This window comes from Streptomyces botrytidirepellens (assembly GCF_003721215.1).
Lineage (GTDB): Bacteria > Actinomycetota > Actinomycetes > Streptomycetales > Streptomycetaceae > Streptomyces > Streptomyces himastatinicus.
The window spans coordinates 1-43,997 of record NZ_RIBZ01000320.1 but is presented as its reverse complement, the minus strand read 5'-3'; the positions used below and the strand labels follow the sequence as shown (position 1 = coordinate 43,997).

At 72.1% G+C, this 43,997-nt stretch carries 49 protein-coding genes, 1 tRNA gene and 1 pseudogene; 31 read left to right on the top strand and 20 right to left on the bottom strand.

The annotated features are described in order from the left end of the window. The coding region (locus tag EEJ42_RS28175) for an AraC family ligand binding domain-containing protein (protein ID WP_246097439.1) at positions 1 to 533 on the bottom strand (533 nt) is incomplete at its 3' end. 67 nt (positions 534 to 600) lie between these two features. Between EEJ42_RS28175 and EEJ42_RS28170 the strand changes: the two genes are divergently transcribed. From EEJ42_RS28170 to EEJ42_RS28155, 4 genes are all read left to right on the top strand, one after another. Next, entirely contained in the window at positions 601 to 1,011 is a 411-nt protein-coding gene (locus EEJ42_RS28170; protein WP_123104238.1) for a DUF2000 domain-containing protein, read from the top strand. 352 nt (positions 1,012 to 1,363) lie between these two features. Beyond that, complete coding sequence (gene uppS, locus EEJ42_RS28165) at positions 1,364 to 2,077, top strand: polyprenyl diphosphate synthase (protein WP_281291521.1); 714 nt, start codon at positions 1,364 to 1,366, stop codon at positions 2,075 to 2,077. A 98-nt stretch (positions 2,078 to 2,175) separates the two neighbouring features. Beyond that, the gene (locus EEJ42_RS28160; protein WP_246097440.1) at positions 2,176 to 3,585 is read left to right on the top strand and encodes an oxygenase MpaB family protein; all 1,410 of its coding nucleotides are present in this window, start codon (positions 2,176 to 2,178) and stop codon (positions 3,583 to 3,585) included. A gap of 49 nt (positions 3,586 to 3,634) precedes the next feature. Next, positions 3,635 to 3,961, top strand: a complete 327-nt coding sequence (locus tag EEJ42_RS28155) for an antibiotic biosynthesis monooxygenase family protein (protein ID WP_123104232.1) — start codon at positions 3,635 to 3,637, stop codon at positions 3,959 to 3,961. Positions 3,962 to 3,993: 32 nt separating this feature from the next. Here EEJ42_RS28155 and EEJ42_RS28150 read toward each other — a convergent pair whose 3' ends face one another. Next, a complete protein-coding gene (locus EEJ42_RS28150; RefSeq protein WP_123104230.1) occupies positions 3,994 to 4,890 on the bottom strand; it encodes an arginase family protein in 897 nt (298 codons plus the stop codon). A gap of 121 nt (positions 4,891 to 5,011) precedes the next feature. Here EEJ42_RS28150 and EEJ42_RS28145 point away from each other — a divergent pair, with 121 nt between their 5' ends. From EEJ42_RS28145 to EEJ42_RS28120, 6 genes are all read left to right on the top strand, one after another. Continuing rightward, complete coding sequence (locus tag EEJ42_RS28145; RefSeq protein ID WP_123104228.1) at positions 5,012 to 5,434, top strand: hypothetical protein; 423 nt, start codon at positions 5,012 to 5,014, stop codon at positions 5,432 to 5,434. A gap of 74 nt (positions 5,435 to 5,508) precedes the next feature. Then, a complete protein-coding gene (locus EEJ42_RS28140; protein WP_123104226.1) occupies positions 5,509 to 6,246 on the top strand; it encodes a response regulator transcription factor in 738 nt (245 codons plus the stop codon). Beyond that, positions 6,243 to 6,956, top strand: coding sequence for a sensor histidine kinase (locus tag EEJ42_RS28135; RefSeq protein WP_123104224.1), 714 nt, complete (start codon positions 6,243 to 6,245; stop codon positions 6,954 to 6,956). The genes EEJ42_RS28140 and EEJ42_RS28135 overlap by 4 nt, the downstream gene beginning before the upstream one ends. A 100-nt stretch (positions 6,957 to 7,056) precedes the next feature. Continuing rightward, positions 7,057 to 8,301, top strand: coding sequence for a cytochrome P450 (locus EEJ42_RS28130; protein ID WP_123104222.1), 1,245 nt, complete (start codon positions 7,057 to 7,059; stop codon positions 8,299 to 8,301). 23 nt (positions 8,302 to 8,324) lie between these two features. Next, positions 8,325 to 8,525 carry a ferredoxin gene (locus EEJ42_RS28125; protein WP_123104220.1) on the top strand — a complete coding sequence of 67 codons (201 nt, stop codon included), beginning with the start codon at positions 8,325 to 8,327 and terminating at the stop codon, positions 8,523 to 8,525. Beyond that, positions 8,522 to 9,712 carry an NAD(P)/FAD-dependent oxidoreductase gene (locus tag EEJ42_RS28120; RefSeq protein WP_123104218.1) on the top strand — a complete coding sequence of 397 codons (1,191 nt, stop codon included), beginning with the start codon at positions 8,522 to 8,524 and terminating at the stop codon, positions 9,710 to 9,712. Before EEJ42_RS28125 ends, EEJ42_RS28120 begins: the two co-directional genes overlap by 4 nt. Before the next feature lie 24 nt (positions 9,713 to 9,736). Here the strand turns inward: EEJ42_RS28120 and EEJ42_RS28115 are convergent, their stop codons facing one another. The 3 genes from EEJ42_RS28115 to EEJ42_RS28105 form a co-directional block, all read right to left on the bottom strand. Continuing rightward, positions 9,737 to 10,075 carry a P-II family nitrogen regulator gene (locus EEJ42_RS28115; protein ID WP_009718330.1) on the bottom strand — a complete coding sequence of 113 codons (339 nt, stop codon included), beginning with the start codon at positions 10,073 to 10,075 and terminating at the stop codon, positions 9,737 to 9,739. Beyond that, entirely contained in the window at positions 10,072 to 11,379 is a 1,308-nt protein-coding gene (locus EEJ42_RS28110) for an ammonium transporter (protein ID WP_123104216.1), read from the bottom strand. Before EEJ42_RS28110 ends, EEJ42_RS28115 begins: the two co-directional genes overlap by 4 nt. 179 nt (positions 11,380 to 11,558) lie before the next feature. Next, positions 11,559 to 12,995, bottom strand: a complete 1,437-nt coding sequence (locus EEJ42_RS28105) for a PepSY-associated TM helix domain-containing protein (protein WP_123104214.1) — start codon at positions 12,993 to 12,995, stop codon at positions 11,559 to 11,561. A gap of 186 nt (positions 12,996 to 13,181) precedes the next feature. On the opposite strand from EEJ42_RS28105, the gene EEJ42_RS28100 reads away from it, so the two are divergent. The 3 genes from EEJ42_RS28100 to EEJ42_RS28090 all read left to right on the top strand — a co-directional run bounded on the left by EEJ42_RS28100 (position 13,182) and on the right by EEJ42_RS28090 (position 15,295). After that, positions 13,182 to 13,844: a hypothetical protein gene (locus tag EEJ42_RS28100; RefSeq protein WP_123104252.1), complete on the top strand. Its 663-nt coding sequence runs from the start codon at positions 13,182 to 13,184 to the stop codon at positions 13,842 to 13,844. A gap of 59 nt (positions 13,845 to 13,903) precedes the next feature. Then, on the top strand, positions 13,904 to 14,494 hold the full coding sequence (locus EEJ42_RS28095; protein ID WP_123104212.1) for a sigma-70 family RNA polymerase sigma factor: 591 nt from the start codon (positions 13,904 to 13,906) through the stop codon (positions 14,492 to 14,494). 69 nt (positions 14,495 to 14,563) lie between these two features. Further along, positions 14,564 to 15,295, top strand: coding sequence for a DUF1775 domain-containing protein (locus EEJ42_RS28090; RefSeq protein ID WP_123104210.1), 732 nt, complete (start codon positions 14,564 to 14,566; stop codon positions 15,293 to 15,295). Positions 15,296 to 15,299: 4 nt separating this feature from the next. Here the strand turns inward: EEJ42_RS28090 and EEJ42_RS28085 are convergent, their stop codons facing one another. From EEJ42_RS28085 to EEJ42_RS28075, 3 genes are all read right to left on the bottom strand, one after another. Beyond that, complete coding sequence (locus EEJ42_RS28085) at positions 15,300 to 15,839, bottom strand: GNAT family N-acetyltransferase (RefSeq protein WP_123104208.1); 540 nt, start codon at positions 15,837 to 15,839, stop codon at positions 15,300 to 15,302. A gap of 156 nt (positions 15,840 to 15,995) precedes the next feature. Then, complete coding sequence (locus EEJ42_RS28080) at positions 15,996 to 16,481, bottom strand: hypothetical protein (RefSeq protein ID WP_246097438.1); 486 nt, start codon at positions 16,479 to 16,481, stop codon at positions 15,996 to 15,998. After that, positions 16,478 to 17,119, bottom strand: a complete 642-nt coding sequence (locus tag EEJ42_RS28075) for a hypothetical protein (protein ID WP_123104204.1) — start codon at positions 17,117 to 17,119, stop codon at positions 16,478 to 16,480. The genes EEJ42_RS28080 and EEJ42_RS28075 overlap by 4 nt, the downstream gene beginning before the upstream one ends. A gap of 123 nt (positions 17,120 to 17,242) precedes the next feature. Between EEJ42_RS28075 and EEJ42_RS28070 the strand changes: the two are divergent. Beyond that, a pseudogene (locus EEJ42_RS28070) lies at positions 17,243 to 17,798 on the top strand (GNAT family N-acetyltransferase). A gap of 56 nt (positions 17,799 to 17,854) precedes the next feature. On the opposite strand, the gene EEJ42_RS28065 reads toward EEJ42_RS28070, so the two are convergent. Beyond that, a complete protein-coding gene (locus EEJ42_RS28065) occupies positions 17,855 to 19,906 on the bottom strand; it encodes an MDR family MFS transporter (RefSeq protein ID WP_184503309.1) in 2,052 nt (683 codons plus the stop codon). Positions 19,907 to 20,093: 187 nt separating this feature from the next. Here EEJ42_RS28065 and EEJ42_RS28060 point away from each other — a divergent pair, with 187 nt between their 5' ends. Next, positions 20,094 to 21,407 (top strand): peptidoglycan-binding domain-containing protein, encoded by a 1,314-nt coding sequence (locus tag EEJ42_RS28060; RefSeq protein ID WP_123104202.1) that lies wholly within the window; start codon positions 20,094 to 20,096, stop codon positions 21,405 to 21,407. 176 nt (positions 21,408 to 21,583) lie between these two features. After that, positions 21,584 to 22,237, top strand: a complete 654-nt coding sequence (locus EEJ42_RS28055; protein WP_123104200.1) for an HAD-IA family hydrolase — start codon at positions 21,584 to 21,586, stop codon at positions 22,235 to 22,237. A 45-nt stretch (positions 22,238 to 22,282) separates the two neighbouring features. Here the strand turns inward: EEJ42_RS28055 and EEJ42_RS28050 are convergent, their stop codons facing one another. After that, positions 22,283 to 22,864 (bottom strand): TMEM165/GDT1 family protein, encoded by a 582-nt coding sequence (locus EEJ42_RS28050; RefSeq protein ID WP_123104198.1) that lies wholly within the window; start codon positions 22,862 to 22,864, stop codon positions 22,283 to 22,285. Between the two features lie 483 nt (positions 22,865 to 23,347). Between EEJ42_RS28050 and EEJ42_RS28045 the strand changes: the two genes are divergently transcribed. Then, positions 23,348 to 24,007, top strand: a complete 660-nt coding sequence (locus EEJ42_RS28045) for an HNH endonuclease family protein (protein WP_123104196.1) — start codon at positions 23,348 to 23,350, stop codon at positions 24,005 to 24,007. A gap of 95 nt (positions 24,008 to 24,102) precedes the next feature. Then, on the top strand, positions 24,103 to 25,776 hold the full coding sequence (locus EEJ42_RS28040; RefSeq protein ID WP_123104194.1) for an alkaline phosphatase D family protein: 1,674 nt from the start codon (positions 24,103 to 24,105) through the stop codon (positions 25,774 to 25,776). Here the strand turns inward: EEJ42_RS28040 and EEJ42_RS28035 are convergent. After that, a complete protein-coding gene (locus tag EEJ42_RS28035; protein WP_123104192.1) occupies positions 25,773 to 26,231 on the bottom strand; it encodes a septal ring lytic transglycosylase RlpA family protein in 459 nt (152 codons plus the stop codon). The two genes, EEJ42_RS28040 and EEJ42_RS28035, sit on opposite strands and share 4 nt — an antisense overlap. A 165-nt stretch (positions 26,232 to 26,396) precedes the next feature. Between EEJ42_RS28035 and EEJ42_RS28030 the strand changes: the two genes are divergently transcribed. From EEJ42_RS28030 to EEJ42_RS28015, 4 genes are all read left to right on the top strand, one after another. After that, entirely contained in the window at positions 26,397 to 28,370 is a 1,974-nt protein-coding gene (locus EEJ42_RS28030) for an FAD/NAD(P)-binding protein (protein ID WP_123104190.1), read from the top strand. Positions 28,371 to 28,511: 141 nt separating this feature from the next. Next, entirely contained in the window at positions 28,512 to 28,991 is a 480-nt protein-coding gene (locus tag EEJ42_RS28025) for a DoxX family protein (RefSeq protein ID WP_123104188.1), read from the top strand. Positions 28,992 to 29,259: 268 nt separating this feature from the next. Beyond that, positions 29,260 to 29,925, top strand: coding sequence for a DedA family protein (locus EEJ42_RS28020; RefSeq protein WP_123104186.1), 666 nt, complete (start codon positions 29,260 to 29,262; stop codon positions 29,923 to 29,925). A 110-nt stretch (positions 29,926 to 30,035) separates the two neighbouring features. Next, positions 30,036 to 30,707, top strand: coding sequence for a lytic transglycosylase domain-containing protein (locus tag EEJ42_RS28015; RefSeq protein WP_123104184.1), 672 nt, complete (start codon positions 30,036 to 30,038; stop codon positions 30,705 to 30,707). On the opposite strand, the gene EEJ42_RS28010 is transcribed toward EEJ42_RS28015, so the two are convergent. After that, complete coding sequence (locus tag EEJ42_RS28010) at positions 30,688 to 31,470, bottom strand: alpha/beta fold hydrolase (protein ID WP_123104182.1); 783 nt, start codon at positions 31,468 to 31,470, stop codon at positions 30,688 to 30,690. The two genes, EEJ42_RS28015 and EEJ42_RS28010, sit on opposite strands and share 20 nt — an antisense overlap. A 356-nt stretch (positions 31,471 to 31,826) precedes the next feature. On the opposite strand from EEJ42_RS28010, the gene EEJ42_RS28005 reads away from it, so the two are divergent. Together EEJ42_RS28005 and EEJ42_RS28000 are read left to right on the top strand one after the other, a co-directional pair. Continuing rightward, positions 31,827 to 32,741: an MASE1 domain-containing protein gene (locus tag EEJ42_RS28005; protein WP_123104248.1), complete on the top strand. Its 915-nt coding sequence runs from the start codon at positions 31,827 to 31,829 to the stop codon at positions 32,739 to 32,741. Positions 32,742 to 32,791: 50 nt separating this feature from the next. Next, positions 32,792 to 33,379 (top strand): histidine phosphatase family protein, encoded by a 588-nt coding sequence (locus EEJ42_RS28000; RefSeq protein ID WP_123104180.1) that lies wholly within the window; start codon positions 32,792 to 32,794, stop codon positions 33,377 to 33,379. Here the strand turns inward: EEJ42_RS28000 and EEJ42_RS27995 are convergent. The 4 genes from EEJ42_RS27995 to EEJ42_RS27980 all read right to left on the bottom strand — a co-directional run bounded on the left by EEJ42_RS27995 (position 33,346) and on the right by EEJ42_RS27980 (position 35,599). Further along, a complete protein-coding gene (locus EEJ42_RS27995; RefSeq protein WP_221179436.1) occupies positions 33,346 to 33,684 on the bottom strand; it encodes a hypothetical protein in 339 nt (112 codons plus the stop codon). The genes EEJ42_RS28000 and EEJ42_RS27995 overlap by 34 nt on opposite strands. Before the next feature lie 38 nt (positions 33,685 to 33,722). Further along, on the bottom strand, positions 33,723 to 34,235 hold the full coding sequence (locus tag EEJ42_RS27990; RefSeq protein WP_123104178.1) for a DinB family protein: 513 nt from the start codon (positions 34,233 to 34,235) through the stop codon (positions 33,723 to 33,725). A gap of 210 nt (positions 34,236 to 34,445) precedes the next feature. Then, positions 34,446 to 34,745 carry a hypothetical protein gene (locus tag EEJ42_RS27985; protein ID WP_123104176.1) on the bottom strand — a complete coding sequence of 100 codons (300 nt, stop codon included), beginning with the start codon at positions 34,743 to 34,745 and terminating at the stop codon, positions 34,446 to 34,448. A 23-nt stretch (positions 34,746 to 34,768) separates the two neighbouring features. Continuing rightward, complete coding sequence (locus EEJ42_RS27980) at positions 34,769 to 35,599, bottom strand: phosphotransferase (protein WP_123104244.1); 831 nt, start codon at positions 35,597 to 35,599, stop codon at positions 34,769 to 34,771. On the opposite strand from EEJ42_RS27980, the gene EEJ42_RS27975 reads away from it, so the two are divergent. The 3 genes from EEJ42_RS27975 (at position 35,589) to EEJ42_RS27965 (ending at position 37,654) form a co-directional block, all read left to right on the top strand. Beyond that, positions 35,589 to 36,200 carry a restriction endonuclease gene (locus EEJ42_RS27975; protein WP_123104242.1) on the top strand — a complete coding sequence of 204 codons (612 nt, stop codon included), beginning with the start codon at positions 35,589 to 35,591 and terminating at the stop codon, positions 36,198 to 36,200. The two genes, EEJ42_RS27980 and EEJ42_RS27975, sit on opposite strands and share 11 nt — an antisense overlap. A gap of 61 nt (positions 36,201 to 36,261) precedes the next feature. Beyond that, positions 36,262 to 37,095: a hypothetical protein gene (locus EEJ42_RS27970; protein WP_123104174.1), complete on the top strand. Its 834-nt coding sequence runs from the start codon at positions 36,262 to 36,264 to the stop codon at positions 37,093 to 37,095. An 85-nt stretch (positions 37,096 to 37,180) separates the two neighbouring features. Then, complete coding sequence (locus EEJ42_RS27965) at positions 37,181 to 37,654, top strand: nitroreductase/quinone reductase family protein (protein ID WP_246097437.1); 474 nt, start codon at positions 37,181 to 37,183, stop codon at positions 37,652 to 37,654. Between the two features lie 18 nt (positions 37,655 to 37,672). Here the strand turns inward: EEJ42_RS27965 and EEJ42_RS27960 are convergent, their stop codons facing one another. The 3 genes from EEJ42_RS27960 to EEJ42_RS27950 all read right to left on the bottom strand — a co-directional run bounded on the left by EEJ42_RS27960 (position 37,673) and on the right by EEJ42_RS27950 (position 40,400). Next, complete coding sequence (locus EEJ42_RS27960) at positions 37,673 to 38,038, bottom strand: MmcQ/YjbR family DNA-binding protein (RefSeq protein ID WP_123104170.1); 366 nt, start codon at positions 38,036 to 38,038, stop codon at positions 37,673 to 37,675. A 139-nt stretch (positions 38,039 to 38,177) separates the two neighbouring features. Next, the gene (locus tag EEJ42_RS27955; protein WP_246097436.1) at positions 38,178 to 38,864 is read right to left on the bottom strand and encodes an NUDIX hydrolase; all 687 of its coding nucleotides are present in this window, start codon (positions 38,862 to 38,864) and stop codon (positions 38,178 to 38,180) included. A gap of 6 nt (positions 38,865 to 38,870) precedes the next feature. Continuing rightward, positions 38,871 to 40,400 carry a hypothetical protein gene (locus EEJ42_RS27950; RefSeq protein WP_123104168.1) on the bottom strand — a complete coding sequence of 510 codons (1,530 nt, stop codon included), beginning with the start codon at positions 40,398 to 40,400 and terminating at the stop codon, positions 38,871 to 38,873. A gap of 216 nt (positions 40,401 to 40,616) precedes the next feature. On the opposite strand from EEJ42_RS27950, the gene EEJ42_RS27945 reads away from it, so the two are divergent. After that, on the top strand, positions 40,617 to 41,288 hold the full coding sequence (locus EEJ42_RS27945; RefSeq protein WP_123104166.1) for an MBL fold metallo-hydrolase: 672 nt from the start codon (positions 40,617 to 40,619) through the stop codon (positions 41,286 to 41,288). 52 nt (positions 41,289 to 41,340) lie between these two features. Here EEJ42_RS27945 and EEJ42_RS27940 read toward each other — a convergent pair. Next, positions 41,341 to 41,415, bottom strand: a tRNA-Val gene (locus tag EEJ42_RS27940). Between the two features lie 156 nt (positions 41,416 to 41,571). Here EEJ42_RS27940 and EEJ42_RS27935 point away from each other — a divergent pair. The 3 genes from EEJ42_RS27935 to EEJ42_RS53190 form a co-directional block, all read left to right on the top strand. After that, on the top strand, positions 41,572 to 42,834 hold the full coding sequence (locus EEJ42_RS27935) for a hypothetical protein (RefSeq protein WP_123104164.1): 1,263 nt from the start codon (positions 41,572 to 41,574) through the stop codon (positions 42,832 to 42,834). 63 nt (positions 42,835 to 42,897) lie between these two features. Further along, complete coding sequence (locus EEJ42_RS27930) at positions 42,898 to 43,119, top strand: FmdB family zinc ribbon protein (protein WP_123104162.1); 222 nt, start codon at positions 42,898 to 42,900, stop codon at positions 43,117 to 43,119. An 89-nt stretch (positions 43,120 to 43,208) separates the two neighbouring features. Beyond that, the coding region (locus EEJ42_RS53190; protein ID WP_246097435.1) for a DUF4383 domain-containing protein at positions 43,209 to 43,997 on the top strand (789 nt) is incomplete at its 3' end.

The following is a 43,997-nucleotide window of genomic DNA, read 5'->3' as shown; positions in this document are numbered from 1 at the left end:
AGCGCCCTGGCCCGCACCGGGCGGGTCGCGCTGCGCCGCACCATCGCGCCGACGGCCGCGGTCAGCCGCTCGTCGCGGACCAGCGGACCGGCGCCGTCGACCAGGGCGGTGTGCAGCCGCAACAGGGCGCGCCCCAGGACCGGGTCGTCCAGCACGGGCTGGTCGAACAGCGGCAGCGGCACCGGCCCGTCCCCGCCGCCTCCCGCGTCGGCGAGGACGCCCCGCATCACATCCGGGCCGATGTGCATGATGCGGTACTTGTAGCCGAGTTCGGCGGCCGCCTCCCCGTCATGCGGATCGTCCGGGTTGAACACCATCACCATGCCTGCCCCGCTGGTGCGCAGCGCGCCCCGGCAGCGGAAGCGCTGCGCGCCGATCTCGGTGACGGCGAAGGAGTAGGTGTCGTGGCTGTGCGGATGGAAACGATGACTGAAGAAGTGCGCGTGCATGGCCTCGACGGACCGCTCCGGGTCACGCCAGTACCGCGCCCAGTCCCCCGAACCCCCGCCGCCCGCCGCACCGCCTCCGCCCATCACCCCATTCTGCCGTCTCGCACCAGCGTTCAATACGGGGCCTCGGGGGCCGGGCGAAGGTGACGGCATGCGATTCGACACCAAGATCGCCGTCATCGTCCGGGACGACCTCGCCGACTGGCAGAAGCTGAACGTGACGGCCTTCCTCTCCAGCGGGCTCTCCCACGCCACCGACGAGATCGTCGGCAAGCCGTACGAGGACGCCTCGGGCAACACGTACCTCCCGATGTTCCGCGAACCGGTCCTCGTCTACGCCGCCGACGCCCCCGGCCTCTTCCGCGCCCACAGCCGCGCCCTCACCCGCGCCCTCCCGACGGCCCTCTACACGGAGGAGCTGTTCGGCACCGACAACGAGGACGACAACCGCGCCACGGTCCGCACCGTCGAGGCCCCCGACCTCAACCTGGTCGGCCTCGCCCTCTACGGCCCGCGCAGCCAAGTGGACAAGGTGACGCGGGGCCTGCGGCTGCACCGCTGAACGGCGCCTGCCCCGACCGGCGCGGACCACCTCCGCCCCGAGTCGGGGCGGGGGCGCGCCGTTTCACCGGGACATCGCCGTTGTGCACGACCTCGTCGCAGCACCGCTGGGCGCTCGCAGCCCGTGGGGCGGTCACCGAACGACGCCGATGGGTTCGGGCAACAGTTCCAAGGGTGAATGCGTGGTTCTGGCGCGGCATTCGGGCTCGGGGGCTGGCACTCTGCTTCGGGTGCGATCGCCGTGTTGGGTCGGAAGCCGGGGGGCTGGCGTGGTAGTTGGGCACACCGCGGGCGATGCGTTCGCCGATCCCACCCCCGCGTCGCGGTTCGCTGACGGTGACCGGTCGCTCAGGGTGCCACGTCACGTGGCATGTGTGATGGACGGCAACGGTCGGTGGGCGGCCCAGCGGTCGCTGCCGCGTACGTCAGGTCATCGGGCGGCGGAGACGACCGTGATCGACGTCATCGAGGCGGCCCGGACCGCGGGCGTGGAGTGGCTGAGCCTGTACGCCTTCTCCACCGAGAACTGGAGCCGTCCGAGTTCCGAGGTCGACTATTTGATGCGGTTGGTGCGCGGGGTGGTGCGCAAGCACGCGCCGCTGCTGCATGCGCGGGGGATCCGCTGCCGTTTCCTCGGGGTGAGCGACCCGAGGATCCCTCGGGCGCTGGCACGCGACTTCGCCGACGTGATGACACTGACCGGCGACAATCGAGGTATGACCTTGACCGTCGCGTTCGATCACGGCGGGCGCGGGGACATCGTCGCGGCCGCGCGGTCACTGATCCGCGCGGGTGTGGCGGCCGAGGCGGTGAACGAGCGGAGTTTCGCCGCCCATCTGCCCTTCCCTGACACACCCGATGTGGACCTGGTCATCCGAACCTCGGGGGAACAGCGCATCTCCAACTTCATGCTCTGGCAGGTCGCCTACGCGGAATGGGTCTTCCCGACAGTGCTGTGGCCTGACTTCCGCGCGCCGCACTTCCTCCAATGCCTGCACACCTACCGGGAACGCGATCGCCGCTTCGGTGGCGTGCCGCCCGAGCGGAACGGAGACTCCCGATCGTGACCATCGCAGACGGCGGACACCCCGACAGCGCCCAGGACGGTGCGACCGAGTTCGACGGCGGTACGTCACGGCCGAGCGCGGCGAACGGACAGGAGCCGTTGTTCGGTGCGGGCTCGCAGTTCCAGGAATTCGTGGGCGATCCGCGCTGGGCGCTGGCCATGGTCCGGGCGACCGTGCTGGAGGCCGCGCATCCGCAGATCGGCGCCGCGCTGATCGACAACTCCACCTTCGTCGCCCACCCGTGGCGACGGCTGCGCAACACCCTCCGCAGCTTGCAGCGCATGTTCGGTGACGACGAACAGGTACGGCTCCGGGAGGCGGCACGACTGAACCGCCTCCACGCACGGCTCAACGGAACCGACCCGCGGGACCGGCCCTACAGCGCGATGGACCCCGCTGTACGGGCCTGGGTGGTGGCGACCATGTTCGAGAGCACCGTGACCATGTGCCGACTGAGCGGACAGCCTCTTGAGCAGCACGCCATGGAGAGGCTGTACGCCGAGTTCCAGGCGTACCTGGCCGCCATGGGGGACGAGTCCGGTCACCTGCCGCCCACCCTCTCCGAGTTCTGGCCCTACTACGACCACGTGGTGGCCCAGGAGCTGGAGAACACCGAGGCGATGCGGATCATCCTCTACAAGCTGTTCGACCATCTGCCCGCTCCGGCCCTGCTGGGCGGGCTGCCCACACTGTGGGCCACCGGCCGGGCCGTCGTCGGCCCGCTCATCGGGACGATCACCGTTGCCTCGCTCCCGGAACCCTTCCGCCGGCGTGCCGGGCTGCCCGAGATGCCCGGTGCCCAGACCCTGATGCAGGGGGCCTACCTGGTCGTCGGTCTGACCCGGTTCCTGCCGGACGGCTGGATGCGGGCTGACGCCATCGCCGACCTGCTGGCTCTCTCGCCCGGCAGTGACGACCCGCGGGCTCGGGCGGTCACCGCCCTGCACGACAAGATGAGGCGGGCCGGTGCCCTGATCCGGCTCATCACGCCTCTCCCTGCGCAACCGGAACCCGTCTCCCGTACCGGCACCGAACGCAGTGCGGAGGAGTTCTTCCGCGAGGTACTCGACCAGACCGGCGACGGGTACCTGGACTGGCCGGACCTCGCCGCCATGGCCCGCGAACTGTCCACCCGCCTCGATCTGGACGAGCCCGAGGAAACAAGGCTCTACAACGCCTACGCCGACTGGTGGCGTGAACTCCAGACGGCACTGGACACCGACGGTGACGGCCGCGTCAGCGCCCGCGAGTACGCCACCGCCGTTCCCTCCCTGGCCGGACCCGCACTGATCAAGGTCGCCGAGGTCCTCTTCGACGCCACGGACAAGGACGGCGACCAGCACATCGACGCAGATGAATACCGGACGCTGTTCCGGACCGCGTTCCACCGCGACACCGTCGGCACCGACCGTACCTACACGCGCGGCGCCTTCATCGGGGACTTCCTGTCCTTCATGTCCGGCCGCCGACGATCGACGGCCTACGACCCTCTGCTCGCCCAGCCGTGAGCCGCTCAGGAGACACCGCCCTCGGTCGGGGATGAGGCAGGATGGGCCCATGAGCATCGTCAAGATCAATGTGCTGACCGTTCCCGAGGAGCAGCGCGAGGTGCTGGAGAAGCGCTTCGCCTCCCGCGCCGGGACCGTGGAGAACTCCGACGGCTTCGAGTGGTTCGAACTGCTGCGCCCGGTCGAGGGCACCGACCAGTACCTCGTCTACACGCGCTGGCGCAGCGAGGAGGACTTCCAGGCGTGGATGGAGGGCCCGATGAAGGCGGCCCACCAGCGCGGCGGCGAGGACGCCCCGCAGCAGAAGCCCGCCGCGTCCGGCTCCACCCTGTGGTCCTTCGAGGTCGTCCAGCAGGCCTCCCCGAAGCAGGGCTGAGGCGGCCTCCGCGCCCACGGCTGATCGCGCGGTCAGCCGTGGGTGAAGGCCGTCTGGAGCAGATCGGCGAGGAGGGCCGCGCAGGAGCCGTCGGGGTCGAGGTCGGGGTCGTAGATGGTGAGGTTGAGGCCCACGCAGTGCTCCGACCGCACCAGGACCCGCAGCAGCGGGCCGAGCTCCTCGGGCAGCAGGCCACCGGGGTCGGGGCTGTCGACGGCGGGCATCACGGCCGGGTCCAGCACGTCCGCGTCCAGGTGCACCCAGAAGCCCTCGGTCGCGGGCGCTTCGAGGCTCCGCAGGACCGTGTCCGCCGCTTCCTCGGCGCCCCGCTTCCGTATCTCCTCGACCGTCATGTTCGCGATCTTCAACGCGGTCAGCTCGGCCCGCTCCGTGTCGTACTCCCGGATCCCCAGGAGCTGGACGTCCTCGTCCTTCAGGTACGGGCGGAGCCCCTCGATGTCCGTCAGGTCCGCCTGGCCCCGGCCGGTCGCGAGGGCCAGCTCTTCGCCGCCCGCCGCGCCGATCCGGTCGGAGTTCCCGGGATGCCGGAAGTCCGAGGAGCCGTCGATGACGGCGAGTCCGTACCGCCCGATGCGGCGGAGCGCCACCGAGGCGCCGAGCTGGATGGAACAGTCCCCGCCCAGCACGACCGGGAAGTCCCCCGCCCGGACGTGGCGTTCGATCCGGTCGGCGAGCTTGCGGGTGTACGCCGCGATGGCCCCGGCGTTGAACACGCCGTCGCCCTCGCGCCAGTCACCGCGGTCATAGCGGGGCGGCACGACGACGCCACCTTCGACCGCCCCGAGCCGCTCCACCACCCGCTGCTCCCGCAGGGCACCCGCCAGCTTGTAACACCCGGGCACGGTCCCGTCGCCCGGCGGCCGGAGGCCGAGGTTGGAGGGGGCGTCGATGACGACAATGCGGCGCATCCCGCCATCCTGGCCGCTCGGGACGGCACGGTCCACCGCATCAGGGAGAAGGAACCTCGTCCCGCCACGGACGAACACGATACGTTTGCCCACCACCAGTTCGCGGGATGAGGGGATTCCGGTGGGCGCCGAGCACCAGCACACCGCCGTCCGGCTCCCCGAGGGGCCCTGGTGGGACTGGGAGGTCATTGCCTGGGACACCCACCAGTTCCGGTTGGCTGCCGGGCACGACCTCACCTACCACCACGGCCTGGAACTCGTCTTCGGCGAGCCGGCCTTCGTCAGCTGCCCGACGATGTTTCACGACCCGGTCTTCCGCGCGCCAACGCCCAGTGAGCTGGAGACGATCACACGACGGCTAGGTGAACCGCCGGGCGCCCTGTTGGCCTTCGAAGCGGACGCGCATGGCGAGGAGCCTGCCACCGGTCTCGTCGCCGCGGAGCGGCTGGAGATCGTCCACGAAACCGTTCTGCGGTACTGGCGGCCGGACTCTGCCCCGGGGCAGCGTTTCGCCCCGTGGGTGCGTCCACCGGACGGTGGGTGAACCCTGTCCTGAAGTCATCGGTGGGGGTCAGGGCACCGGTGCCGTGAAGTGGGAGGTTCAACTAGGGTCTTCTCGTGTACGGGAGTGTCAGCGAGAAGCCGGTGCCCGCCCGCGGGGACGGGCAGCGCATTCTGGTCGTGGACGACGAGTCCAGGATCGCCGAACTGCTCTCGACCACCCTGGAGCTGGCTGGGTATCAGGTCGGCACCGCGGCCACCGGGGGCGAGGCGCTGGACCGGGTGGGGCGGGAGCGGCCGGATCTGGTGATCCTGGATGTGATGCTGCCCGATCTGGACGGGTTCACCGTGTGCCGGCGGCTGGTGGCGGCCGACGAGGACCATCCGCCGGTTCTCTTCCTCACCGCACGCGACTCGCTGGATTCGCTGGTCACGGGGCTGGGCATCGGCGCGAACGACTACGTGACCAAGCCGTTCCGGATCGCCGAGGTGCTGGCCCGGGTGCAGGTGCTGCTGCGCGGGCGGCGGCGCGGGGTGCGGGAGGAGGAGCCGCCGCGGTACGCGGATCTGGTGCTGGACGACACGACCCGGCAGGCCCGGCGGGGCCGCCGCGCGCTGGACCTCACCCCGGCCGAGTACCGGCTGTTGCGCTATCTGCTGGTCAACGCCGGGCGGGTGGTGTCCAAGGAGCAGATCGGCGAGCACCTGTGGTTCAAGGACCACCGGAGCTACGGGGACAACGCCATCGAGAAGCTGATCTCCCGGCTGCGGCACAAGGTCGACGAGGCGGAACCGGCGCTGATCCACACCCGCCGTGGCTTCGGCTACTGGCTCGGCCGACTCACCGCCGTATGAACGACAATCTGCGTGGGGACGAGCGGCAGCAGCGGGTGGAGGTGCTGCTGCACGAACTGCGCACCTCCCTGACGACCATCCGCGGCTGGGCCGAACTCCCGCTCCAGGGGCTCAGCGACGACCCCGAGCTGATGGTGCGCGCCCTGCGGCGGATCCAGGACGAGGCCGACCACATGTACGAGGGGATCCAGCGGGTGTTCCCCCATGCGCACGCCACCTGGGAACGGCCGCCGCACCTGGAGCCGGTGGATCTGCGGGACGTGGCCGACGAGGCGGTCGCGGACCTGGGGCTGCTCGATCCCGAACGTCCCATCGCCCGGGAGGACTCCGGCCCGGCGACGCTCGTCGCCGATGCCCGGCTGCTGCGGCACGCCGTCCGCAATCTGCTGGGCAACGCGCTCCAGCACACCCCCGCCGGTTCCCCGGTGACGGTGGCCGTGCGCGGCCCGGCGAGCGGGCCCGGCGGGGAGCCGCGGGTCGAACTGTCGGTCGGCGACCGGGGCCCTGGCATGGGCCCGCGGGCGATCGCCCGGCTGACCACGCCGTACCAGGAGGACGACCACAGCGAACCGGGTGGCGGCCTCGGGCTGACCATCGTGCGGCGGGTGGTCGACCTGCACGGCGGTGAGGTGGCCGTGAGCAGCGCGCCCGACCGCGGTACGACGGTCACTGTGGCCTTGCCCACAGTCAGCGTTTCGTCAGGCAACTGACCGGGCGGCGTCAGGTCGGCGGGGTTCGCTGGTCATCACGTCCCCGGTGCACACAGGTTCACGCTCCGCTCCTGTCGGAATCCCCCACCCGAGGAGAGACATGACCGAGACGCTGGCAGAGACCACGCCCCACTCCGACGAGCCGATTCCCGCGTACCCGATGCCGCGGGCGTCCGGATGCCCCTTCGACCCGCCCCCGGCCGCGCAGGCGCTGCACGCCGAACGGCCGGTCGCGAAGGTGCGGATGTGGGACGGCAGCACCCCGTGGCTGGTGACCCGGTACGCCGACGGGCGCGCCCTGCTCGCCGATCCGCGCGTCAGCTCCCAGTCCACGCTGCCCGGCTTTCCGCACCCGAACGCGGGCTTCCGCGAGAACGCCCGGCGGCGCCGTTCCTTCATCGCCATGGACGACCCCGAGCACGCGCGGATCCGCCGCATGGTCACCGCGCCGTTCGCCATCAAGCGGGTCGAGGCGCTGCGGCCGTCCATCCAGAGGATCACCGATGAGCTGATCGACACGATGCTGGCCGGGCCCGCCCCGGCCGATCTGGTGAGCGCGTTCGCCCTGCCGCTGCCGTCCCTGGTGATCTGCACGCTCCTCGGGGTGCCGTACGAGGACCACGAGTTCTTCCAGGAGAAGAGCTCGCTCATGATCAACCGATACTCGTCGGCCGAGGACATGATCGGCGCCAGCGACGCGCTGACGGACTATCTGGACGAGCTTCTCGGGGTCAAACTCGCCGAGCCCGCCGACGACATGCTCTCCGAGCTGGCCACCCGGGTCAGGAGCGGTGAGCTGACCCGGCGCGAGGCCGCCAGCATGGGCGTCCTGCTGCTGATCGCCGGTCATGAGACCACCGCCAACATGATCGCCCTCGGCACGGTCGCCCTGCTGGAGAACCCCGACCAGCTCGCCGTCCTGCGGGAGACCGACGACCCGAAGGTGGTCGCCAAGGCCGTGGAGGAGCTGCTGCGTTACCTGACCATCGTGCACAACGGGCGGGGCCGGGTCGCGCTGGAAGATATCGAGGTCGGCGACGCAACCATCCGCGCCGGGGACGGCATCATCATCTACACCGGCACCGGCAATCGGGACCCGGAGCTGTTCCCCGAGCCCGACCGGCTGGACATCGGCCGCGACGCCCGCCGCCACATGGCGTTCGGCTTCGGCGTCCACCAGTGCCTGGGCCAGCCGCTCGCCCGGGTGGAGCTCCAGGTCGTCTACGGCACGCTCTACCGCCGCATCCCCACCCTGCGGCTGGCCACCGGCGCCGACCAACTGCCGTACAAGCACGACGGCCTGGTGTACGGCGTCTACGAGCTGCCCGTCACCTGGGACGCGTGAGCGAAGGAGTCAAGGGAGTCACCATGCGAGTGGAAGTCGATGTTCCCAAGTGTGTCGCGTCCGGACAGTGCGTGATGATCGCACCCGATGTGTTCGACCAGCGGGACGAGGACGGGATGGTCGTGCTGCTGGACGAGAGGCCCGGCGCCGAACTCCACGACGACGTACGGGAGTCCGCGCTGATCTGCCCGGCGGCGGCGATCCGGGTGGTGGAGGAGGCGTGAGACGCGTCGTCGTGGTCGGCGCCTCCGCCGCCGGGCTCGCGGCGGTGGAGACGCTGCGCCGGGCGGGGTACGACGGCACCGTCACCCTCGTCGGCGACGAACCGCACCCCCCGTACGACCGGCCGCCGCTGTCCAAGCAGATCCTCGACGGGCGGTGGGATCCCGGACGGCTGCCGCTGCGCGGCCGGGACCAGCTGGACGCGCTCGGGCTCGACCTGCGGCTCGGCGTCGCCGCGACCGGGCTCGACCCGGCCGGGCGTACGGTCGCGCTCGCCGACGGGGCCGAGGTGCCGTACGACGGGCTGGTCGTCGCCACCGGCGTACGGCCGCGGCGGCTGCCCGGCGATCAGCGGGGCTGCCATGTGCTGCGCACCCTGGACGACGCGCTGGCGCTGCGGGACCGGCTGACGGCGGGGACGCGGCTGGTGGTGGTCGGCGCCGGGTTCCTCGGCGCCGAGGCCGCCGCCGTGGCGCGCGGGCTGGGCGCGGAGGTCACCCTGCTGGAACCGGCGCCGGTGCCGCTGGCGCCCGCGGTCGGCGAGGACGTCGGCCGGGTGCTGTCGCGGGCGCACCTCGACCACGGCGTGGACCTGCGCACCGGGGTCACGGTGGCCGAGGTGACCGGCGGCGGGGTGCGGCTGGCGGACGGCGGCCTGGTCGCGGCGGACGAGGTGCTGGTCGCGGTCGGTTCGGTGCCCAACACCGAGTGGCTGGAGGGCAGCGGCCTCGCGCTGGGCAACGGGCTGGAGTGCGACGAGTTCAGCGCCGCCGCGCCCGGTGTCTACGGCGCGGGGGACGTCGCGTGCTGGCACAACCCGCTGTTCGGCACGGCGATGCGGATCGAGCACCGTACGAACGCCACCGAGCAGGGCATGGCGGCGGCCCGCAATCTGCTCGCCCCGGCCCCGGAGGCGCGGCGGCCGTTCGCGCCGGTGCCGTACTTCTGGTCGGACCAGTACGGGCTGCGGATCCAGGCGTACGGCCATCTGCGCGGCCACGAGGAGGTGGCCGTGGTCGAAGGCTCCCTGGACGAGGGGGCGTTCCTGGCCGCGTACCGCCGCGGGGACCGGCTGACCGGGGTGCTGGCCGTGGGCGTGTCGCCCAAGGTGCTGCGCGGCTGGCGGCAGTCGATCGCCGCCGGAGCGCGGTGGGCGGACACGGTGTCCCGGGCCACGACGGCGGTGTGACGCCTCGCGGGGGCGGGACGCGGGTCAGACCGCGTCCGGTCCCCGCTCCCCCGTGCGGACGCGCACGAAGTCGTCGACGGGGACGGCCCACACCTTGCCGTCGCCGATCCGCCCGGTGCGGGCGGCGTTCACGATGGCGTCCATGACGGCGTCGGCCTCGGCGTCCTCCACGACCACCTCGATGCGCGCCTTGGGCACGAAGTCGATGCGGTACTCGGCGCCGCGGTAGACCTCGGTGTGGCCGCGCTGCCGACCGAAGCCGCTGGCCTCGGTGACGGTGAGGCCCTGCACACCGATCTCCAGCAGCGCCGTCTTCACATCGTCCAGCTTGAACGGCTTGACGATCGCCGTGATCAGCTTCATGGGGTGGGGGTCCTGTCCGGGTGGTGCGGCGGGCGGTGGACGGCGTTCTGCGGCACGCCGTGGCCCAGAACCCCGTGATCATAGGCGCTCTCGGCGTGGACGGCGAGGTCGAGTCCGGACCGTTCGTCCTCCTCCGACGCCCGGAAGCCCATGGTCCGGTCGATGAGCTTCCCGATGCCGTACGTCATGACGAACGCGTACGCGCCCACCGCCAGCACCGCCACGATCTGCTTGCCCAGCTGTCCCACGCCGCCGCCGGACAGCAGTCCGGTGGGGCCGTCGGTCATCGCGGAGGTGGCGAACACGCCGATCAGCACGGTGCCGACGATCCCGGCCACCAGGTGAACGCCGACGACGTCGAGCGAATCGTCGTAGCCGAAGCGGAACTTCCAGCCCACCGCGTACGAGCAGAGCACCCCGGCCGCGAGCCCGATCAGCAGCGCCCCGGCGACGCCCACGGAGCCGCACGACGGGGTGATCGCGACCAGCCCGGCCACCGCGCCGGACGCGGCGCCGAGGGTGGTGGCGTGGCCGTCGCGGACCTTCTCGACCACGAGCCAGCCCAGCAGCCCGGTGCAGCCCGCCGCCTGGGTGTTGACGAACGCGGCGGCCGCCAGGCCGTTCGCCCCCATCGCCGACCCGGCGTTGAACCCGAACCAACCGAACCACAGCAGCCCGGCGCCGAGCAGCACCAGCGGCAGGTTGTGCGGCCGCATGGCCTCCTTCTTGAAGCCGATCCGCGGCCCGAGCAGCAGCGCCAGCGCCAGCCCGGAGGCCCCGCAGTTGACCTCCACGACGGTGCCGCCCGCGAAGTCCAGCGCCTGGAGCTTCTCCAGGATCCAGCCGCCCGGCCCGAACACCCAGTGCGCCACCGGAACGTATACGAGCAGCGTCCACACGGCGACGAACGCCACCCACGCCCCGAACCGGGCCCGGTCCGCGATCGCCCCGCTGATCAGTGCGGCCGTGATGATGGCGAAGGTGAGCTGGAAGGCGGCGTGGAGCAACGTCGGCACCGACCCGGTCAGGTCCGTCGGGCCGATCCCGCGCATCCCCGCGAACTCGAGGCCGCCGAGCAGCCCGGCGCCGCCGAGGTCCTTGCCGAACGCGAGGCTGTAGCCGACGAGCAGCCAGATCACGGTGACGACGGCGATGGAGACGAAGCTCATCATCAGCATGTTCAGCGCGCTCTTGGCCCGCACCATGCCGCCGTAGAACAGGGCGAGCCCTGGCGTCATGAGCAGCACGAGCGCGGTGCTGGCCAGCAGCCAGGCGGTGTCGCCGGCGTCGAATCCGGTCGGCATGTCGATATGTCACCTTCCCAGTCGGCATGGCGCGCATCGAAGGGTGCTCGATGGCCATCAGGGAAGGTTCACGTCCGGTCGTTTCCACTTGCGCACGGACGTGTTTCCTCGATGTTTCGTGTTGCGTCGGCGTTTCCCTTCGCTCACCGCGGTCCGCATAGCGAACAGGGAGCAGGGGACTAAGCCCGCTGAGCAGCTCGCCAGGCCGCGATCCGGCCCGCCGCGATGTCCACGGCCAGGAACGCGGCCAGCGGGATGCCCAGCAGCGGCAGGTAGTAGCCCACCACGGCGGCCCCGACGGCCAGCGGGGCCAGGACGTACCCCGGCACCTGCCGCCAGGCGCCGCGCGGGAGGGGGCGGCCGAAGGCGCCGGTGCGGCCGCGCTGCCACCACATGCGGTAGCCCCACACGATGAGCAGGATCAGGGAGAGGGCGAGGGCCGCGAGGGCGAGTTGGTTGACGATGCCGAAGAGGATTCCGGTGTGCAGGTCGATGCCCCACCGGCTGAGCTTGGCCAGCAGCGGATAGTCGGCGAACCGCACGGTGTCGGTGACCTCGCCGGTGGCGGGGGCGACGGCGACCGCGTCCTGCTTCTCCGGCCAGCTGCGCTGGATCTGGCTGACCGTGTACGCGGCGCTCGGGCCGGACGGCGGCACGATCTCCACCGGGTCGCCCAGGCCCTTCGCCCGGGCGGCCTTCAGCACGGTGTCGTAGCCGACGTCGGTGGTCCGGTGCCCGCCGTCCGAACCGCCCATGTCCATCCCCGGCATGGTGCCGTGACCGGCGTGTTCACCGGTGAGGCCGGAAGCCACGGCCGGGGTGGACTGGTTGACCGCGGCGCGGAGGTCGGTGACGTTCGCCCCGGCGTACGTGGACCAGGTGAGCCCGGTGGCGGACAGGAAGAACAGCCCCGCGGCCACCCAGACGCCGAGGCCGCCGTGCAGGGCCAGGGTGCGGCGGCGGCCGGTGGCGGGAGCGGTGTCGGGGGTGCGCTTGTTACGGCGGCGGCGGGCGAACCAGAGCAGCAGCCCGCCACCGGTGATCACCCACAGCCAGCTGGCGGCGAGTTCGCTGTAGAGGCGGCCGCTCTGCCCGAGGTGCAGATCGCGGTGGAACTCGTCGATCCAGGTGCGCAGCGGCAGCGCGCCGGTGCTGCCGTACTGCTCCAGCGCGCCGCGCACCTTGGCGGTGTACGGGTCGACGAAGACGGCGCGGGTGTGGCCCTCGGCGACCCCCTTCACGCCGGAGAGCATGACCCGGGTGGTGGCGGTGTCGTCCGGCGAGGGGCGCACCGCGCTGATCGTGCCCTCCGGATGGGCCTTGCGGGCCGCGTCGATCTGCCGGGAGAGGGGCAGCTTGATGTCACCGGCCGGGACGCGCAGCTCATGGCCGTACACGAGCTTCTCGGCCTGGTAGGAGCCCGCGTACAGCAGTCCCGTGGTGGCCGCGATGAGCAGGAACGGGGCGACGAGGACACCGGCGTAGAAGTGCAGCCGCAGCACCAGGGGGCGCAGGACGGACCAGGCCGAGCGGGCGGGGGCGTCCCGGTCGGCCACGTCGTCGACGGCGGCGCCGGCGGCGTCGTCGGCCGGGGCGACGTGTTCGTCGGTGGACATGGACGGCCCTCCAGGCTCGGGGGTGGTACGGGGCGTACTCGTGGTGCGGGGCGTACTCGTCCAGTAGTCGGGGCGGAGGAGGGTTGAGTTCCGAGGAGTTTTGTGGCCTGCGTCACACGTGTGCGCGTTTTATCAACTTGGGACGAGTTCACACCGTCGACCGAGGTGGGTGACACGATGACCGGCATGACACCCGGCCCAGCTCTCCGCACCACACGTGCCGCGATCTTCGCGGTGGTGTGCGTGGTGATGGCGGCGGTGGGCCACGCGGTGATGTCCGGCGGGGCCGTGCCGGGATGGATGCTGGGCGCGGCGTTCCTCGCCACCGCCTCCGCGGCGTGGTGGCTGACGGGGCGCCAGCGCGGCGGCGCGGTCGTGACCGGGGCGACGGTGGGGGCGCAGCTCGCGCTGCACCTGCTGTTCCACTTCTCGCAGTCCGCCGCGATGACACAGGCGCCCATGCGGCACGGCGAGCACGACGGCGGGGGCGTGAGCGGCGGCCCCGGCATGCACGGCATGGCGGGCATGGCCGGGATGGCCGACGCGCACATGACGTCGGCGGCGGACGGCATCACCCCCGGCATGCTGCTGGCCCACGCGCTGGCCGCGCTGGTGTGCGGGCTGTGGCTGTGGTGCGGCGAGGCCGCCGCGTTCCGGCTGGGCCGCACGCTCGCGGCCGCCGTCTTCGTACCGCTGCGCCTGGTCCTGCGGCTGCTGGGCGCCGATGTCCTGCCGCTTCCGGTGCGTCGCCTTCCGGCGCGGCCGGGGGCGGGGCGGGCGCTGCGCGCGGCGCTGCTGCACTACGTGGTCGCCCGGAGAGGTCCGCCAGAGGGTCTCGTGCGCATCTGACCCGCCTGTCGCGACCGGTGACGGGCGGAAGCCCGTGACTTCCCGGAGGACCTCAGGCGATGACCCCTGCCCTCGTACCGGATCGCGATCAGCAGATCACCGCATGGGCGCTGGCCGCCCGCGACGGCGACGCGGACGCGGTCGAGCACTTCATCCGCGCCACCCATCTCGACGTCTGGCGCTTCGTCGTCCACTTGAGCGGCGATGTGCACGGCGCCGACGACCTGACCCAGGAGACGTATCTGCGGGCGCTGGCCGGGCTGCCCGGGTTCGCCGGGCGCTCCTGCGCCCGCACCTGGCTGCTGTCGATCGCCCGTCGTGCGGTCGCCGACCGCTACCGCGCCGCGGCGGCCCGCCCCCGTATCGCCGAGACGACCGACTGGTGGACGGTCGCCGAACGGGCGCAGCCCACCGGGCTGCCCGGCTTCGAGGAGGGCGTGGCGCTGCTCGAACTGCTGGCGACGCTGGACGCCCCGCGCCGCGAGGCGTTCGTCCTCACCCAGCTCCTCGGGCTCCCCTACGCCGACGCCGCCTCGGCCACGGGCTGCCCCGTGGGGACGGTGCGGTCCCGGGTGTCCCGCGCCCGCGAGCACATGACCGCGCTGTTGCGGGCGGCCGAGGACAGCTATCCGCTGACAGCTGCCCGCTGACAGCTATCTGCCGACAGCTATCCGCTGACACATTTCACTATCTGTCATCTGTTGTGAGGAGTCTGTCCGATGTCAACTGTGCGTACGATGCGCCGTCTCGGTGCCGTGAGCGCCGCCGCGATCGCCGCGACGATCGCGTTCGCGGGGCCCGCCTCCGCCCATGCGGAGGTCACGGCCTCCAACGCCCAGGCGCTGGCCAAGGACGTCGTCCTCACCTTCACGGGCGAGGCCGAGTCGGAGTCCGGCGGCTTCACCGAGGTGCGCGTGGTACTGCCCGAAGGCATCGCGCCGGGGGACGTCACGCTGGACGAGGCGCCCAAGGGCTGGAAGATGACGTCCACGAAGGACGGCTACACCCTCAGCGGGCCGAAGCTGGCCGTGGGGACGAACGCCGTCCACAAGGTCAAGGTGCGGCAGCTGCCCGACGCGAAGTCGCTGGCGTTCAAGACCATCGAGACCTACAGCGACGGCAAGGTCTCGCGCTGGATCGAACTGCCCGGCGACGGCCCGGAGCCGGAGGAGCCCGCGCCGGTCCTCGAACTGAAGGCGGCGGCCGCCGGGGCCAAGCCGGCGAAGTCACCCTCCCCGTCCCCGTCCCGGGACGCCGCGGACAAGGCGTCCGACAAGGCGTCCGGCACGAGCGACAAGGCGTCCGGCGACAGCGGCACGACGGAGAAGAAGGCGGACGAGGAGGAGAACAGCAACGCGGGCGCCGCCACCGCGATCGGCATCAGCATCGGCGTCCTGATCGTCGCGGGTGCGGGCCTGTGGGTGTTCAAGCAGCGCCGCTCGGCCGGATGACCCGTCAGCCGCTCGCCTCCGCCAGCTGCTTGTAGAAGAAGCTGCAATCCTCCAGCGAGCCGCCCGGGTCGGCGGCGTAGTCGGGGACGATGCCGTAGCGCGTCCAGCCGTCGGCCAGGTAGACGCGCTCGGCCTGGCTGCCGGTCACGGTGTCCAGCATCAGCAGGGTGACGCCGGAGGCGCGGGCGGCCGCCTCCGCGGTGGCCAGCAGCGCCCGAGCCAGGCCCCGGCCGCGGGCGGCGCGGTGCACGGCCAGCTTGATGACCTCGGCGCGGTGCCGTCCGTTCGGCTTGCGGGCCAGGGCCAGGCTGACGGTGCCGACGATGCCGCCCGCGCTCTCCGGGTCGCGGCAGACCCAGACGAGCAGGCTGCCGTCGGCCACCGCCGGGCCCTGGGCCTGCCACCACGCCGCGGCGGCCTCGTGGTCGAAGGGGGCGAGGAATCCCATGGAGGCGCCGTCGCCGACGGCGTCGGCCAGGACCTCGGCGAGGCCCTTGACGCTGTCGGGGAACGTCTCGGCGGTCAGGAGGTCTATCGGGGGCATGGCGGGCTTCCTCTCCCGGAGCCGAACCGGCGGTGCGTCCGGCGTGGCATCGTGGCTGACCGCCGCATCATCCCAGGCCAGCCGCGCGCGCATGCGAAAAAGGCCGCCACCCGGAGCGAGGTCCGGGCGGCGGCCCCGGGGAGGGAGACGGAGGGCTCAGACGCTGAGCAGCCGCTCCAGGACGTTGCGGTAGCCGCGCATGGCCAGGCGCAGCTCCTCCGTCTCCTCGGTGCCCGCGGCGCCTTCGTGCCAGGCGGCGCGGAGGGTGTGGCGGCGTTCGGCGAGGAGGTCGACCAGCCGGGCGGAGACCTCTTCGAGGAGGGCGTCCGCCTCTTCCACCGAGCCGCGCGGGGCGTCCACGAAGCTGCTGACCGCGTACCGCAGACGCTGGTTCAGCTTGTCGTGCTCGCTCGTCGGCAGGACGGGGAAGCTGGGCCCGTCCGGGGTGGCCGTCTGCTCCACACCGCCGCCGCCCATCGGTGGGCCCGGAGGCGGCACTTCGTGCTTCTCCAGGCCGTGCCGACGGTCGCCGTTGGTGTGCTCGGGGCCGGGGCTGTAGTCCGCCCCCAGGCCGACATTCCGCTCGGGGCCGAGGTTCCGCTCGGGGCCGGTGTTCCGCTCGGGGCCGTAGTCCGTCATCATGCACCGGCCTTCCCGATGTGCCAGGCGTGGCTCTTCCGGCCCGCCCTACCGGTGTGCCCGTGATGCCCCTGGTGCCTGTCGGGCGCGTGGTGGGGCGGTTTCACCAGCTCCTCGAAGAAGGGCCGGGCGTGCACCACGGCCTCGCGCAGCTCCTCGGTGTCGGCCCGGCCCTCACGGGCGCGGGCGGCCGCGACGTGGATCTGCCGGTAGCCCTGGACACAGTCCGCGTGGTGCACGGACAGGGCCGCGACCTGCTCCTCGTAGCGGTCGGACGGATAGCCGCGGTCCCGCGCGAGGCGTGCGAGCAGCTGGTCCGCCCCGGCCACCGCGCGCTCCGGGGACTCGATGAACAGTTCCTGGGTGCCCACCCATTCGGCCAGATAGCGCTCGCGCAGCTCTCCGGAGAGGGGTTCGGTCTTGAGGTCCCGATACAGCCGCAACCGTTCGCCGAGTTCGCGCTCCGCCGCCTTGGTGTCGCCCGCGTGCTCGGCGACGTTCAGGTCGTACTCGGGTCCGAAGTGGCGTCGCAGAGCACTCCTCCCGCCGCCCCCACGCACACGTACCACGATGCCCGCGGCGAGCACGGCCGCGACGACGACCGCGGCAACAACCACGATGATGCTCGCGCCAGTTGACATGGTCTGCTTCTGCCTTCCCGCAGGTGCCCCCCTGTTCGGGGGCTCTACGACGCCGGGTAGCCCGCTCCCCGGTGCTCAAACTGTGCCAAATTTCGATGCGGTGGTTGACCGGCGGATGCCAGGATGCCGCCCATGCCCCGTACGCCCGAGGCGCCGTACGCCGCCGGTCCGTCACCCTGGGCCGTCGCCGCGCGGCCCGTCACCGACCCGGTCGCGGTCACGCTGCTGCGCGAGTACATGACCGACGTGGCCGACCGCTACTACCGGCTGCACGAGGGGCGCGACGCGACGCCCGAGGAGATCGAGCGGGCGCTGCGGGAGATGCCCAGCGACGACCTGACCCCGCCCGACGGGGTGCTGCTGGTGGCGCATCACAACGGCGACGCGGCCGGGTGCGCGGGCCTGCGGCGACAGGACGGCCACACCGGGCAGGGCCCGCACCGCCGAGCTGAAGCGGGTGTTCCTGCGCCCCGGCAAGCGCGGGCTCGGCGGGGGCGCCGCGCTGCTCGCCGCCATCGACGCGGCCGCGGGCGAGCTGGGCGTCGTACGGATCGTGCTGGACACCCGGCGCGATCTGGTCGAGGCGCGGGCGCTGTACGCACGCCACGGCTACCGGGACGTACCGGCGTTCAGCGAGGGGCCGTACGCCGAGGTGTGGATGGCCAAGGACCTCGTGTGACGGACGCCGTACGGCTCACGGGGACTCCGTACGGCTCACGGGGGGCGCCGTACGGCTCATGGGGGCGGCTCCCGGCGCCAGGGGCGCTCCGCGTCCGAGCCGCACATCTCCCGCGTCAGCTCGTCCACCAGCTCGACCAGATCCGTCGACCGGTCCGGTGACCACCAGTCGCCCAGCAGCTCGGCCAGCGACGCCTCGCGCGCCCGGAAGAGGCGTTCCGCGACCTCCCGGCCCTTGGGAGTCAGGGTCAGGTCGAGCCCGTACCGCGCGCCGAGCCCGCGTTCCTCGATCTGGCGCGCCGCGCCGAGGATGGCCCGCAGCGGTACGGGCGTGCGCTCGGCCAGGACGGCGGGCTCGACGGAGCCGTAGTGCAGGATGCGCAGCAGCATCCAGCTGGCGGCCGGGAGCAGGTCGAGCCCGGCGCGCTCGGTGATGTCGACGTAGACCTTCCGGCGGCCCTCGCGGCTGCCCAGCAGCGACAGGGCCCGCGCGCATTCGTCGTGCGAGGAGCGTTCGACGGGGTTGCTGGCCAGGACCTCGCCGCCCTCGGGCGCCGTGACGCTGGCGCGCAGCGGCTCCTCCCGCAGGAACCAGGCGAGGACGAACGCGAGCAGCACGACCGGGACCGCGTAGAGGAACACGTCGGTGATGGAGAGGGCGTACGCGTGCACCACCCCGGCGCGGTCGCCCGGTGGCAGCCGCCCGAGGGCGCGGGGGTCGGCGGCGAGCCCGCCGGGGGTGATGCCCGGCGGCAGCGGCCGCCCGGCGAGCGCGTCGGCGATCTTGGGGGTGAGGTTGCCCGCGAAGATCGAGCCGAAGACGGACACGCCGAAGGAGGCGCCGATGGAGCGGAAGAAGGTCGCGCCGGAGGTGGCGACGCCGAGGTCCTGGTAGCTGACCGAGTTCTGCACGATCAGCACCAGCACCTGGATGACCAGTCCGAGCCCGCAGCCGAAGACGAAGAAGTAGAGGCTGGTCTCGACGACCCCGCTGGTCTCGCGCAGCTGGTGCAGGAGCAGCAGCCCGATGCCGGTCACTGCGGTGCCCAGGATCGGGAAGACCTTGTAGCGGCCGGTGCGGCTGACCAGTTCGCCGGAGACGGTGGAGCACAGCAGCATGCCGAGGACCATCGGCAGCATGTGGACGCCGGAGAGGGTCGGCGAGACGCCCTGGACGACCTGGAGGAAGGTCGGCAGGTAGATCAGGCTGCCGAACATCGCGAAGCCGACGACGAAGCCGATGACCGCGCACAGCGTGAAGGTGCGGCTGCGGAAGAGCTTCAGCGGCAGCACCGGTTCGGCGGCCCGCCGCTCCACGTGGACGAACGCGACCAGCAGGACGGCGCCGAGCGCCGCGAGCCCCAGGATCTGCCAGGACCCCCAGCCGAAGCTGACGCCGCCGAGCGAGGCCATGAGCACCAGGGCGGCGGCCACCGCGGCGATGAGGCCGGTGCCGAGGTAGTCGATGGTGTGGCGGGTGCGGCCGACCGGGATGTGCAGCACGGAGGCGATGACGAGGAGCGCGACGACGCCGACGGGGAGGTTGATGTAGAACACCCAGCGCCAGCTGAGGTGGTCGACGAAGAGCCCGCCGAGCAGCGGCCCCAGCACGCTGGTGAAGCTGAAGACGGCGCCGAAGAGCCCCTGGTAGCGGCCGCGTTCACGGGGCGGGACGATATCGCCGACGATGGCCATCGACAGCACGATCAGCCCGCCGCCGCCCAGCCCCTGCACCCCGCGGAAGGCGATCAGCTGCCCCATGCTCTGGGCGAGCCCGCACAGCGCCGAGCCCGCCAGGAAGATGACGATGGCGGCCTGGAAGAGCTTCTTGCGCCCGTACTGGTCGCCGAGCTTGCCCCACAGCGGGGTGGCGGCGGTGGAGGCGAGCAGATACGCGGTCACCACCCAGGACAGGTGGTCGAGACCGCCGAGGTCGCTGACGATGGTCGGCAGCGCGGTGGAGACGATGGTCTGGTCGAGCGCCGCGAGCAGCATGCCGAGCAGCAGGGCGCCGATGGCCACCAGGACCGTGCGCTTCGGCCGCCCCTGCTCGGGGCCCGGAACCACGGGGTCCGGGACCGGAGCCGGGCGGCCGGCGTCCTGCGCCATGACGACTCCTCGGACTCCTCGGCTGCTCGCCCTCCCATCCTCTCCCCAACGCGCCCTTTATGCCCTGTTACGGTCGGCCGGGCCGGGTGCGTCCGTGACGCACCCGGCACCCCTCCTGACGACGAACGCATGCGCGGAAGCCGATCAGATGCGCATAATCGCAGCGAATTACAGGGAGGGAAATTTCGTGACGGCAGACTCCTGCCCGCACTGCTACGCACCGTTCCGCGCGAACGGCCGACCCAGCTGTGCGTGCGCCGCACGCGCCACCACCGCGGGCCCGGCGGCCGGGCCCGCGACCGGCGACACCAGTGCGCAGACCACCGACGACCAGACGACCGGCGCCCGGGCGGCCGCCCCACGGGCCGACGACCAGCCGCGCGCGGTCCGTCCGTATCTCAGGCTCTCCGGCGAGCGCGGGAGCGGACCCCGCCCGCGCGACGTCGGGAAGTTCTTCCGTAAGTCGAAGGGCGAGGCGGAACCCGCCGCGGCGGAACCCGCCGACGCGGGATCCGGACCGCAGCGCGGCCAGGAGCCCGGACCGCGGCCGGGCGCGGCGGGGGACGCCGCCGACGAGACCCAGGTGATCGACCGCATCGCGCCCATCACCCCGGTCGACCGCATCACGCCCGGCGGTCCCGTCGACCGCACCCGGGTGATCGACCGCATCACCGCGGCGGGCCGCCGCGACAGCGCCGCCCGGACGGCCGCCGGAGGAGCCACGGGCTCCGCCATGGGATCCGTCACGGGGCCCGTCACGGGAGCCGCCCACGGGGAGGGGCACGGTGGCGGGTCCGGCAGCGAGACCGTCAGCAGCTCCGACGGCGGCGGTGGCCGCCGCCGCAAGAACCGCCGCAAGCCCGTCGCCACGGCGGTCGCGGGGGCCGCCGCGGTGGTCGTGGCCGGAACGCTGGCGTTCACCACCGGCCTGCTGGGCGGCAGCAAGGACGGCGGCGGCAAGCGCAGCGACAGCGCGCTCGGCGATACGCAGACCAGCGTCCCGGACGAGCCGCCGACCGAGGACGAGGGCGCCACCCCGTCCCGCCGCTCCACGCCGAGCAAGAAGCCCAGCGCCTCGCAGTCCCCCGCGAAGCCGCCGAGCGCGAGCCGCAACCAGGACCGCGCGACGCCCCCGGCGCCCCGTACGCCCTCGGCGCCGCCCACGACCCGTCCGACCACCCCACCGGAGCCGGACAGGCCCAGCACACCGGACAAGCCGCGGCAGCCGACCAAGCCGCCGTCCACCGAACCCTCGAAGACCCCCGAACCCACCGGCCCGCCGGTGCTGCGCGAGGGCGACAGCGGGGCCGAGGTCACCGAGCTCCAGAAGCGGCTGACCCAGCTGCTGCTGTTCATCGGCACCGCGGACGGCGAGTACGACGACGCGGTGAAGAACGCCGTCGTGGCGTACCAGGTCCGGTACGACATCAAGGGGGACCCGGAGGGCGTCTACGGCGAGAACACCCGCCGGGACCTGGAGGCGCGCACCGACGAGCCGTAGAAAAGCGGGGGCCGTGTCGAAAGACACCCCCGGCCCCTGGCGTACGGGCGGACCGCTTTGTATCGTGGAGGAACAAAGTGGTTCCGCCCGTTTTCCCTGACCGGCGGGCGGAGCCACTTGTGTCTCTTTGGCCTGCCCGCGCCCTGTCCGCCTCCCGCCGCGCCCTGGAGTCCCCCATGTCGCTCACCGCCCGCGCCCTGCTGCTCGACATGGACGGCACGCTGGTGAACTCGGACGCCGTGGTCGAGCGCTACTGGCGGATCTGGGCCGCCGACCAGGGACTGGACCCCGACGCCGTGCTCAAGGTGGTCCACGGCCGCCAGGCGCACGCCACCATGGCGGCGCTGCTGCCGGACCGGCCCGTGGAACAGAACCTGGCCGACAACCGGTGGATGCTCGAACGGGAGACCACCGACCTGGACGGCGTCGTGCCGATCACCGGCGCACCCGCCTTCATGGCCGCGCTCGACGGCCTGCCGCACGCCCTCGTCACCTCCGCCGACGACGGCCTCGCCCGGGCCAGGATGGGGGCGGCCGGACTGCCGCTGCCCGCCGTCCTGGTGACGGCGGAGCGGGTCGGGGCGAGCAAGCCGGACCCGGAGGGCTTTCTGAAGGGCGCCGCCGAACTGGGCTTCGCGCCGCACGACTGCGTGGTCTTCGAGGACTCGGAGGTCGGCATCGCAGCGGGCCGGGCGGCCGGGATGCGCGTGGTCGGCGTCGGGCCGCGCGCCGCGGCCCACGCCCCGGACGCCCACGTGACGGATCTGGCACAGGTGCGGGTCGAGGCGCTGCCCGGCGACGGCGGCCTGCGGCTGCACGTCGCGGATTGACGCCCCGACGCGCCCCGGCACCCGTAAAACACCCGGCTCAGCGGCTCACGCCGCCACCGCCTCGTACAGGCTGAAGCCGCCCAGCGCCAGCATCACCAGCGCCGCGACCTTGGTGATCAGCCGCAGCGGTACGTGCTTCATCAGGGTGCGGCCGCCCAGGATGCCCAGCCCCGCGACCGCCCACAGGGCCAGCACCGCGCCCACGCCGACCGACAGCGGATCGTCGTAGCGGGCGGCGAGGTTGGCGGTCATGATCTGGGTGAGATCGCCGAACTCGGCGACCAGGATCAGCGTGAAGCCCGCCCCGGCGACCTTCCAGAAGGACTGGTCGGCGGGCTTGCTGATCTCCTCCTCGTCCTCGTCCTTCTTCAGCAGCAGCATCGCCGCGCCGCCGAGGAAGAGCACGCCGACGACCGTCTGGAGCAGCCGGTGCGGCAGCAGGCCGAGCACGCTGCCCGCCGCGATGGCGATCCCGACGTGGAGGGCGAAGGCGGCGGCGACGCCCGCGAAGACGTACGAGGCGCGGTAGCGGGTGCCGAGCATGAGCCCGGCCAGGGCGGTCTTGTCGGGCAGCTCGGCGAGGAAGACGACGCCGAAGACCACGGCGGCGACGGTGAAGCTGAACACGGGCTGGATACCTCATAGGGTCGGGCCGCACCGAGGGGCCCGGGGAAAGGGGTCGCTTCGGCACGGCAGCGTCGAACACTGCGGCCGAAGGTCTCGCTGGCGTACGCGACCCGCCTGATGCGGCGGCCGCCTCGTACGCTCCGGGCGCCGGCCCGCACCTCGAGGGGCGGGCAGTATGTCGACGGTCCGGCGAGGAGCTACTCCCCTTCTGCTGCCGACCAGCCTACGGGACGCCTCCCGCGCGTCCTGCCCGGGGGGCACCACCAGCGGCGACGGGGGTGACGCGGCGGGGCACACGGCCCCGGCGCGGCGGGCGACGGCGGCTCCGGAGCGCATCCCGCGCCCCGCCTCCTTTCTGAAGCCCCTTGCGTTGACATGACCGCGTCGCCACTCTGTTACCTGGCGCCTGCCCCACGTCCACCCGGCGCCACCACGATGGCCGCGTTGGCGTGGCCAACGACCCCCCACTCCTAGGGAGTTCGCATGTCGCACATGCACGACCGTAGGCGCGTCTACGCGCGTCGCGCCGCCGTCTTCGGCGGGTTCGCCGGGCTGCTGGGCACGCTGATGCTCAGCGGACCGTCCGCCGAGGCGGCCCCACCCACCCCGCCGAGCGCCGCCACCGCCCGCACCCAGCTGGCCGCGCTGACGGTCAAGGCCGAGGGGTCGTCCGACGGTTACAGCCGGGACAAGTTCCCGCACTGGATCACCCAGAACGGCTCCTGCAACACCCGCGAGGAGGTCCTCAAGCGCGACGGCACCAACGTCCAGACCAACTCCAGCTGCGCGGCCACCAGCGGCACCTGGAAGTCCGCGTACGACGGCGAGACCTGGACCGCCTCCTCCGACGTGGACATCGACCACGTCATCCCGCTCTCCGAGGCGTGGAAGTCCGGCGCCAGCAGCTGGACCACCGCCCAGCGCCAGGCCCTCGCCAACGACCTGACCCACGCGCAGCTGATAGCCGTGACCGACAACGTCAACCAGGCCAAGGGCGACAAGGACCCGGCCGAGTGGCTGCCGCCGCTGGCGTCGTACCACTGCATGTACGCGCGCATGTGGGTCTCGGTGAAGTCCGCCTACAAGCTCAACGTCGACTCGGCGGAGAAGGCCAAGCTGAGCGACATCCTGAGCGGCTGCTGATGCGCTGACCACCCAGCGGAACCGCGAAGCCGCCTCCGACGTTCCGTACCGTACGACGCGTACGGTACGGACGCGGAGCGACGGAGGAGGGCCGGATGGCCGGGCTGCGCCTGGGACCACTGCTGCGGCAGGTGGACTGGGAGACGGGGACGGACGCGACCGTCTGGGTGGAGGCCGACCGGCCCTGCGAGGCCGAGGTGCGCTGCGCCGACGGCGCGGGCGGCACGGCCCGCACCTGGCAGATCGCCGGACATCACTACGCGCTGATCCCGGTCGCCGGGCTGCGGCCGGGCGCCGAGACGGCGTACCGGGTGCTGCTGGACGGCGAGCAGGTGTGGCCGCTGCCGGACTCCCGCTTCCCGGACTCCACGATCCGCACGCCCGCCGCACCCGGTGGCCCGACTCGTAGTCCCGAGGCCGTGCGGGTCGCCTTCGGCTCCTGCCGGTGGGCCGCGCCGCCGTCCGACGCCTCGCACGACCCGGTGGGCCCCGACGCCCTGGACACCCTCGCGCACACGCTCGCCACCTCGCCCGGGGCCCCGCGCCCCGATGTGCTCGTCCTGCTGGGCGACCAGGTGTACGCGGACGAGACCTCCGCCGAGACCCGCCGCTGGCTGGCCGAACGCCGCGATCTGTCGGAGCCGCCGGGCGACCAGGTCGCGGACTACGAGGAATACACGCGGCTGTACTACGAGTCCTGGCTCGACCCCGAGGTGCGGTGGCTGCTGTCCACCGTGCCCAGCTGCATGATCTTCGACGACCACGACGTCATAGACGACTGGAACACCAGCGAGGCGTGGCTGAACCGGATGCGCGGCACGCCGTGGTGGCGCGAGCGCATCCTGAGCGGCCTGATGTCGTACTGGGTGCACCAGCACCTCGGCAACCTCTCCCCCGCCGAACTCGCCGCCGACGGCCTGTACGCGGCGGTGCGGGACAGCGAGGACGGTACGGAGGCGCTGCGGGCCTTCGCCGCCCGGGCCGACGCCGACCCGGCGTACACCCGGTGGAGCTACCGCCGCGACTTCGGCCCGGTGCGGCTGCTGATGGTCGACACGCGCGGCGCCCGGGTGCTGGGCGAGGGCGCGCGGGAGATGGTGGAGGCCAAGGAGCTGGCCTGGGTGCGGCAGCAGGCCCTGGACGGGGCCGGGACGTACGACCACCTCCTCATCGGCACCTCCCTGCCCTGGCTGCTGCCGCACTTCGTGCACGACGTGGAGGCGTGGAACGCCTCGGTGTGCGGCGGGCGGCGCGGGGCGCGCTGGGCGCGGATCGGCGAGGATCTGCGGCAGCGCGGCGACTTGGAGCACTGGGCCGCCTTCCCCGAGTCCTTCGACGCCCTGACCGATCTGATCGCCGAGGTCGGCGAGGGGGCCGACGCGCCCGCCACGATCAGTGTGCTGTCGGGCGACGTCCACCACGCGTACATCGCCGAACCGGACTGGTCCCGCTGGCCGCGCCGCCCGGTCAGCGAGGTCCGCCAGCTGACCTGCTCCCCCGTGCACAACAGCATCCACGCCTCGATCCGCGTCGGCTTCCGCTTCGGCTGGAGCCGGGCGGGCCGCGCGCTGGGCCGCGTCTTCACCCGCCACGGCCGCGTCCCGGCGCCCCGGCTGAGCTGGCGCAAGACGGGCGGCCCCTGGTTCGGCAACCAGCTGATGACCCTGACACTCCAGGGCAGATCGGCGCGGCTGCGCCTGGATCAGGCCGTCCAGGCCCCGGAACCCCATCTGGTCACGCCGCTGCGGACGTCCTGGCCGGAGGGCTAGGGGCGCCAGGGGCGCCTCACGCTCCGGAGGATCTTTTCCCGGACGGTGATGTGACCGGCGTCGGGGTCGAGGACCCCGCCGAGGCGGGCGAACGCCCGGTCGGTCAGGTCGAGGCACTTGGGTGCCGCCCGCGTCCACGCGAAGGTGCCGCGGTCGGTGATGCGCACGGTCAGGGACCTGCCGTTCGCGACGTTGGTGACCTTCACCCGGGTCCCGAACGGCAGCTGGGGCCTGCGGCTCAGCGAGGTCGCCGCGGTGTTCCTGGCGTTGTCGAAGAGCTGACCGCTCGCCGTGCGGGCACCGGCCCGCATCGGCCCGTAGTGCGTGGCCCAGCACTCCTTGCCCGCGGGCGGGATGTCGCGCACCGGAGCGAACCCCAACGCGGCGGACAGCGCCGCGGTCCCGGCGGCACCGGCGGCCACCCGGACGAGCGGGGCGCGCTTTCCCCTCACCATGACGACACCACCATGACGACGTCCCTTCCCCCGGGGAGGGCTCGATCCCCCGCGCGACCGGCGGCACACACCCGAACGGCCGTGCGCGGGTGCCGCCGGAGTGATACGGAACACAACGGAGGGGGACGTTCCGGCCCGCGGGTGGAAACCCGCGGAGCGAACGGCATGATGGGCGAAATCCTGCGTCACATCTGCCCCGGGAGAAACACCTTGGCCGGAGACCCCCACGCCATAGCCATCGTCGGGGCCGGTCCCCGCGGCACCAGCGTGCTGGAGCGCCTCTGTGCCTCCGCGCCCGAGCTGATACCGGGGACCAGGCTGACCGTGCACCTCGTGGACCCGTCCCCGCCGGGCGCCGGGCGAGTGTGGCGGACGGCACAACCGGGCGAGTTGCTGATGAACACCGTCGCCTCGCAGGTGACCCTGTTCACCGATGACAGCGTCGAATGCGACGGACCGATACGCACCGGGCCGAGCCTGTACGAATGGGCCACCACCGGCGACGACGCCCCCGCCCCTTCCCTCGCCCCGGACGACTATCCGAGCCGCGCCCTCTACGGCCACTACCTGGAGTGGGTGTTCGCCGAGGTCGTCCGCACCGCCCCCGGCACCGTCACCGTCCGCGCGCACCCGGCCCGCGCCATCGGGCTGGAGGAGACACCGGACGGCACCCAGACCCTGGCCCTCGACGACGGCACGCGCCTCGATGGACTGCGCGCCGTCGTTCTGGCCCAGGGTCATCTGCCCCGGACCCCCGACGAGACGGAGAAGCGGCTCGGCGCCCACGCGGCCCGCCACGGGCTGCGCTACTACCCGCCCGCCAACCCCGCCGATGTCGACTTGTCGCCCATAGAGCCCGGTGAGCCCGTGCTGCTCCGCGGCCTGGGCCTCAACTTCTTCGACCACATGGCGCTGCTCACCGAGGGCCGCGGCGGTTCGTTCACGGCCGTCACGGAAGGCGCCCCGGGAGGGCTGGTCTACCACCCCTCGGGCCGCGAGCCACAGCTGTACGCGGGGTCGCGCCGCGGCATCCCGTACCACGCCCGCGGCGACAACGCGAAGGGCGCGCACGGCCGTCACACCCCGCTGCTGCTGACCCCGGACGTCCTCGACGCCTTCCGCAAGCGGGCGGACTCCGGCGATCCGCCGGACTTCCGCGCGGAGGTGTGGCCGCTGGTGGCCAAGGAGGCCGAAACCGTCTACTACGAAGCCCTGCTGTCCCGCCAAGACCCGGGCGCCCCACCACACTTCCGGCGTCACTTTTTGGCCACTTCCCCCGGCTCCCCGGAAGAGGCCGACGTCCTGCTGGCGTTCGGTATTCCGACAACCGGGCGATGGTGCTGGGAGACGATCTCCCAGCCCCACCGCGAACAAAACTTCACCACGCGTGACGCCTTCCGGCGGTGGCTGCTGACGTACGCGCGCGCGGACGCGGCCCACGCGCGGCTTGGCAATGTGGCCGGTCCGGTCAAGGCCGCGCTCGACGTCCTGCGCGACCTCCGCAACGAGGTGCGGCTGATCGTCGACCACGGCGGGCTCTCCGGGGTCTCGCGCCGGGCCCATCTCGACCGCTGGTACACCCCGCTGAACGCGTTCCTGTCGATCGGCCCGCCGCGCCGCCGGATCGAGGAGATGGCCGCGCTGATCGACGCGGGGGTGCTCGACATCCTGGGTCCAGGTCTGGACGTCACGACCAAAGCACCTGATGGGCCGTCAGTTCAAGCGGGCTTCGCCGCCCACTCGACCCTCGTTCCCGGCCCTCCGGTGATCGCCCGGACGCTGATCGAGGCACGGCTGCCGGAGCCGGATCTGCGCCGCACCGCCGACGCGCTGCTGAGCGGACTGCTGCGCGACGGGCAGTGCCGACCGCACCGGGTGGAGGGCTACGAGACGGGCGGACTGGACGTCACCCCGGCCCCGTTCCGGATCGTGGACGCGCAGGGACGCCCGCATCCGCGCCGGTTCGCGGTCGGGGTGCCGACGGAGGGCGTCCACTGGGTGACCGCGGCGGGGGCGCGCCCCGGCGTGAACTCCGTCACCCTGTGCGACACGGACGCGGTGGCGCGGGCGGTGCTGCGCCTGGCGACGCCACCCGAGCCGCACCGGAAATCCGCGCCGATGTGCGCCGCGGGGCTCTGAGGAGCGGCCCCGGACACAGCCTCGAAGGCCCTTCCCGGGCCCCCACATTGGCAGGTTCTTGAACTTGCAACAAAAGGTGAGGGGAACCTAACCTGTCGGTCCGTTGTTTCTCCGTCCCCAGGAACAAGGAGCAATCCCCTCATGTCTCCCGAGACCTCCCCCCGCTCGCTCGACGGCCTGTTGGAAACCGGCAGACCGTACGTGCTCTCCCTCTTCCGGATCGTCGTCGGCCTGCTCTTCTTCTGCCACGGCGCCTCGTCGCTGCTCGGCTGGATGGGCGGCGCGATGGGCACCGGCAAGACCGTCGAGGCGGGCACCTGGCCCGGCTGGTACGCCGCGGTCATCCAGCTCGTCGGCGGCGCCCTGGTGATGCTCGGCCTCGGCACCCGCATCGCCGCGTTCATCTGCTCGGGCTCGATGGCCTACGCGTACTTCCACGAGCACCAGCCGGAGAAGCTGTGGCCGCTTCAGAACGGCGGCGAGGCCTCGGCCATGTTCTGCTGGGCGTTCTTCCTCATCGTCTTCACCGGCCCGGGCCCCTGGGCGCTGGACCGGATCTTCGGCTCGTCCCGCGCGTCCGCGGCGGCGGCCGAACCGCGGCGCCAGCCGAGCGCGGTCTGATACGGGCGGGCGCGGACTGACCGGCGAGCCCGGTCCGACCCGCGAGCGCGTTCTGACCGGCGAGACGGAAACGTCCGCACCGTGAACGTGCGGTGAATCGCGCCATGCGGGGCCATGCGCCCCGCATGGCGTGATTCGAACAGCATCGTCACCCCTTACCGGTATCCTCAACGGTCACAGGCGTACGCTGTATGGCTGTACAGGCCGCTCCCGCCCGCCCCGCGCGGACGAGACGCGGCGGCGGGGGAACGGGATCGGGAGAAGAACGTTGTTGGAACATTTGGGGTCGCTGACCAACACCCCATGGATCTACGCAGTCATCGCCATTTCGGTCCTACTCGACGTCTTCCTGCCCGTTCTGCCGAGCGGCTTCATCGTCATCACGGCCGCCACCGCCGCCGCGGGCACCACCGTCGACCCGGTCGGCGTGGTGCGCCAGGCGGACGCGGCCGACTTCCCCGCGATGTTCGCGCTGCTGCTGTGCGCCGCGACCGCCTCCGTCCTCGGCGACATGGTCGCCTACCGGCTGGCCTGGCGCGGCAGCGACCGGCTCGACCGGGCCATCGCCCGCTCCCGCCGACTCACCTCCGCCCAGGAGAAGTTGGGCACCGCGCTGGTGCGCGGCGGCGGACCGCTCGTCGTCATAGCCCGCTTCGCCCCCGCCGGACGGTCCGTCGTCAGCCTGAGCGCGGGCGCCGCACACCGTCGGGTGACGGAGTTCCTGCCCTGGTCGGTGGTGGCCGGTCTGGCCTGGGCCGCGTACGGCGTGGCGCTCGGCTACGTCGGCGGCCAGTGGCTCGGCGCCAGCTGGCTGGGCACGGCGGTGTCGGTCCTCGCGCTGTTCGCCGCGGGTGCGGGCGCGGCGTACGTGATGAAGCGTCCGGCCGAGGACGAGCCCGGACCGCTCGCGGGCCCCGTCGCCACGGCGCCGTAGGCTCAGCGGTCGATTACGGATCATCGCGCGATTGCGGTTACGGTCCTCCCCATGCGACTCATGCGTCCCATGCGTCACTTCGTCCCCCCGGTCCCGGCACCGGTCCCGGCATGCTGAGCCGTGCGGCCGGGATGTTCGCGGCATTCGTCGCCGGCCTCGCGCTGGTCGTCGCCGCCATCCTCGTCGTACGGCAGATCATGGCGCCCTCCGAGCCCAAGCTGCCCGTCGTCCCGGACGCGCGGCGTCCGATCGTGGAGCGGGCGGCGAAGGTCTGCTCACCGCTGAGCGTGCCGCTGCTGGCCGCGCAGATCCACGCGGAGAGCAACTGGCGGCCGGACGCGGACTCCGGACACGCCCAGGGCATCTCGCAGTTCGCCCCGGACACCTGGAAGGAGTGGGGGCGGGACGGCAACGGCGACGGCAAGGCCGACGTCTGGGAGCCCCGGGACGCGATCCCCGCCCAGGCGCACTACATGTGCCACCTGTACGGCGTGGTCGACGAACTCCCGGGCAACCGGACCCGGCTCGCCCTGGCCGCGTACAACGCGGGACCGGGCGCGGTGCTCAGGGCGCGCGGCATCCCGACCATCCACGAGACCCGCGGCTACGTGGACCGCATCGTCAACACGCTGCTGCCCCAGTACCGGAAGAGCGAGACGCGCTACCAGCGGAGCGAGGCGAAGCGCAATCGCGCGCGCTCCGCCTCACCGTCCACCTCCGCCTCGTCCTCCCCCAGCCCACCCGCGCCCCTCTCCGCACGGACTACCCGCCAGCGGCTATGAAGTCCTCCACGGCCCGGACGAGTTCCAGCGGCGTCTCGTCGGCGGGGTAGTGCCCCGCCGACGCCAGCTCGACCAGGTCGGCATTGGCGTACCAGCGCAGCCACGTTTGGCGCATCACCTCCGCGGTGAGCGCCGGATCGTGGGCGCCGACCACCACCCGCACCGGCAGCTGGGAGCCGTCCACCTCCTCGTGGAAGTCCTCCAGCGCCCAGGAGTCCAGCCACGCCCGGAACGCCTTGGCGTCGCTGTGCTCCAGCGAATGCCGCACCATCAGGTCGAGCCAGGCGTCCGGATGACGGCCGCCCGTGGTGAGGTCGATGATCGCCCGTCGGCTCTCGGGCCGGTCGGCGGCCGACGCGAACAGCTCCCACTGCTCACCCTCCATCGGCACCCCGCTCGCCGGTACGGGAGCCACCCCGACCAGCCGCTGGACGCGGTGGGGGGCCGCCGCCAGCACGCGCTGGACGACGGCGGCGCCCATCGAGTGCCCGAGCAGCGAGAACCGCTCCCACTCCAAATGGTCGGCGAGCGCGAGCAGATCCCGGCCCGCCTCGCTGGTGGTGTACGCGCCGGGGACGTCACGCGCTTCCCCGTAACCGCGCAGATCGGGCAGTACGTAGGTGAAGGCGCGCCGGTCGATGTGCGGCAGCATCGCGGCGTAGGCGGCGCGGTCCGAGAACCAGCCGTGCACCGCCATGACGTGGTGCGGTCCTTCGCCGACGGTCTCATACGGTGGAACGAGGGGTGGAACAAGCGGTCCCATGGCACCTCCGGTCCCAGTCGAATGCGGACACGCGGCGCGCGCCCGCTGGTGGACAACGGTGGCGTCTCGCGCGGAAGTGGGCAAGCCCGGTGCGCATATGCGCCGGGCGTCCCCCGTACGGGTCACCCATACGGCCCACCCTGACGGCTCGCCCTGAGGGTGGGCCCTGGCGGCTCGCCCTGACGGCTCGCGCCGGGGCTCACCCGTACGGCGGGCCGCCCGCGCCGCTCAGCGTGTCCGGTCGTACCCGCCGGGCCGTCCGTAGTGTCATGACCGCTGTGGCGCGCGACGGCGGGGACGAGAGCGGCAGCGGGGCGTTGCGGAGCCGCACCCCCACATCCCCGCGCACCGCCGTCATGACCCTCGCCGTGGCCGCCGTCTACTACGCGGGCGCCCAGCTCGGTCTGCTCCAGGAACTGGTACGCGGCCAGGTCACCCCGCTGTGGCCGCCCACCGGGATCGCGCTGGCCTGCCTGCTCCTGCTGGGCCCCCGCAGCTGGCCGGGGATCACCCTCGGCGCCCTCGCGGTCAACGCCCCCATCGGCCCCGCGCCCCTCGCCGTCCTCGCGATTGTCGCGGGCAACACCCTGGCCCCGCTGTGCGCGTATCTGCTGCTGCGGCGGGCGGGCTTCCGTACGGAACTGAACCGGCTCCGGGACGCGCTGGCCCTGGTCTTCCTCGGCGCCCTGGCCGGAATGCTGATCAGCTCCACCCTGGGCACCGCCGTCCTCGTCCTCGCGGACGCCCTCCCCGCGAGCGCCTTCTGGCCCGCCTGGTCGGTCTGGTGGACCGGGGACGCGATGGGCGTCCTGGTCGTCACGCCCCTGCTGCTGGCCGCCCGCCGGGCCCGCCTCCCGCGCGGCGTCAGCCCGTACCGCCGGCTGGAGGCGGCGGCGCTGCTGCTGGGCACGGCGGGCGTCATGCTGGTGGCCACCCGCTCGGCCGCCAGCCTGCTCTTCCTCGTCTTCCCCTTCCTCATCTGGGCCGCGCTCCGCTTCCAGCTCCCCGGCGCCGCGCCCTGCTCGCTCATCGTCACCGTCCTCGCGATCCAGGCCACGGCCGAAGGCGTCGGCCCCTTCGCGGGCCACTCGCTGCTGGCGCGGATGGTCACCCTCCAGGCCTTCAACGGCTCCACGACGCTTACCGCCCTCCTCCTCGCGGCGATCATCGCCGAGCGCGACCACACGCGGCGGCAGATCGAGCAGGTGTGCGTCCAACTCGCCGAAACGGTGGCGCGGCTGACCCCGGACGAGCCGGAACCGGGCCGCTAGGAACGGCATCTACCAGTCCGTACGCTCACACCCGGCTTCCGAAGGACCCCATGACCACGACGGCAACCCGCCACCTCTATCTGACCCGGCACGGCGAGGCGACCCCGGACGAGCGCGCGCTGACGGACGACGGCCGCCGCCAGGCCGTCCTGCTCGGCAAGCGGCTCCGGAACGTACCGCTGACCGCCATCCACCACGGCCCGCTCCCGCGCGCCGCCCAGACGGCACGCCTGATCGCCGCCCAGCTCGACGACGTACCCGCGCACGCCTGCGAACCCGCCGGGGACTACGTCCCGCATACGCCGGAGCGCGACGAACTCCCGCCCGACGCCGCCGACGTGCTCCTCGACTTCGTCCACCGCGTCCCCGCGGACCAGCGCGCCCACGGCCCGCGGCTGGCCCACGAAGCGCTGGAACGCTTCACCGGCCCGGCGCCCGGCGCCGAGGACCGCCACGAACTGGTGGTCACCCACAACTTCCTCATCGGCTGGCTCGTGCGGGCCGCGCTCGACGCACCGCCCTGGCGCTGGATGGGCCTCAACCACGACAACGCGGCCCTGACCGTCCTCCGCTACCGCCCGGGCTTCCCCGCCTCCTTGGTCTCCTACAACGACACGTCCCACCTGCCCGCCGTGTAACCGGCCGCCCAGGGAACAGGACAGGGCGAGGCGTGCTCGGGATCCGGGCAGACAACCCGGGTCAACGCCTCGCGCAGTGCGTCCATCCGCGGGCGCCCGACCCGCAGCCCGACCCGGATCTCCCGCACCCCCCGTTCCCCCGGGTCGGCATCCGGATACTGGCACCGCCACTGCTGCGGCAGCTCCTCATACAGCTCGCGGTCCTCCACCGCGACCACCGCCAGCTCGTACGCCTCCGGCCCCTCGTCCAGCAGCCGACGGAACCCGTCGACGACCCGCGCGAGGTCGTCCTCGGTCGCGTACACCCCGATCCGGATGACGAAGTCCTCCTCCGCGCCGCCGCTCAGTAGTAACCCCTCCCCCCGTCGATCAGCTCCCGCATCGCGTCCATGTGACCGGCGTGCCGGGCGGTCTCCTCGATCATGTGGAACAGGATCCACCGCACCGAGGCGGCGGCATCGTGCAGCGTCGGGTGCCGCCCGACGTCGTCCAGCGCATGCTCCGCGATGATCGCGTCCGATACCGCGCACTGCTGCTCGTACTCGGCGAGCAACTGGTCCAGCGGAACCCCCGCCACCCGCATGTCCGCGTCCTCGACCCCCTCCTCGAACCGCGGCCCCTCCGCCGCGCGCCCCATCAGGACGACCTCGAACCAGAGGTGCTCGACCCACCTCAAATGGGACACCACACCGGCCATCGTCATCAGCGGCGAACCGGGCAGCACCGCCCGATGGGCATCCTCGAGGGACAGCCCCTCACACTTCCAGTGGACGACCGACCGCTGCATGTCCAGCCAGCCGACCAACTGCGTCCGCTCATCGGCCCCGTACGCGGGCCGCACCCGTGCAGGAATCATGTCCGCCGACGCTACTCCACCCCCCTGCATCCCGCGCCGGAGTTTCGGCGTAGGCCGTACGACTACCGGACGAAGGCCGGACCCGTGCTGTAGGGCCCGGCCTTCCGCATCCGAGTCACGCGCAGCCCAGCAGCGTGAATAAGGACAGGAATCACGGTACGGCCCCCCACCGACAACCGCCGGAGCCTGTGGATAACCAACCCCCACGGGTCACAGCGCGGCCGACAATTCCTCGTGCAGCCCTTCCAGGGCGGTGTGGTCGTCATCGCTGCCGGTGTGCGGAGCGGCGAACCAGCGGGCGTACTCGTCGATCTCGGACAGCCGCCAGTCCAGCGCGAACAGCTCGACCATCGCGGGGTCGGCGTCCAGGCGGTCGCCCGCGCCCGCGGTGAGCAGGTCGGCGTAGTCCCGCTCGCGCGGTGCGAGGGCCAGCGACTCCCAGTCGACCAGCCTCAGCCCGTGGGCGTCCACGACCTGGTTGTCGTGGTGCGGCTCGCCGTGGGTCGGCACCCAGGAGTCCTGGTGCGCGAGGGCTAGGTCCGCGAGTTCGTGGTACCGGCCCGTCCAGCGCGTGATCGCGTCGCCGTGGTCGGCGATCGCGGTGCGGGCCTCCTCCGCCAGCGGGCCGGACGTCCAGGGCCGGGCGGCGGTGCNATCGCGTCGCCGTGGTCGGCGATCGCGGTGCGGGCCTCCTCCGCCAGCGGGCCGGACGTCCAGGGCCGGGCGGCGGTGCGGGCCCGCAGCTCGTCGGCGAAACCGGTGCCGACGCGCGGCGCCCAGCGCCGCAGGCCGTCCGGTGGCGCGGCGCCGTGCAGCGCGGCCAGCGCCGCGCGGACCTCCCGCAGGTGGTCGGGCTCGCGCGCCTCCGCCTCCGTCGGCGTCCGCCCCTCCAGCCACGGTGTCACGCTGAGCGTTCCGGCCCCGACGTCGACGGTGAACCGCCCGGACCGGGCGGGCAACGGCGCGCACACCACGTTCAGCCCGGCGCCCGCCAGCACCGCGGCCCCCGCGTAGGCGGTCTCCAGCGACGCCGCGGTATGCCGGGGCGCCAACTGGTCCAACGTCACGAACAGGGTCGTCCCACCACCGGCCACCCGCCAGTGGTGGGCGCCGAACCCCCAGGGCAGATAGCACGCCTCGGCGACCTCGGGCAGCCAGTGCGCGGCGACCGCACGCGCGACCGCGCCGTCGGTGATGAAAGAGGGACGGGACAACACAAGGCTCACCCTAGAAACGATGCACGTCGTCGTCACCGGAATTTCCCCGGCTCGCGAGGGGGAGAGAGACGTGGTGACGACACGACGAGGACGTAAGCGGTCCTTACGCCGCGGGGCCTGGCCCACCGGCGCCGCACTGCTGCTCATCCTGGCCCTGACCTGGGACACGGTGTGGCCGTACGTCGTCGGAGCGGCCCTCGTGGCCCTGCTCGGCGGCGCCCTCTGGTGGCTGCGTACGACGCACCGCACGGCGGTCGCCGGACATCGCGCCTGGCAGGCCGAGGAGGAGCACAAGGCGCGCGAGCGCTCCATGGCCGAGGTCGACGCCATGACGTGGCAGCGGTTCGAGCGGTACGTCGCGGAGCTGTGCTGCCGCGACGGCTGCACCCAGGTCGTCGTCTCCGGGAAGTCGGGCGACCTGGGCGCCGACGTCACCGGCCTGATGCCGGACGGCCGTCGGCTGGTGATCCAGTGCAAGCACTACGCGGCGCACCGCACCGTATCGAGCGGGGACATGCAGAAGTTCCTGGGCACCGCGAAGGCCGAACACGGCGCGGACGTCGCGGTCTTCGCCACCACGGCCGACTTCACGCGCGCGGCCCGCACCCTGGCCGTGAAGCACGGCATCCTCGCCCTGCACCGCGACCTGCTCGGCGCCTGGGTCAGGGGGGCCACCCTGGAGTCCCTGATCCCGCTCAACGGAGCGGGCAGCGGCCCACCGCGCGGCCGCCGGGCGCGCGGGACGTAACGGCGCGGCGCGTGAGTCCGCGTCGATCTGGGCATGCCTGGATGGGGGACGGGGGCGGAGGATGAGCAATAACGTACCGGGGGGTCACGGCCTGCTGCGCAGATTTCGCGCCGCCCTCGCACTGTGCATTCTGCTCGGCGGGCTGAGCCTCGCCCTGGTGTCCAACGACCGTGACGGCTTCGGCTGGGCCGTGCTCAATGAACTGGCCGTCTTCGCCGCCGCCGGTGTCGCCGTCCCCTTCTACTACGACCTGTTCCTGCGGGACGCCGAACGCCAGCGCTTTCTGGAGGAGATGGGGCAGCAGCTCGATGCGCGGCTGTGTGCCCGCGAAAGCAGCCACGGTCTGACCGTTCATGCCCAGGGCCGCCCTTCTCCGACCGAGAAGGCCGAATTCATCGCCGGGGCACGTTCCCAGATCATCGAGGTCGGCATCGCCCTGCGCAGTCTGGCGAGCCTGTTCGTCTCGCGTCCCGAGCGGGATCTGGTCGACCCCGTACGTCGGCTCCTGAGCCAGGGCGTGAACATCACCTACGTCGTGGCGGATCCCGCATCGGCGCTGGTCGCCGAGTACGCCCGAAGCATCGGCGAACCCGACCTGCCGCAGCGGGCGGCCGATTCCGCCCGCCAGTTGCTGGAGGTCGCCAGGCGTTTCGACGCCGAAGGCCATCCCGGACGCATCGTCGTGCACGTCACCGGGCAACTCCCCACCTGCTACCTGAGCATCATCGACCCCGACTCCGAGGCGGGCCGCTGTCGCACCTCCCCCTATCTGCCCGGGGTACGGCGAGCCGACTCACCCGTGTTCGACATTGCCCGGATGACCCAGCGCGATCTGTTCGAGCGCTACGTGGCCTATACGCGCCGCATGCTGGACGACAGCAGGCCGATCGCCTGAAGCGTTGTCAGTACCCGGATCACACCCCTAGGTTGGCGAGCGGACGATGTTCGACGGGACGAGGGCGAGGAGGAGTCCGTCACCCATGGCTCGCACGCGATGGCATCCGCCGGAGCGCTTCTTCAACGCCGCGAACCGCGTGGTCCGGCCGCTTCTCCGGTCCCGGCTGCACCCGCTCGTGAGCGGTCGGCTCATGCTGCTCACCTACGAGGGCGCCAAGTCCGGCCGCACCTTCGCGATTCCGGTGGCCTACTACCGCCCGGCCCCGGACGAGGTGTGGGCCTTCGGCGCGCGGACCGGCTGGATGAGCAACTTCCGGAACCGTCGCACCGTACGTCTGCGGCTGCGCGGCCGGGAGGTACGCGCCGACGCCACGGCCGTCGAGGACCGGGAGCAGGTGGCGCGCCTGCTGGAGGAACTCGTCCAGCGCAAGGGCCCCGGGGCGATCCGGGACCCGTTCGTCGGCTTCCCGCGCGACCGCCACCCGACGCACGAGGAGGCGCTGGCCGCGGCGGACCGGGTGCGCATCGCGCGCTTTCACCTGGCGGCCAAGCCCTGAAGGCTCTGTGCCCAGGCCTCAGGACCGGTCGAGTCGAAGCCGCTCGGCCCTCGGCAGCCCCGCGACCACCAGATCGTAGGAGTCCTCGATCAGCTCCCGGACCAGCTGGTCCGGGAGGTCGCCGTCCACCGTCACCGTGTTCCAGTGGCGCTTGTTCATGTGCCACCCCGGCACGATCAGCCCCGGGTGGTCACCGCGCAGCCGAAGCGCGGCCTCCGGCTCGCACTTCAGGTTCACCGTCAGGGGACGCGCGTCCAGGGTCGTCAGCGCGAAGATCTTGCCGCACACCTTGAAGGCCGAGACTTCCGGCACCCGGGGGAACGGGAACTCCTCCGCAGCCGCGTTGAAGGACGCGCAAAAGGACCGCAGCTGCTCGGGGGTCACTCCAGGTCTCCTCGATCTCGGCTGATGGGGATGGCGCCACAGCTCTACCAGCCCCGCGACGGACTCTGCCACATCCTCCACCATGGGCCCCGGCACGCACCCACCGTCCATCCGTCCCGGCCGACGCGCCCCTCCTCCATCACGTGGTGTCGTCGTCCGGGCCTTTCGCGAAAAGGCCGGCCAGCCGGGCGCGGGTGACCACCGCGATGGTGAAACCATCGGTGATGTCTCCCTGGCCGATCAGCTCTTCCGCCCGGCTGAAGGGCATCACGACGGCCCGTCGGATGCCCTCCGCCCTGTCCAAGGTCCCGACTCCGGGGATACGAGCCGCGTACAGCTCGGCGTGGCCACCGAGTAGTCCACTGTCGGCGTGGACCGTGCCGAGCGAGATCAGTTCCCCGGCCCGGACACCCAGCTCTTCCTCGAGTTCCCGGATCGCATTCGCCGGCCCGCCCTCCCCCTCTTCCCCCATGCCGCGGGGTACCTCCAAGTGCCAGGCACGGGTGGCATGCCGGTAGTGCTCGACCAGGACGATGTCGGAGCCGGTGCCCATCAGCGGCAGGACCACCACCCCGGGGGCGTCTCCCGCGGGCAGCATCCTCACATACAGGCCCAGGCTGCCGTCAGGGAAGCGAACGGCGTCGCGAACGACCGTGATGAACCGGTCGGCGTACACCACACCGACCGGCTCATCGGACCCGGCGCTGCATCGGGCCGCCTCGATATCGACCGGGTCGAGCAGGATCTCGATCCCGCCCGGTACGTTGACGAACATCTCCGGATGCTTCCGGCGCAGGTCCTCGTAGGAAGTGTCGGGAGACTTCACGGTGCTTCAGTACTCCAGTACATCGTCGTTCTCCTGGATGGTGGTCGAACTGGTGGCCGATGGAGCGGCGCGGTCCTCCGTGTATCCCGGAAGCCTCCGGGCCAGATCGCGGAACTCGTTCCACTCACGTTCGCTGTCGAGCCGGACGGAGGCGATCTCGCGGGCGAATTTCTGCTCCCGCTGTCCGGCCGCCCGATTACGCAGGATCATCTGCACGGAACCACCGAGTGACCCCACCGACGTGGCTCCGAGGCTCGCTGCCACGGACCACCCCTCGACACCGGTCAGCGCGGTGAATACCGCCCCGCCCACCGTGAGGACGACTTCGAGGACAGGCGACCACTTGTTCGCCTCGGCCTTGGACCCGCGACGGGCCTCGACAAGCCTGACGATTTCGGAATTGAGCCGAATGTAGCGATCGAATACGTCTCCGACATGGGAATGGAAGGCGGCGGGATCGGCCGTCAGCGAACTGAACGCTTCCATGTAGCGATGCCACGGCCCGCTCTGCCGAAGCGACCAGATGTCTTCGAGGGCCAACGTGTCGATTTCCGAAGGCGTGAGACGGTCCTGAACGGTGGAGAACGCCTGCCGCTGGAGAAACTTCACCAACTGCTCGGGGTCGCGAACGGTAGCGCCCGCCGAAGCGACGCGTATGTCCCGCCACTCCTGTAACGCCACCCGGCGCAGGCTTCCGGTCGGAGTCAGCGGGTACATGCCCAGGGCGTCCGCGAGATTGACGTTGTAGATGAGGTCCAGCAGGTGCTTGACCTCGGCGGAGAAGGGCTTGCTGCCGTCATACCTGCCTTCGGAGACGGGCGAACCGTCCACGCACACGAACTCCTCGTACAGCAGGTTCCGGGTGACCGCGGCGTCGCGGATGCGCTGCCTGTTGCTGAACTCGACCACCTCGCCGACCCGCTCCACGAACGCCGGCACCTTGTCGTTCGGCACACCCACCTGAGAGGCGAGCAGCGGGAGGTCCTTCGCGGTCAGCCCCTGCACCCGGGCGGCGAACGGGTTGATCAGAGCCGACCTGCTGTCCCTGGCGTTCTCCTGGTCGTTCCAGGACAGACGGACGCAGGTGACCTTCTCCGTGGCAGGCATCTCCGCCAAGGTTTCCCGCCAGGCATCGAAAGCATCCTCATCCAGATCCACGCCTTGCGGGCGGTCGGTGGGCTCCCGCTCCCTGAGCAAGAATGGAACCAAGGAGCTGTCCGCCAGCAGCTTCTGATGAGCCCTCCTGGCTTCTCCGCCGTCGACCAGATCACGGCTCACGGCAGGGTTGTTGTAGAAGAAAACCCTGTTCACAACGACTTGGCGAGTATTGATGAGGCTACGGAAGTACTCGGCTCGCACTTGGTCGTTACGGAGATCCTGGATATCCCGCAGGGACTTGCCTTTCGCGATCATCTTTCGCGTCAGGTCCGCACTGACCCACTGGTTGTCCAGCGACTGCGCGATGACGGCCCCCGGATCCAGATTCTCAGGACGCGCGCGGGTCAGCGCGCCTTCGCCGTCATGGCTGCTGCTCATGATCTCTCCCCCTGACTCAAGGCCCCACGGATGGAATCCGTTCTCGGGCGGGATCGGCTCCAAAACGCCGAATCGCCGAGCAGAGAGCAATCTGCCCAGAACCACCTGCCGCCAAGCTGACTCGTGCAGCAGACACCTTGTCGGCGGTGGTCGGCCTCGCTCTGCCACCGGCGAAGGGCCGGACGACCGTGCGGGCGGTCGTGCAGGCTGCGTCGTATGGAGGGCATCGAGGTACTACCGAGCCTGCGCATGCTTCGCTTTCCCGTGGGGGCCGCCTACCTGTGGCGGGACGGCGACGAGCTGACCCTCATCGACACCGGAACGGCCGACTGCGCGGCGGAAATCGAAGCCGCGCTGGACGGGGCATTGCGGCGGATCGTGCTGACGCACTGGCACGAGGACCACACCGGCTCGGCAGCCGAACTGGCCGAGCGGCACGACGCGGAGGTGGTCGCGCACCGGCTGGAGGCTCCGGTGATCCGGGGCGAGGCGGCCGGGGCGCCACCGGTGCTGGAGGAGTTCGAGGTACCGATCAAGGCGGCCATCCCGCCGCTGCCGCCCGCGCCGCCGTGCCGAGTGGACCGCGAGGTCGAGGACGGCGATGTGCTGGCGTTCGGCGACGGGGCATCGGTCGTCGCGGTGCCCGGGCACACGGACGGCTCGATCGCGCTCCACCTGCCCGGGCCGAGGGTGCTGTTCACCGGCGACGCGGTCGCCAACGTCGGCCGGACCATGCTGGGTGTCTTCAACACCGACCGCGCCCGGGCCATCGAGTCGCTGCACCGGATGGCCGAGCTGGACGTCGACACGGCGTCATTCGGCCACGGCGACCCGATCACCCACGGCGCCGCGGCCGCCCTGCGGGAAGCGTCGGCCGCAACCACGTGATGCCGGCGGCGCGGCAAGACCCCCAGCCGGGACCGGCTGGGGGTCTTCGTGGTGGTGGGCGCAGACGGGTTCGAACCGCCGACATCTGCCTTGTAAGGGCAGCGCTCTACCGCTGAGCTATGCGCCCTGAGCGAGCTGTCAGCCTACCTTGTTCGCGGGGCGGCGCCGCAATCCGGTCGGGGTGGGAAGAAAGCCGGAGACGCGAACCGTACCGACCTCTGTGTTCGTCCCTGGTGGGTGGGAGAATGACATCCGGGCCCGGGCGATCCAATGGGAGAGGTAAGTGGCGGCGACACCTGCGCGGCGGTGGTTCGGGGGACGCGGGGAGAGCCAGCGGGCGGAGGCGCAGGCGGCGAAGGATGCCGCGGCGGCCGCGTTCTACGAGCTGGACACCGCGCAGCGGGATCTGCGGATCTCGATCGAGACGATCACGGCGGTGGACGACTCCCCCGCCGCCCGCCGGGCCGCCGCCGACTTCGCGGCGCTCGGGCAGCGGATCGACCAGGTCAGCCACGACTACATCACCGCGGTGGACGCGCATGACCTCGACCGTGACGGGCTGGACGCGGCGGCGGCCGGGCGGGCGCGGGCGGAGCTGACTCGGGCGCGGGACGAGCTGCGGCGGACCAAGGCGGACCTGGACCGGTTCGGGCAGGGGCTCGGGCCGCTGCTCCAGCAGGCCGAAACGCAGCTCGCGCGGCTCGCGCCGGCGGTGGAGCGGGCGCGACAGGCGCTGCTGGCGGCCACGAACGCGCTGGACGAGGTGCGCGGCTCCGGGCTGCGGGCGGACGATCTCGCGGCGCGGCTGGCGGCGCTGTCGCCCGAGCTGACCAAGCTGAACCAGGGCGCCGGGCAGCACGGTGTGCAGGAGACCATCCGGCGCGCGGACGATGTGCTGCGGCGGGCGGAGGCCGTCCGCGGGGAGGCGGAGCGGCTGCCGGAGCGGGCGGCCGAGATAGACCGGCGGCTGGTGTCGCTGCGTACTCGCGCGCAGGCGATCACCACCCGGGCCGCCCAGGTGGAGCCCGTGCTCAGTGAGCTGCGCCGCCGCTACAGCGCGGCCTGCTGGCAGGACCTCCAGTCGGTGCCCGGGCAGGCGGCGCGGGACGTGGCGCAGGCGGAGGCGAAGCTCGGCGAGGCGCGGACGGCGCGCGAGGAGCAGCGCTGGCCGGACGCCACGGCCCTGCTCGGTACGGTACGGGCGCTGCTGAACACCACGGACGAGGCGGTGTCCGCGGCCGGGGACCGGTTGCGGCGGCTGGACGAGGTGTCGTTCAACCAGGACAAGGAGATCGAACGCACCCGTTTCGCGATCCGCGACGCGCAGCGGCTGGCGATGGCCGGGCGCAGCACCCCCGACCCGCGCCACGCCCGCCCGCTGGACGACGCGGTGGCGCGGCTGGAGGGGGCCATCGCGGGGCTGGAGGGGCGGCACCCGGACTGGTGGCACTTCCTCACGGAGATGGAGGCGGTCCGGCAGACGGCCGCCCGGGTGGTGCAGGAGATCCGGGATGAGCTCGGGGGCGGGGCCGGGGCCGGGCACTGAGTCAGGACGGCCGAGGATCGGGAATGGGGTTCTGGGGGCGTTCGGGCTGGTTATGCTCCTGACATGCCTCGCTACGAATACCGCTGCCGCGCCTGCGGGACCACCTTCGAGCTGAACCGGCCCATGGCCGAGTCCTCGGCGCCCGCCTCGTGCCCGGAAGGGCATGACGACACGGTGAAGCTGCTGTCGACCGTCGCCGTCACCGGTGGCTCCGCCGCCTCCTCGGCTCCCGCGCCGCCCGCCGGTGGCGGGGGCGGATGTTGCGGGGGCGGGTGCTGCGGCTGATCCTGGGAGGTACGTCACCGGGGGTGCGTAAACGGCACGTACCCCCGCGTACCCACCGCGGGTACGGCCTCGCCGGTTAGGAGGCCGACATGGCTACTGGCCGCCCCTCCCCCATCGGTCCGCACCCCGCCGGCACCGCGCGGCACTTTCCGGAGCGGATCGGCGGGCACACCAAGCTGGATGAGCATCTGCCGGTGGACCACCGGCTGAGCCGGGTCTATCGCCTCGGGGCGGGGCTGATGGGCCTGGTCCTGCTCGCCTTCGGGATCCTCGGGCTGACCGACAACATCGGGTTCTTCGACACCGGGGGCGCGACCGTCGCCCAGCTGAACACCAACGGTGCGCTGAGCGTGCTGTCCATCGCCATCGGGGGACTGCTGTTCGTCGGCATGGTCATCGGCGGCAACTTCGCCTCGACGCTCAACATGGTGCTCGGGCTGCTCTTCCTGCTGAGCGGGTTCGTCAATCTCGCGCTGCTGGAGACCAGCTTCAACTTCCTGGCCTTCCGGCTCCAGAACGTGCTGTTCAGCTTTGTGGTGGGCCTGATGCTGATGTGGTTCGGGATGTACGGGCGGGTCAGCAGCAAGCTGCCGCATGACAACCCGTACTGGATCTCCCGCCACCCCGAGCAGGCCCAGCGCGAGGCCAAGGCGCGCGAGATCTTGGCCGCCCGGCGGCGGGCCGCGGAGGGCGGCGCGGAGCAGCCCGGACAGCCGGGGCGGCCGGAGCAGCCGGAGCAGCGGAGCGCGGTGGACCGGGTGGGGGGCGAGGAGGCCGTCGACCGGGCAGCTGACGAAGGGCAGCCGCCCGGGAAGTGGGGGAAGCTGGACCGGGCGCCGGGCGAGGCCACGGCCCCGCCCGAGGCAGCCGCCCCGCCC

What these genes read in the sequence shown, in the direction of transcription:
- EEJ42_RS28035 (WP_123104192.1), bottom strand. Translation starts at nt 26,231, where the DNA reads ATGGTGAGGGGAAAGCGCGCCCCGCTCGTCCGGGTGGCCGCCGGTGCC.
- EEJ42_RS28080 (WP_246097438.1), bottom strand. Translation starts at nt 16,481, where the DNA reads ATGATGACGGACTACGGCCCCGAGCGGAACACCGGCCCCGAGCGGAAC.
- EEJ42_RS28075 (WP_123104204.1), bottom strand. Translation starts at nt 17,119, where the DNA reads ATGTCAACTGGCGCGAGCATCATCGTGGTTGTTGCCGCGGTCGTCGTC.
- EEJ42_RS28135 (WP_123104224.1), top strand. Translation starts at nt 6,243, where the DNA reads ATGAACGACAATCTGCGTGGGGACGAGCGGCAGCAGCGGGTGGAGGTG.
- EEJ42_RS28105 (WP_123104214.1), bottom strand. Translation starts at nt 12,995, where the DNA reads ATGTCCACCGACGAACACGTCGCCCCGGCCGACGACGCCGCCGGCGCC.
- EEJ42_RS27990 (WP_123104178.1), bottom strand. Translation starts at nt 34,235, where the DNA reads ATGATTCCTGCACGGGTGCGGCCCGCGTACGGGGCCGATGAGCGGACG.
- EEJ42_RS28005 (WP_123104248.1), top strand. Translation starts at nt 31,827, where the DNA reads ATGACCCTCGCCGTGGCCGCCGTCTACTACGCGGGCGCCCAGCTCGGT.
- EEJ42_RS28150 (WP_123104230.1), bottom strand. Translation starts at nt 4,890, where the DNA reads ATGCGCCGCATTGTCGTCATCGACGCCCCCTCCAACCTCGGCCTCCGG.
- EEJ42_RS28055 (WP_123104200.1), top strand. Translation starts at nt 21,584, where the DNA reads ATGTCGCTCACCGCCCGCGCCCTGCTGCTCGACATGGACGGCACGCTG.
- EEJ42_RS28010 (WP_123104182.1), bottom strand. Translation starts at nt 31,470, where the DNA reads ATGGGACCGCTTGTTCCACCCCTCGTTCCACCGTATGAGACCGTCGGC.
- EEJ42_RS27970 (WP_123104174.1), top strand. Translation starts at nt 36,262, where the DNA reads ATGAGCAATAACGTACCGGGGGGTCACGGCCTGCTGCGCAGATTTCGC.
- EEJ42_RS28015 (WP_123104184.1), top strand. Translation starts at nt 30,036, where the DNA reads ATGCTGAGCCGTGCGGCCGGGATGTTCGCGGCATTCGTCGCCGGCCTC.
- EEJ42_RS27965 (WP_246097437.1), top strand. Translation starts at nt 37,181, where the DNA reads ATGGCTCGCACGCGATGGCATCCGCCGGAGCGCTTCTTCAACGCCGCG.
- EEJ42_RS28030 (WP_123104190.1), top strand. Translation starts at nt 26,397, where the DNA reads ATGATGGGCGAAATCCTGCGTCACATCTGCCCCGGGAGAAACACCTTG.
- EEJ42_RS28115 (WP_009718330.1), bottom strand. Translation starts at nt 10,075, where the DNA reads ATGAAGCTGATCACGGCGATCGTCAAGCCGTTCAAGCTGGACGATGTG.
- EEJ42_RS28125 (WP_123104220.1), top strand. Translation starts at nt 8,325, where the DNA reads ATGCGAGTGGAAGTCGATGTTCCCAAGTGTGTCGCGTCCGGACAGTGC.
- EEJ42_RS27945 (WP_123104166.1), top strand. Translation starts at nt 40,617, where the DNA reads ATGGAGGGCATCGAGGTACTACCGAGCCTGCGCATGCTTCGCTTTCCC.
- EEJ42_RS28000 (WP_123104180.1), top strand. Translation starts at nt 32,792, where the DNA reads ATGACCACGACGGCAACCCGCCACCTCTATCTGACCCGGCACGGCGAG.
- EEJ42_RS28130 (WP_123104222.1), top strand. Translation starts at nt 7,057, where the DNA reads ATGACCGAGACGCTGGCAGAGACCACGCCCCACTCCGACGAGCCGATT.
- EEJ42_RS28100 (WP_123104252.1), top strand. Translation starts at nt 13,182, where the DNA reads ATGACACCCGGCCCAGCTCTCCGCACCACACGTGCCGCGATCTTCGCG.
- EEJ42_RS28025 (WP_123104188.1), top strand. Translation starts at nt 28,512, where the DNA reads ATGTCTCCCGAGACCTCCCCCCGCTCGCTCGACGGCCTGTTGGAAACC.
- EEJ42_RS28090 (WP_123104210.1), top strand. Translation starts at nt 14,564, where the DNA reads ATGTCAACTGTGCGTACGATGCGCCGTCTCGGTGCCGTGAGCGCCGCC.
- EEJ42_RS28170 (WP_123104238.1), top strand. Translation starts at nt 601, where the DNA reads ATGCGATTCGACACCAAGATCGCCGTCATCGTCCGGGACGACCTCGCC.
- EEJ42_RS27930 (WP_123104162.1), top strand. Translation starts at nt 42,898, where the DNA reads ATGCCTCGCTACGAATACCGCTGCCGCGCCTGCGGGACCACCTTCGAG.
- EEJ42_RS28095 (WP_123104212.1), top strand. Translation starts at nt 13,904, where the DNA reads ATGACCCCTGCCCTCGTACCGGATCGCGATCAGCAGATCACCGCATGG.
- EEJ42_RS28040 (WP_123104194.1), top strand. Translation starts at nt 24,103, where the DNA reads ATGGCCGGGCTGCGCCTGGGACCACTGCTGCGGCAGGTGGACTGGGAG.
- EEJ42_RS28155 (WP_123104232.1), top strand. Translation starts at nt 3,635, where the DNA reads ATGAGCATCGTCAAGATCAATGTGCTGACCGTTCCCGAGGAGCAGCGC.
- EEJ42_RS28045 (WP_123104196.1), top strand. Translation starts at nt 23,348, where the DNA reads ATGTCGCACATGCACGACCGTAGGCGCGTCTACGCGCGTCGCGCCGCC.
- EEJ42_RS27950 (WP_123104168.1), bottom strand. Translation starts at nt 40,400, where the DNA reads ATGAGCAGCAGCCATGACGGCGAAGGCGCGCTGACCCGCGCGCGTCCT.
- EEJ42_RS28065 (WP_184503309.1), bottom strand. Translation starts at nt 19,906, where the DNA reads ATGGCGCAGGACGCCGGCCGCCCGGCTCCGGTCCCGGACCCCGTGGTT.
- EEJ42_RS28085 (WP_123104208.1), bottom strand. Translation starts at nt 15,839, where the DNA reads ATGCCCCCGATAGACCTCCTGACCGCCGAGACGTTCCCCGACAGCGTC.
- EEJ42_RS28110 (WP_123104216.1), bottom strand. Translation starts at nt 11,379, where the DNA reads ATGCCGACCGGATTCGACGCCGGCGACACCGCCTGGCTGCTGGCCAGC.